Genomic DNA, 57,236 nt, shown 5'->3' with positions numbered 1-57,236 from the left:
ATCCAGGCCGCGCTCGGCGGCCGGCAGAGCATCGACGACCTGGTCCTGCCGGGCGGCCGGCTGCGCGAGCAGCGCGACGTGGCCTGGGAGCGGCTGAACGAGATCCCTGGTGTCTCCTGCGTCAAGCCCAAGGGCGCGCTGTACGCCTTCCCCCGGCTCGACCCGGCCGTGCACAAGATCCACGACGACGAGAAGTTCGTGCTCGACCTGCTGCTGCGGGAGAAGATCCAGGTCGTCCAGGGCACCGGCTTCAACTGGCCGCGCCCGGACCACTTCCGCATCCTGACCCTTCCGCACGCCGACGACCTGGACGCGGCGATCAGCCGGATCGGCCGCTTCCTCGCCGGCTACCGGCAGTGACGGAAGTCCCCGGTACGCCGCTCCCCCGCCGTCGGCCGATGCGCCGCGCGAGACCGGCTCCGCCCAGTGGTACGGCGCGCGGGCGCGGGTGACGGCAGGGCTGCCGTCACCCGCGCCCACCCCTCTCACTCGCATGGACGTACGACTCTCCGTGGGCCGTCCCGCCCCCGGAACGGCGAGCTTCCGCGGCCGGTACCCGCCCCTCGTCGCCGGTGGACCGCCGACGCCCTTGAGCGCATCGGTCGCAGCCGCTTAGGTGGAGGACGGCAAGCCTGCCGCCATCCTGGAGGGGAGAGGGAACCGATGCCCGTACGGCCCGCGGTGACGGAAGCGGAACTCGAAGCCCACCTGCGCGGAATATGTTTCAAGACGGGGCCGCCCCGGCGCATCGGCGTCGAGATCGAGTGGCTGGTTCACGACGCGCGCAACCCCCGATGTCCGGTCGAACCGTCCCGGCTGCACGCCGCCGCCGACGCGCTGCGTGCCCTCCCTCTGGAGTCCCTCCTCACCTTCGAACCCGGCGGCCAGCTGGAGCTCAGCTCGCCGCCCGCGACGTCGCTGACGTCCTGCATCGCGTCCGTCACCGCCGACCTCGCGCAGGTCAGGCCCGCCATGCTGGAGCGGGGCCTGGGCCTGGCCGGGCACGGCCACAATCCCTGGCACGCCCCGAGCCGGGTGCTGACCGAGCCGCGCTACGACGCCATGGAGGCGTACTTCGACCGCTGGGGATCGGCCGGCCGCTCCATGATGTGCGCGACCGCGTCGGTGCAGGTGTGCCTGGACGCCGGGCACGAGGAGCCGGGGCCCCTCGGACTCGGCAGGCGCTGGCTGATGGCGCATCTGCTGGGCGCGGTGCTGACCGCAGCCTTCGCCAACTCGCCGACCAGCGAGGGCTGTCCCACGGGCTATCGCACGACCCGGCAGGTCGTGTGGTCGCAGCTCGATCCGGCCCGTACCCTCGCCCCGCCGCAGGACGGGGATCCGCGCGACGCCTGGGCACGCTACGTCCTGGACGCGCCGGTGATGTGCATCAGGTCCGGAGAGAGAAGCTGGGACGCGCCCGAGGGGCTCACCTTCCGTGACTGGGTCCGCACGGGTGGCCCCAGGCCCCCGACGCAGGAGGATCTCGACTACCACGTCACCACCCTCTTCCCGCCGGTCCGGCCACGCGGCCATCTGGAACTGCGCATGATCGACGCACAGGCGGGCGACGCCGGATGGGTCGTGCCGCTGGCCGTCACGGCTGCCCTGTTCGACGATCCGGAAGCCGCCGAGCGCGCCTACCGCATCGTCAAACCCCTTGCGGAGACCGCGGGTTCACGGCCCGCGCCGCGCAACCCGCTGTGGCGCAGGGCCGCCCGCGGCGGGCTGAGCGACCCGGAGCTGCACGCCGCGGCGCTGGCGTGTTTCGCGGCCGCGCAGGACGCGCTGCCGCGGCTCGGCGCCGCGCCCGGAGTCCTGGCGGCGGTCGCGGAGTTCACCGACCGCTATGTCGCCCGCGGCCGCTGCCCCGCCGACGACCATCTCGACGCCCTGTACGCCACGGAAGGGGCCGATGCGCCGCAGGACGCCGATCCGGCGGACGCCCTGGACCTGTCCGGATTCCTGGGCATGGGCGGCGTGGACGGAGGGGACGGAGGGGACGCCACCGGCGCGCGGCCCCCGCAGGACAGCACAGGCACCGCGGCCGAGGCCGGCCTCATCCCTGGGAAGGACAGCCCGTGACCATCGATCCCGAGTCGCTCCGCGCCCGCGCGGCCACCGCACTGCTCGCCGCCCGCGACCGTACGCACCTGCTGACCACCTGCGTCGACGAGCCGGAACTCGTCGCACAGCACTCCCCCCTCATGTCGCCGCTGGTGTGGGACCTGGCCCACATCGGCAACCAAGAGGAGCAGTGGCTGCTGCGCACCGTCGGCGGGCGGGACGCACTGCGCCCGGACATCGACTCCGTCTACGACGCCTTCGAGCACCCGCGCGCCACCCGCCCCTCTCTGCCGCTGCTCACTCCCGACGAGGCGCACGGCTATGTCTCCGAGGTCCGCGGCCGGGTCCTGGACGTCCTGGAGCGCAGTGCGCTGCGCGGCGGGCCGCTGCTGGACGCCGCCTTCGCCTTCGGCATGATCGCCCAGCACGAACAGCAGCACGACGAGACGATGCTGATCACGCACCAGCTGCGCAGCGGCCCCGCCGCCCTGTCCGCCCCGCCGCCGCCCGTCACGTCGGACGGCATCCTGCCCGCCGAAGTCCTCGTACCCGGCGGGCTGTTCACGATGGGCACGTCCACGGAACCCTGGGCGCTCGACAACGAACGGCCCGCGCACCGCCGCATGGTGCACGCCTTCCTCATCGACACCGCGCCGGTCAGCAACGGCGCCTACCTGCGCTTCATCGAGGACGGCGGCTACGGCGAGCCGCGCTGGTGGTCCGACGAGGGCTGGGCGCAGGTACGCGAACACGGCCTGCGGGCCCCGCTGTTCTGGCGCCAGGAGGGCGGCAGCTGGCTGCGCCGGCGGTTCGGGGTGACCGAGGAGGTGCCGCCCGACGAGCCGGTGGTACACGTGAGCTGGTACGAGGCGGACGCGTACGCGCGCTGGGCGGGACGGCGGCTGCCGACCGAGGCCGAGTGGGAGAAGGCAGCCCGCCACGACCCGGTGGCCGACCGGTCGCTGCGCTATCCCTGGGGCGACCAGGACCCGACGCCCGCGCACGCCAATCTGGGGCAGCGGCACCTCCAGCCCGCCCTCGTCGGCAGCTATCCGGACGGCCGGTCGCCGCTGGGTGTGGGCCAGTTGATCGGCGACGTGTGGGAGTGGACGGCCGGCGACTTCCTGCCCTACCCGGGCTTCGCCGCCTTCCCCTACCGGGAGTATTCGGAGGTGTTCTTCGGCGGCCCGTACAAGGTGCTGCGCGGCGGCTCCTTCGCGGTGGACGCGGTGGCCTGCCGGGGCACCTTCCGCAACTGGGACCTGCCGGTCAGGCGGCAGATCTTCGCCGGATTCCGCACCGCACGGGACGCCGGCATCCCGTCGGACGCATGAGCCCGGCGGCCGCGGCCCCGCCCGCGGACGGCGCACACCGGAAGGGGCGGTAGCCGATGTGCCGTCATATCGCCTATCTGGGGCCCGAGATACCCATCGGGAAGGTGCTGCTGGAGCCCCCGTACGGGCTGTACCGGCAGTCGTGGGCGCCGCGCCACCAGCGGCACGGGACGGTCAACGCCGACGGCTTCGGCGTCGGCTGGTACGCGCCGGGCGACCCGGTGCCCGCGCGCTACCGGCGGGCCGGACCGATCTGGGCGGACGAGTGCCTGCCGGGCATCGCCCGGGTGGTCCGTACCGGCGCGCTGCTCGGTGCCGTCCGCGATGCCACCGAGTCGGGGGCGGACGCCGAGGCGGCCGCCGCGCCGTTCGCCGGCGGGCACCACCTGTTCAGCCACAACGGCGCGGTGCGCGGCTGGCCGGATGCGCTGGCCCCGCTCACCACCGCGCTGCCCCCGGTCGAGCTGCTGCGGCTGGCGGCCCGGTGCGACGCGGCGTTCTGCTGGGCGTTGATCCAGCACCGGCTGGCCGTCGGCGACGACCAGGGCCGGGCGCTGGCGCACACGGTCGCCGCGGTGGCCGAGGCGGCGCCCGGATCCCGGCTCACCTTCCTGATGACCGACGGCACCGCCATCGCCGCCACCACCTGGGGCGACACCCTCTTCCACCTGTCGATCCCCGGTGGCGGCACGGTCGTCGCCTCCGAGCCGTACGACGACTCCCCCCACTGGACCGAGGTCCCCGACCGCACGCTGCTGCGCGCGACCCGCACCGAGGTCCGCCTCACCCCGCTTGAGGAGCCCGCACCGTGAGCCCCTTCTCCCTCACCCGCACCCTGCCCGCCGATGCCACCGCGGCCGCCCTGCGCGCCGACGTGTCCCAGGGCCTGTCCCGCACGCCCAAGCAGCTGCCGCCCAAGTGGTTCTACGACGCACGGGGCAGCGAGCTGTTCGACGAGATCACCCGGCTGCCCGCCTACTACCCGACCCGCGCGGAGCGGGAGATCCTCCTGGCCCGCGCCGGCCTGATCGCGGCGGCCACCGGCGCCCGCACCCTGATCGAGCTGGGCTCGGGCTCGTCCGACAAGACCCGGCACCTCATCGGCGCGCTGACCGGGCTGCTCTCCTACGTGCCGGTCGACGTCAGCGAGTCCGCGCTGGAGTCGGCGGGCCGGCAACTGCTCGCCGATCATCCCGGACTCGACGTGCACGCGCTGGTCGCCGACTTCCAGCAGGGCATGACGCTGCCGCCGACACCGGGGCCGCGGCTGCTGGCCTTCCTCGGCGGCACCATCGGCAATCTGCTGCCGCCCGAGCGCGCGGCGTTCCTGCGCACCGTGCACGGCCTGCTCTCGCCCGGCGATGCGCTGCTCCTTGGCACCGATCTGGTGAAGGACGAGGAGACGCTGGTCGCCGCGTACGACGACCCGGAGGGGGTGACGGCCGCCTTCAACAAGAACGTGCTGCTGGTCATCAACCGCGAGCTGGGCGCCGATTTCGATCCGGCGGACTTCGCGCACGTCGCGGTGTGGAACGCCGATGACGCCTGGATCGAGATGCGGCTGCGGGCCCGCCGCGAACTGACCGTGAAGATCCCGGCGCTGGACCTCGCGGTGCCGTTCGCGGCGGGCGAGGAGGTGCGCACCGAGGTCTCCGCCAAGTTCCGCGAGGACGGCGTGCGGTCCGAACTGCACGCCGCCGGACTCGACTTGGCGCACTGGTGGACGGACGACGCCGGGCGGTTCGCGCTGTCGCTCGCGCTGCGCCGCTGATCCACCGGGCCGACGCACGGCCCGCCGCGTCCGGGACGCCCCGCGCGGCAGCCGTCCGGTGTGACCCTTCGGGTTCCGCCGGGCGGGTGCCGCTGCGTCCGCGTGTGTGGTTCGATGCTTCGATCACACGTGCGTATCGGTGCCGCACTGCGGGCGCGGCCGGTACTCGTCCAGGGGCAGGGGTGGCGGTATGGGGATGGGGCTGGATCGGCGGGGTTTCCTCAGAGGGGCGGCCGGCCTTTCGGCGGCCGGTGTGCTGGTGGGGGTGGGCGGCGGCGGGTCCTCCGCTTCGGCCGCCGAGCGCCGCACGGCCACGGTGTCGGCGCTGGACTGGATGTCAGCGGTCGGCGACGCAACTCCCGTACAGCGGCTCAGCATTCCCGGAAGCCACGACTCCGGCGCCCGGTTCGGCGGCCCCTGGGTCGCCTGCCAGAACACCACGGTCGACGCGCAACTGGCCTCCGGCATCCGCTTCCTCGACGTCCGCTGCCGGGCCATCGACGACGTCTTCGCCATCCATCACGGCGCCTTCTACCAGGAGTTGATGTTCGGCGACGTGCTCAACGCCTGCCGGGACTTCCTGCGGGCGCACCCGTCGGAGACCGTGCTGATGCGGGTCCAGCAGGAGTACTCCGAGGTCTCCGCCGAGGAGTTCCGCCGGATCTTCGACATCTATCTGGACGGCAAGGGCTACCGCTCGCTGTTCCGGCTGGACGGCGGGCTGCCCGCGCTGGGCGAGGCCAGGGGCCGGGTCGTGCTGCTGGCGGACGCCGACGGGATGCCGGGCGTGCGGTACGCCGACCCTGAGCTGTTCGACATCCAGGACGACTACATGACCGAGCCGTTCGGGAAGTGGCCGAAGATCGAGGCACAGTTCCGCAAGGCCGTCGCCGAGCCGGGCAAGCTGTTCGTCAACTACGTCAGCACCGCGGCCCTGCTTCCGCCGCGCTCCAACGCGGACCGGCTCAACCCGCAGGTCAAGAGCCTGTTGGAGGGATCGGAAGGCAGCGGCTGGCAGGGTCTCGGCATCGTGCCGATGGACTTCCCGAACGAGTTCGGCCTGGCGGAGACGCTGATCCGGCACAACATCGGCGGGGCCCTGGCCTGATCGGCGGGCGGGCGGCGGGCGGCCCGGCCTCACCGTGCCGCCCGCCGCACGTTGCGCGATAGGGCACCGAGGTGTGCCCCGCGGGGTCTTCCCGATGCGGCCCCGCGGGAGTAGGCATGGCGGGACCGCTGCTGTACCTCCGCCCGAAAGGCCCCCATGCGCGCGCAGGATCCCGGAAAGCGTTCCGATACCGCCGAGTTCCGCCGGACCTCGCGTGCGCCCGCGCCCACCGCTGCGCCCGGCCACGGCGTGACCGGCGGCGCGGAGCCGTCCGCCGCGGCGATGTTCGCGTTGCAGCGCAGCATCGGCAATGCCGCGGCGGCCCGCCTGGTGGACGAGGCGCGGCACCGGCACGGCGCCGGCTGCGGTCACCAGGAGGCGCCCGTGGTGCAGCGCTCCACCGTCCACGACGTCCTGCGCGGGTCCGGGCAGCCCCTGCACGGGCCGGTCCGCGAGGAGATGGAGTCCCGCCTCGGCGCCGACTTCTCGGACGTACGCCTGCACACCGACATCACCGCGCAGCGCTCCGCATCCGAGATCGGCGCCCGCGCCTACACCTCGGGCAGCCACATCGTGATCGGGTCGGGCGGCGCGGACCGGCACACGCTCGCGCACGAACTGACCCATGTCATCCAGCAGCGGCAGGGTCCGGTGGCGGGGACGGACCACAGTGACGGGCTCACGATGAGCGATCCGTCGGACCGGTACGAGCGCGCTGCGGAGGAGAACGCCACCAAAGTCATGCAGGGCCCGGCCCCGCAGGCGGCCGACCGGGCGGCGGAGCCGGCATCGGAGCCCGCTTCCCAGGCGCCGGGCACAGGACCGGTGCAGCGCAAGCTCGAATACGGGGCGTGGTCGGCGAAGTACATCAAGAACGAGCAGTTCATGAGCCTCTTCCCGCCGACGGAGCGAGGGGCGGGAGCCGAGGGTTTCGAGGCGCCCTTCCTGGACCTGGTCAAGCAGGTGGAACAGGGCGGGCGCGAGGTGTACTTCCAGGAGCAGCCGCCGTCGGTGAGCGGCGCACGCGCGTCGTTCAGGGCCGACGGGGGCAGCGGAAGCCTCGCCATCCAGCCGCCTGCCGAGGGCGCGGGCCCCGCGGTACTGCGGGAGTTCGCCACGACGCTGACGCACGAGCTGCAGCACGCGGTGGACTTCATCAACAAGCGCTTCCCCGCCGACAAGGGGGTGAAGTACGCGGACGACACGGAGCAGAACAAGAAAATCGGCCACCTGGCCGCCGAGCTGCGGGCCTTCGGCGTCGAGGCGGCAGCGGGCGCGAAGCTGGCGCTCGGCGACCACTACGCCGTGGACGAGAAGCCGTTCAGCTCTCTGGTGTCGGCCCTGAGCAGTTCCTCGATCTCGCCGGAGCAGAAGGCGCTGGCCATCGAGTTCCAGCACCTCGCCTCCTACTCGCGTACCCCGAAGGGCATACTCGCCGCCTTCGGCCCGGCCATCAACATCAACTCCAGCAAGCTGCTGGAGCGGACCGCCGCCTACCTCAGCCAGTACAAGATCGTGCCCCAGATCCCTTCGTCGGCCGACACCCTTGAGTGGCTCAGGAACAACCCGCAGGCCGTGACGTCCGGCCTCGCCGAAGGCACTCAGCTGTATCTCAGCCGCAGGCCGCAGCTGAAGAAGTAGGCCGCCGGCCGGGCGCCGTGGTCGCGGGCACCCGGCACCGGCCGCCCGGCCTCAGGCGCCGCCGCGCGGCTGCACCGTCCGGAGGACGGACGGCAGCGGGTACCAGTCTGCGGTGGCGAAACTGGCATGGGCGGCGGCGAGTTGGCCCACCCGGGCCAGCGCCGCGGCCTCGGTCGGCCGGGTGCCGTCGATCTCCGGCGGCACCTTGTGCGCGTCCGTCATCACGAGAAGGTAGTGGCGGGTGTCGTACCAGGCGGTGTCGATGCCGTCCTTGAGGTAGGTCGCCGCATCGCCGTCGAAGACCACGAACCAGGGGCGCAGGGCGCGGTCCTGGTACCGCTCGCGGGGGTCGCCGGGCGCCGCGCCGTGCACCGCGGGGAAGGCCGTCGACCGGGCCAGTTGCCCCTGTGCCGCCAGGTCCTTGAGGTGGGTGGCGTACTCGACGTCCGTCCAGAGGTGGTCGAGCGGGTTCTTCTCCTCGACGGTGCCGGGGATCAGCTCGATCAGGAACTTGCCGGCCAGCGCCGACCGGTCGGGCCAGCCGCCGGCCTGCGCCGCCTCGTCCGGGGTGGCGTGCCCGGCGGTCAGGTCTCCGGGGCCGTAGACGGCGTCGCCGAGTTGCCGGCGGACCAGGGCGTCGAACTCGGCGGGGCCCCGGCCACCCTTGGCGTTGAAGCCGTCCTTCATCTCGACCTTGACGAGTATCGGGCGGTGGCCCGGGTGTGCGTCGTGCCAGGCCCGCATGTCGGCGAGGCAGCCGCCGAGGTCCTGGTTGCGGTCCTTGGTGCGCAGATCGGAGGCGCGGGACGCGTTGACGCAGTTGCTGTTGCTGCCCAGGGGGTTGCTGTGCGAGACGCGCCAGGACGAGCCGAAGCCGTTGGTCCAGACGTCGAGTTCGAGCAGCGCGGCGCCGGAGTCCAGCGCGTCCGCGAAGTACGGGTACTTGTCCTTCTCGTAGGCGTTGTGGACCCCCACGCTCGTGCTGCCGGCGTACGTCGCCGCGGCCGGCTCCGCGCCCGCCGGCGCGCTCACCACGATCAGCGCGGCCGCCGCGACGGCGACCGCTGCCCCACACCGCACCTTGTTCATCTGTCCCGCTCTCCGTCTGGAAACCCCGGCCGTGCGGACACTGTGCGGTCCCGCGCCCGGTCGGCCGTCGGCCGAATGGGCAGCAGCGTACGGGAGTTGACGGTGTGGCGGGCGGGTCGCGGCGCGCTCCGGCACGTCCCGGCTTCCCGTCGGCATGATCATCGGGGCACCATCAGGGCTGCACCGGCCGGCTTCGCGGGCCGGACGACCTTTGGAGGACCCATGACCGACCGGAAACCGCGCACCGGGCTGCCACTCGCCGCGGTGGTGCTGACCGCAACAGTGGCGCTGTACATGGCGCTGGTCGCATTCGGCAACATCACCGACTTCGGCACGAACCAGGCGTTCGTACGCCACGTCCTGGCCATGGACACGACGTTCAAGGACAAGGACCTGATGTGGCGGGCGATCACCTCGCACAGGGCGGCTGACGTGGCGTATCTGGCGGTCATCGCGTGGGAGACCGCGGCCGCGCTGCTGCTGGCCGTGGGAGCGGCGTGGTGGGCCGTACGGATACGGCACGAGGGAGGAAAGGGGCGGCTGCTGTCCACGCTGGGGCTGCTGATGGTGCTGGTGCTGTTCGGGGCCGGATTCCTCGCCGTCGGCGGTGAGTGGTTCGCGATGTGGCAGTCGAAGGACTGGAACGGGACGGACGCCGCCACCCGCAACTTCACCGTCGCGGGCATCGCCCTGCTGGTGGTGCAGCTCGCGGCGGCGGAGGGGCGGCGGACCTGACGGTCTGCGCCGGAGCGCACAGGCTCCGGCAGCGATGTGGCGCACCGGAGCCGGGGACGCGCTCCCCCGCTCCGGCGGGCCGGCTCACCAGGTGATGCGGTAACCCGTCAGCCAGTCGGACGCGCCCGCGCCGCCACGTTCCGCGCGACGGGCCTCGACCTCACGGGCGCGGGTGCCGTCCGGCGTGCCGGCCCGTCCGGCCAGGCCCGCGCTGGTGGCCACGACCTTCTCGACACGGTCGCGCCGCAGTTCATCGAACGCGGCGAACGCGGCGCGCGGGTCGGCGTGGTCGCGCAGCGCACGGCCGAGCACCACGCCGTCCTCGATGGCCATCGAGGCGCCCTGGGCGGCGTTGGGCGCGGCCGCGTGGGCGGCGTCGCCCAGGATGACCATGGAGCCGTTGTGCCAGGTGGGCGTGGTGGCGAGGTCGTAGGAGTTGGAGGCGATGACGCTGTCGCCGGTGGCGCGGACGATGGCGGCGGCCGGGGTGGCGTCGTCCGCGAAGAGCTCGGCCACGCGGGAGCGCCAGGCGGCGGGGGTGCGGGCGGCGTCGTCCCCGGTCAGTTCGTCGCCGGGGACGTTGGCGAACCACCAGACGTCGCCGTCGGGGGCCCGGGTGCAGCCGAGGAAGGCGCGCTTCCCGGCGATCATGGTGTAGGTCTCGGGCGCGAGCGGGGTGTCGATGCCGTGCGCGTAGCCGCAGACGGTGTTCTGGCCGGTGTAGCGGGGCCGCGGGGCCTGCGGGTCGATGAGGGTGCGGGTGGCCGAGTGCAGCCCGTCGGCGCCGATCAGGACGTCGCCTTCGGCGGTGCTGCCGTCGGCGAAGGACGCCACGATCCGGTCGCCGTGCGGGCCGCTGACCGTCTCGGCGCCGACCAGCCGCTTGCCGTGCCGGACGGGAATGCCGCGGCGGGCGGCCTCGTCGTGCAGCACGCGGTAGAGCGTGGCCCGGCGCAGGGTGCGGGGGCCGAGCGCGGCGCCCTCGCCGATGCCGGAGATCGGCCGCTCCCCGCGCAGCGCGCCGTCCTCGCCGATGAGTGCGACCCGCAGGGCCGGAAAGGAGTGGTCGACGACGGGGCCGTGTGCGTCGATGACCCGCAGCGCTTCGAGGCCGTTGGTGAAGACCACGAGGAAGGCGCCGACGTCATCGGCGCCGGTCGGGTACGCCTCGAAGATCTCCGACTCGATGCCCGCCTTGTGCAGGGCCATCGCGGTCACCGCTCCCGCGATGCCGCCGCCGATGATCAGGGCCTTCTCGGTCATGCGCTCCCCTGTCCGGGGCCGGCCGGGGCCGGCGGGTGTGCGGCCCCGGCGGGCCTGCGGATATCGGGTCAACGTACCCGCGGGCCCGCCGGGGCGGCCGGGAAACAGCGCGCCGGGGTGCGGATCAGCCCGCCGCGTAGACGTCCTCGATGTAGCGGCCTGACGCGGTCAACTCGCGCAGCCACGCGTCGGATTCCGCCGGGGACGCGCCGGTGCGGGCCGCGTGCACCTCGCGGAAGGCGGCCCGTACGCCGGGCGCCATCCGGCTGCCGTCGCCGCACACGTACACCCGCGCGCCGTCCTGGAGCAGCTGCCACACCTCGTCGGCCTCGGCGGCGATGCGGTGCTGGACGTAGCGCCTGCCGTGTTCGGGCCTGGCGCTGAAGGCCGGGCGCAGGGCGATGGCGCCCGCCGTTTCGGCCGCGGTGAGTTCGGCGGCGTGCAGGAAGTCGGCGTCCGGGTCGTCGCAGCCGAAGTAGAGCAGCGCGGGGTGCGTGGCGCCCGCGGCGACGCGGTCGGCGACCGCGCCGCGGAAGGGTGCCAGGCCGGTGCCGGCCGCGACCATGATGACGGGGGCGGGGTCGGCCGGATCGAGCCGGAACGCCTCCCGGCAGGGCTGTACGCGGGCGAGGACGGTGTCGCCGGGCCGCAGGGTGTGCAGATGTCCCGATCCGGTGCCGCCGGGCAGCAGCGAGACCATCAGGTCCGCGTGGCGGGGGTCGGCGGCGGGCGAGGACGACAGGGAGTAGTGCCGGGTGCGCAGCGGCGGCAGCAGGTCAAGGATCACCGGCCAGGTGAGGGCCTCGCGCAGCGCGGGGTGGGCCTCGATGAGGTCGATGAGGGTGCGCGGGTCGTCGTCGGGGAGGTTCTCCAGCGCGGTCTTCTCGGGCGGGCACGGGTTGAGCGCCGCCAGCCTCACCCGGTCGCCGGGAGCGGGCCTCGCGCCCAACTCCAGGTGGTGGGTGAGGAGTTCGCGTACGGTCAGCGGCCGGTCGACGGGCAGCGCGGAGCGGCCGGGGCGGCCGTCGTGCAGCGCGATGAGGGCCCAGGGGTCGACGCCGACTGCGCGCGCGGCGCGGTCGACGGCGGCAGGCGGGTTGACCGGCAGGACCGCGAGGTGGTCGGCGGTGCGGTAGGAGGTGCCGTCGGGCAGTGCTATCCGCAGGAACCGCTTGGGCCGCGGCCTGCCGGGGGCGGTCAGGTCGTACGCCTCGGTCACGGTCATCGGGACGACGTCGTGCCGGGCGGCGAGCGCGTCCAGCGGGCCGCCGGTGATCTCGGTGACGGTGCAGCAGGCGTTCTCGTCGGCCGGGGCGCTCGCGCCGATGCTCGCCGGGTCGCCGAGGCGGGTCAGCAGTTCGGTGCGCAGCGCGGCGCCGAACTCCTTGACGGCGCCGGTGAGATCGCCGGACGCGTCGGCTTCGGCGCGGGGCAGCAGCCGTTCGCCGCCGAGCGCGGCGAGCCGGTCGTCGATCCGGAGGGGCACGTGCTGGTAGGTCGCCGCCCAGTTGCGGTCGCCGACACCGAGCACCGCGAACGACACTCCGTCGGCGGCCCTGTCGGGCGCGGTGTCCAGCCACCGGACGAAGGCGGCCGCGTCGTCGGTGGGCTGTCCGTTGTAGGAGGCGGCGACGATCACGGTGGGGCGGTCGGCGGGCAGTGCGCCCGCGTACGCGTCGAGCGGTGCCACGGCGGTGTCGAAGCCGAGCCCGGTGGCCTCGTCGGCGAGGCGCTCGGCGAACTCGCGGCAGGTGCCGTAGTTGGTGCCGTGCAACAGCAGCAGCCCGGTGCCCTGCGGGACGCGGGTGGGCAGCCCTTCGTCGGCTGTGGGCGCCGCGTCGGCGTCCGGCGTGCCTCCGGGGAGCACCGCGAGGGCGGCGCGCACCGCGGCGCGGTCGGCGGGGGTGCGGGCGGCGAGGCGCAGCGTGAAGCCGTCCGGCTTGAGGGTGAGCGTCTCCTTGATGCGCAGCTGGTAGTCGTCGTGGTCGATCAGCCGGTAGCGGTGGGCCAGCAGGCCGAGCAGCATGGTGGCCTCGTGCAGCGCGAACTGCCGTCCGATGCAGGCGCGTTCACCGGTGCCGAACGGCTTGTACGCGTGCGGGGAGCGGGCCGCCTCGGCCTCGGGGCAGAAGCGGGACGGGTCGAACAGTTCGGGGTTGTCGCCCCACACCGGGTCGCGGTGCAGCATCGGCGTGAGCACCGTGACCTGCTGCCCGGCGCGGACCGGGTAGCGGCCGCCGAGCAGGGTGTCGGTGCGGGCCTGGCGGGTGAAGGCCGCGGCGGTGGGCCACAGCCGCAGCGCCTCGTTGAGGACCTGGCGGGTGAACGGCAGCCGGGCGATGTCCTCGAAGGACGGGTCGGGGTCGGTCTCGTCGCCCCAGAGTTCGTCGGCCTCGCGCTGGACCATGCGCAGCGCGACCGGGTCCTTGAGCAGGTGGTACAGCGCGAAGGACAGGGCGCCCGAGGTGGTTTCGTGGCCCGCGATCAGGAACGTGATGACCTGGTTGCGGATGTTGGCGAGGTCGAGCGCGGGCCCGGCGTCCGTCCCCTGCGAGGCGCCGAGCATCAGGCCGAGGAGGTCGTCGTCGCCGCTGACGCCGCTCGCGGTGCGGGCCTCGATGACCTCGTCGACGACGGACGCGAGGTAGTCGGCGTCGACGCGGAAGGCGGCGTCGTCGGCGGCATGGTCGGTGCCGGGCTCGCGGGCGAACTTCGTCATGCTCCACCGGAGGCAGCGCACCATCGACTCGACGAACGGGTGCGGGGTTTCGCGTGCGAACGACTCGAAGTCGAAGCCGAATCCGGCCAGTCCGATGGTGTCGAGGGTCATCCGGGTCATGTCGTCCGCGACATCGGCTGCGGTGCCGTCGGCCGCCCTGCGGTCCCAGGCGGCCATCACGCGGCGGGCGACCTTGAGCATGGCCGGGTGGTAGGTGCGCATCGAGCCGAGCGCGAAGGCCGGCATCAGGACGGCGTGCGCCTTGGCCCAGTTGGGCTCGTCGTTGTACGCGGTGAACAGTCCGTCACCGGCGAACTCCCGTACGTCCTCCAGGACGACCGACACGCCCTTGGCGAACCGGGTCTCGTCCGCGACCTCGGTGACCAGATCGAGCGAGGAGAGGAAAATCGTCTCCCGGTCGTTGAGCTTGCGCTTGAACACCGGGCCGTGGGTACGGGCGAGATCCATGGTCGTCTGGACGGGCGTCGAGGAGAGCCCGGCCGCCGAGATGTCGGCGACCGGTATGCCGTCGTCGCCTGCGGGTGCGTCGTCGTGGAGCGCGATCGTGTCGGTCATGTCTCCAGCGTGATGGGCCCGGTGTGCAGGTCACGGCCGGTCGGCTGCATGATTGTGCAGTGAATTCTTCCCGCCGGGTCTTGCGGCGGGCCGGAGAAGGGTCGGACGAGGGGCCATGGACGACGGAACCGGCGCGGACACGGCCGGATGCGACGGGCCGCGGCATCCCCTGGGCGCGTGGCCGGACGACCCGGAGGGCGACGCGATGTGCGGCCCGGACGACGGCACCGTGCCCGGCGGGGGCCACCAGGATCCGGCAGCGCCGCACCCTGGTACGGGCGGCGCGTACCGGGACGGCCCCTGGCGCAACTATTTCCTCATCCTCCTCGACCGCATCCCCATGCCGATCGCGGTGTGCCGGGCGGACGGCAAGGTGCTGATCGCCAATCCGGCGATGGCCGCGCAGTGGGGCACGGCCCCGGGCCGGCTGCCGGGCCGCAATCTGCTGGACCTCTTCCACCCCCGTGACACCGCCCAGCTCGACCGGCTGACCGAGGCGCTCCGGGCGGGCCGCAGGTCGCGCTATCCGGTGGCGGTGCGCTGGCGGGACAGGTCACAGGATCTTGAGCGGGAGGGCGAGCTGACGGTCGATCCGGTCGGCGACCCGTCGGTGCGGCCGCCCGCCCTGCTGGCACTGCTGCGGGTGCGCGACACCGCGCCGCCGCCCCCGCCGCGCGGCCGGGCCAGTCCGGTCGAGGCCCGGATCCTGGCGCTGGCGGCCGGCGGCGCCACGACCGCGTCGATCGGCACGGCGCTGGGCCTGACCGTGGACGGCGTCAATTACCACCTGTCGCGACTGTCCCGCCGCTGGCGGGTGCAGGGCCGCACCGCGCTGGTCGCCAGGGCGTACGTGCTGGGCGTGCTGGCTCCGGGCAGCTGGCCACCGGAGCCGGCCTGACACGGGCTCTGAGCCGTCCGCGTGCCCCGGCGCGGCCCCGCGGCGTGCTCGGACGCACGTACGGATAACCTCCCTGGTGTGCAGGAAAAGCAGCCCGCGCCCTTCGAGCGCGGAACGGACGGCCCGAAGGTGATCGTCGTCGGCGTCGACGGCTCGGATTCGTCATGGCGTGCCGCCTCCTACGCGGCAGGTCTGGCCCGCCGCCAGGGCTCCATGCTGGCGCTCGTCTACGTCCAGCCGGTGCTGCCGGCCGGCGCGACGATGGGGGCGCCGGTCATGGACGTCACCAACGAGGTGGCCGAGGAGCTGATGGCCGAGATCCGCAGCTCGACCGAACGGTTCCAGGGGCTGTACGACCTGCGGTGGGAGTTCCACACCCTGCGCGGGGATCCGTACGCGGGCATGGTGCAGATGGCCGACGAGCTGCGGGCCGACGCGGTAGTGGTGGGCGCGTCCGAGTCGGCGGGGCACCGCATCATGGGCTCGGTCGCGGTCCGTCTGGTCAAGGCCGGGCGCTGGCCGGTCACGGTCGTCCCGTAGGGCCGCTGAGCGGACCGCTCCGCTGGTGGGCGGCCCCGTGCTGAGGCACCGTGGGAGGTGCACGGGCGGAGCGCCGCCCCGGCGAGGGAGAGCACCGTGACCGACCGCACGTACCGGGTGACCGAAATCGTGGGCACCTCCCACGAGAGTGTCGATATCGCGATCCGCAACGGTGTCCGGCGCGCTTCGCAGACCCTGCGCAATCTCGACTGGTTCGAAGTGGTCCAGGTCCGCGGCCACATCGTCGACGGCGAGATCGAGCACTACCAGGTCGGCCTCAAGGTCGGCTTCCGGCTGGAGGACGCCGGCTGACGCCCTGCCGCGCGTCGCCACGGTGAACTCCCCAAAGCCGCCCGCCGGATCCGCGGGGAGTTCATCTTCCGAAGGGGCCGTCGACGGTCCATGATGGTCCGCCGTCAGGCTACGACGGCGGCACGGAGGTCAGGCATGGGTCTGCGCGCGGGTCACGGCGTACTGCGCCGGAAACCGATCGAACACATCGAAGAGGCGGAAGGCGGCTCCGCCCAGCAGCTCACCCGCGTGCTCGGGCTGTGGCAGCTGACCGCCATCGGCGTCGGCGGCATCATCGGCGCGGGCATCTTCACGCTGGCCGGGACCGTCGCAGGCGGCAAGGCCGGGCCCGCCGTCCTGATCTCCTTCCTGATCGCGGGGATCGCGAGCGCCGCCGCGGCCTTCTCCTACGCCGAGTTCGCCGGGCTCATCCCGAAGGCGGGCTCGGCCTACACGTACGGCTACGCGGTACTCGGCGAGCTGGCCGGCTGGTTCATCGGCTGGGACCTGCTGCTGGAGTACACCGCGATCGTGGCGGTCGTCGCGATCGGCATCTCCGGCTACTTCGGCTTCCTGGTCGGCCAGTTGGGGGCGGATCTGCCCGCCTGGATGCTGGGCGCTCCCGGTACCGGCCCAGGACACCGGGTGGACCTGTTCGCGCTGATCCTCTGCCTGCTGATCGCGTATCTGCTGACACTGGGCATCAAGAGCGCGGCGCGGTTCGAGATGATCGTGGTGGGCCTGAAGGTCCTGGTGGTCGTCGGCGTGATCGCGGTCGGGTTCTTCCACATCAAGACCGGCAATTACTCGCCCTTCTTCCCGTTCGGGGTGAGCGGCGCGTTCACCGGCGCGGCCACCGTCTTCTTCGCGGTCTTCGGATACGACGCGATGAGCACGGCGGCCGAGGAGTCCAAGGACGCGCAGCGCCACATGCCGAAGGCGATCATCTACTCGCTGGTCATCTCGATGGTGCTGTACGTGCTGGCCTGCCTGGTCCTGACGGGCATGCAGAACTACAAGGACATCGACCCGGAGAGCGGATTCTCGTCGGCGTTCAAGTCGGTGGGGCTCGGCAGCCTCGCGGACGTCATCGCGGTCGGCGCCATCATCGGCATTCTGACGGTCATGTTCACGTTCATGCTCGGGGTGACCCGGGTGTGGTTCTCGATGAGCCGGGACGGGCTGCTGCCGAAGTGGTTCGCCAAGACGCACCCCACCCGGCACGTGCCGACCCGGGTGACCTGGATCGTCGGCGCGGCCTCGGCGGCGATTGCCGGGTTCCTGCCGATCGGCGAGGCCGCCGAGTTGACGAACATCGGCATTCTGCTGGCCTTCGTGGTGGTCTGCATCGCGGTGATCGTGCTCCGCTACAAGCGCCCCGACCTGCCGCGGACGTTCCGCACGCCGGGCATGCCGGTGGTCCCTGCACTCGGCGTGCTCTTCTCGCTCTGGCTGATCACGTTCCTGGAGTGGCAGACCTGGGTGCGGTTCGTGGTGTGGTTCCTGGTCGGTCTCGTCATCTACTTCGGCTACTCCTACCGGCGTTCCGAGGTGGCCAAGGCCGAGCGGCGCGCGGCGCAGGAGGAGGGCACGGGGTGAGCCGTCCTCCTGGGGAACGGCCGTACCAGGGGCGCGTCCGATGGGTGGCCGCGACGCCACGGCGATCCATCGGACACGCCATGAGGCGGACCGCCGGGCAGGAAGCCGGCGGCCCGCCTCCGTCGTGTCAGAAGACGAACGGGCCCGGGGTCTGGGCCGAGGTGGCCTTGCAGGTGGCGGTGATGCCGAAGACCACGACCTTCAGCGAGGTGGCTTCGAGGCTGTCGCCGGCGGCGACCGTACCGGTGAGGGGGCCGGTGGAGACGGCGCTGCCGGAGGGGATCGCGGGGTTGTCGCTGCCGCTGAAGGTGGCGGTGCCCGAGCCGTTCTTGGCCATCGTGAGGGTGGAGGTGACCGCGCCCGCGCCGACGTCGAGGGGTGCGGTGATCGCCGACGTGGACACGCTGATGGTGGCGGCGGTGCCGTCCTAGGTGGCGGTGAGCGTCGCCGTGCCCGAGCCGTAACTGCCGCAGTCGAAGCCGATGGTGGCGGTGTCGGGCGTCACCGCGCCCGCGGCCGGCGCCATGGCGAGGGTGCAGGCGAGGGCCGTGCCGACGGCGAGTGCGGTACCGAATCCGAGCGTGCCGTGTCTCATGGGGGATCCGCCTTCGTGAGGGGAAGAGGGCAGGCCGGCGCCGGCCGTCGGGGGCTGGGTCCTGTCGTCGCACTCGCGTCGTCTGCCGGAGGGCAGGCGGGAGTGCGACGACAGGGCCCAGGGGAACGGCAGGGCGTCCCACGGGGCCGCGGCGCGGTCCTGTGGCGGCCACCCGGGATCTGATGGGTGGTCAGCGACCTGAAGCGCTGACCATTGAGGCACGGGCCCCCGAAGAGAGCAAGGGAGACACCTCAAGATTCTTGACGTGTCATCGTCAAATAAGCGGGCGGCGCGGGAGGCGGCGTCACCCCACACGCCCTCTTGACGTGCACCTGGCCGACCCCAAGAATGAGCGCGCCCCTGACAACGTTGTCGGCACTCTCCGGGCCGTGCTCCCCCGGCGGATGGCCGCGCAGCGACGACTTCGGAGGTCCCGACCCATGCCATGGCTCAGTCGCACCCGGCTGCGTACCGCGGGCGCGGTGCTGGCGGCCGCGCTCATCGGGGGCGCGCTCACCGCACCCGCCGCGCAGGCCGAGTCCCCGGGCGGCCCGCTCACCGACCTGGTCAACCCGTTCATCGGCAGCCGCGACGACGGAAACACCTACCCGGGCGCCGCCGTACCGTTCGGCATGGTGCAGCTCTCCCCCGACACCGGCCACACCACCGGCTACGACTACGACGACGACCACATCCGCGGCTTCAGCGCGGTGCACATCTCCGGCGTCGGCTGCGGCCTCGGCGGCGACCTGCCGGTACTGCCGACGACCGGCGACATCACCGAGACCGACTACGCGAAGTACGCCGCGGCCTACCGCCACGACGACGAGTCCGCGCGCCCCGGCTACTACCGTGTCGGCCTGACGTCGTACGGCGGCATCGAGGCGGAGCTGACCGCCACCGCCCGTACCGGCAGGCAGCGTTACACCTTCCCGGCGACCGGCAAGGCCAACGTGCTGCTCAACGCGGGGCAGGCGCTGCACAAGGTGACCTCCACCCGGGTCGAGGTGCTCGACTCGCACACCATCCGCACCTCCGTCACCGGCCACGGCTTCTGCCAGGACACCAAGCCGTACACCGTCCACACCCTCACCCGCTTCGACCGGCCCTTCGCGTCCTACGGGACCTGGGAGGGCGACACGGTGCGGCCCGGCTCCAAGGGCTCCACGGCCACCGGCAGGCACGGCGCCTACGCCCGCTTCGACACCCGCAAGGACCGCACGGTGGAGGCGACCACCGCGATCAGCTACGTGGACGCGGCGGGCGCGGCCCGCAACCTCCGCGCGGAGGGCGGCAGTTCCTTCGACCGGACGAAGGCCGCCGCCGACGCGGCCTGGCAGCGGCGTCTCGGCCGGGTCGCCACCCAGGGCGGCGGCACGACGCTGCGGCGCACCTTCTACTCCTCGCTCTACCGGTCCTTCCTCGCACCGAACATCGGCAACGACGTGGACGGCCGCTACACCGGCTGGGACCAAAAGCCCCACCGGGCACGCGGCTTCACGTACTACCAGAACTGGTCCCTGTGGGACACCTACCGCACCCAGGCGCAACTGCTGTCGCTGCTTGCCCCGCGCGAGTCCCGTGACATGGCGCTGTCGGTGCTGCGGATCGACAAGGAGAGCGGCTGGCTGCCCAAGTGGGGCTACGGCACCGTCGAGACGAACATCATGACCGGCGACCCGGTCACCCCGTTCCTCACCAACGCCTATCAGCAGGGGCTGCTCAAGGGCCACGAGGAGGAGGCGTACGCGGCGCTGCGGAAGAACGCCGACGGGGTGCCGCCGGCCGATTCGCCCGCGGTCGGCCGGGAGGCCAACGTCCCTTATCTGAAGCACGGTTTCGCGCCGTACATCAAGGGCCGCGCGCACACCAAGCCCGGCGACTCGGACTTCGACCACGGCGCGTCGGCGACCCTCGAATACGCGCTGTCGGACGCCGTGCTGGCCCAGATGGCGCGCGATCTGGGGCACCGCGCGGACGCCGACCGGTACGCGGCCAGGGCCCAGAACTACCGCCGCATCTTCGACCCGTCGACCGGCTTCTTCCGGGCCCGCGACGCGCAGGGTGCCTTCACCGGGCCCGCCGACCCGGCCAAGAGTGAGGGCTTCCACGAGGGGACGTCCTGGCAGTACCAGTGGATGGTGCCGCAGGACCTGCCCGGGATGATCGGCCTGATCGGCGGCAGGGAGAAGGCGGACGCGCGACTGGACGCGTTCTTCGCCTACCCGAAGCTGCTCAAGGACCCGGAGAGGACGGCCCGTGAGGTATGGGTCAACGGCCCGTACGACTACTACAACGCGGACAAGTACAACCCGCAGAACGAGCCGGATCTGATCGCGCCGTACACCTATCTCTCGACCGGGAAGCCCTGGAAGACCACGGACGTGGTGCATGCCGCGTTGACCCTGTTCACCGACACCCCGTCCGGGATGACCGGGAACGACGACCTGGGGACGATGTCGGCGTGGATGGTGCTGTCGTCGATCGGGGTGTTCCCCGTGCAGCCCGGCACCGACAGCTGGGGGCTGAGCACGCCGGTCTTCGACCGGGTGGACCTGGCGCTGGACCGGCGCTTCTACCCGGCGGGCCACTTCACCGTCACGGCACCCGGCACCTCCACCACCCGCCGCTACGTGCAGTCGGTGACCCTCGACGGCCACGCTCAGAACCGGACGTACCTGACCACCGACGACCTGCGCTCGGGCCGCCAACTGGCCTTCACCGTGGGCACCGAGCCGTCCGGCTGGGGCACCGGCGACCACGACGCGCCACCGCCGGTGGGCGCGTCAGCCGGCGCACAGCAGGCCGACCGCCAGGGCTGAGATCACCACGGCGGACACCACCGCCGTGGCGACCCGCCCCCGTGCGCCGGTCAGCACCCGGCCCAGGGCGTCTCCCCCGGCGGCCAGGAACAGCTGCCGGCTCGCGGACGCGGTGATCACGGCAGCCACGAAGGCCGCGCCCCGGGCGGTACCGAGGCCGCCTGCCCCGGTACCGCCGGCGAGCACCAGCGCGGAGAAGTAGAGGATCGCCCAGGGATTGACCAACGTCAGCCCCAGGAAAGCGAGACAGGCCCGGCCGGGGCGTCCCAGGACGTCCCGGCCCGCGCCTTCCGGCTCGGCCCCGCGGGTCCGCACCGCCCGTACGGCCGTGCGGAGCGCCATGGCGAGCAGGATGACGGCGGCGGCGATGCGCAGCGGGCCCGCCACCGGGGTGAGCGCGTGCGAGAGCGCGGTGCCGCCGGCCACCGCGAGCAGGGCGTAGAGACCGGCGGTCCCGTCGTACGGGTGCCGCTGCGCGGACATCCGGTCCCGGTACGGCGGTTCGTGGCGGCCGTGCGCCGCGGCAGTGAGCGGCAGCCGCCGGTCGCCCGCGGTCTCGCGGCACTGCGCGCGGCCGCGGGCGACGAGGCCGGGACGGCCGGCAAGGGGGTGTGACCGGCCGTCAGCCCTGGAGCGCGGCCCAGAATTCGTCGAACGACATCCGGCCGTCGCCGTCGCTGTCCTTGGACCTGATGACCGACTCGGCTATCGGGCCGGTGACGAAAGGGTCGCCCATCTCGGCCATCGCGCGCTTGAACTCGTCCGGTGTGACCAGGCCGTCCTGGTCCGCGTCGAACCGCTCGAACTGCTCCCTGGCCTTCTCGATGTCTGCCACGAGAGGTGCCCCCTTCGCCTTGCCGGTGATGTGACCTGCGTAGGTCAACCGACGGTCAGGCCGTGTCCTGGCGGGCCCTCCACCGGGCCAGATAGGGCGCCGTGCGGCCCTCCCCGGCGGCCGCCACCTCGGCCGGCGTACCGGCCGCCACGATCAGGCCGCCGTCCGCGCCACCGCCCGGCCCGAGGTCGATGACGTGATCGGCGCCCGCGACCACCCCCATGTCGTGTTCGACGACCACGACGGTGTGCCCGGCGTCCACCAGGCCGTGCAGCTGGCGCAGCAGCACCTCGGTGTCGGCCGGATGCAGTCCGGTCGTGGGCTCGTCGAGGAGATAGAGGGTGTGGCCGCGGCGGGCTCGCTGGAGTTCGGTGGCGAGCTTGATGCGCTGGGCCTCGCCGCCGGAGAGTTCGGTGGCGGGCTGGCCGAGCCGCAGATAGCCCAGGCCCACGTCCTTGAGGGTGCGCAGGCTGCGGGCGGCTGCGGGCACGTCGGCGAGGAAGGCTGCGGCGGTGTCGACGGTCATCTCCAGGACGTCGGCGACGGTGTGGCCGCGGTGGGTGATCTCCAGCGTCTCCGGGTTGTAGCGGGCGCCGTGGCAGGCGGTGCAGGGTGCGTAGGTGCCGGGCAGGAAGAGGAGTTCGACGGCGACGAAGCCCTCGCCCTGGCAGGTCTCGCAGCGTCCGGAGGTGACGTTGAAGGAGAACCGGCCCGCGGTGTAGCCGCGGGCGCGGGCCTCGTCGGTGGCGGCGAAGAGCTTGCGGACGGCGTCGAACAGGCCGGTGTAGGTGGCGAGGTTGGAGCGCGGGGTGCGGCCGATCGGCTTCTGGTCGACGCGGACCAGCCGGTCGACGGCGTCCAGGCCATCGACGCCGCCGAGCCGGGCCCTGACCTCCGGGTCCTCGGCCGCGCCCCCCGTGTCGGCCGCCTCGCCCGCGCCCGACTGCCCGTCGGACGCGCCCAGATGATCCCGCACGGCATCCGCGAGTACCCGGGTGACCAGGGTCGATTTGCCCGACCCCGAGACGCCGGTGACCGCGGTGAAGACGCCGAGCGGGAAGTCGGCGTCCAAGCCGCGCAGATTGTGCAGGGCGATGCCGCGCAGCCGGACGGTGCCCGCGGGGGTGCGGGGCGCGCGGTCCGGGAGCGGCGGCGGGTCGAAGAGGAATCTGCGGGTGGCGGACTCGGCGCTGTCGGCGAGCCCTGCGACCGGGCCGCTGTGCAGCACCCGTCCACCCAGCTCGCCGGCGTGCGGGCCGACGTCCACGAGCCAGTCGGCGCTGCGCACCACGTCCATGTCGTGCTCGACGACGAACAGCGAGTTGCCCGCCTCCTTGAGCCTGCCGAGCACGGTGAGCAGCGACTCGGTGTCGGCCGGGTGGAGTCCGGCGGACGGCTCGTCCAGGACGTAGACGACGCCGAAGAGCCCGGACCGTAGCTGGGTGGCGAGCCGCAGGCGCTGGAGTTCGCCTGCCGAGAGGGTGGGCGCGGGCCGGTCGGTGCTCAGGTAGCCGAGGCCCAGTTCGGTGAGCACGCCGATCCGGGCGACCAGGTCGCGGGCGAGCGTCGGGGCCACGCCGTCGTCCGGCGCGTCGGCCGTGGGGCGCAGCAGCCCGGCCAGCGCGGTCAGCGGCAGGGCGGCCAGGGACGCGATGTCATGTCCTGCGAAGGTGACGGCGAGCGCTTCGGGGCGCAGCCGCCGCCCGGCGCAGGACGGGCAGGGCTCGGCGACCATGAAGCCGCGGACGCGGGTGCGCAGCGTCTCGCTCTTGGAGTCGGCGAAGGTGTGCAGCACATAGCGCCTGGCGCTCATGTACCGGCCCTGGTAAGGGCGTTGGATGCGGCCGACGTCGCGGACCGGCTCGACGGTGACGACAGGTTGCTCGTCGGTGAACAGGATCCAGTCGCGGTCGGCCTGCGGCAGCTCGCGCCAGGGCCGGTCGATGTCGTGGCCGAGTGCGGCGAGGATGTCGCGGAGGTTCTTGCCCTGCCAGGCGCCGGGCCAGGCGGCGACGGCGCCGTCCCTGATGGTGCGCGAGGGGTCGGGGACGAGGGAGTCCTCGGTGACGCGGTGGACGCGGCCGAGGCCGTGGCAGGCGGGGCAGGCGCCGGCCGCGGTGTTGGGCGAGAAGGCGTCGGAGTCGAGCCGTCCGGATACGCCTTCGGGGTAGTCACCGGCCCGCGAGAAGAGCATCCGCAGCGAGTTGGAGAGGGTGGTGACGGTGCCGACGGAGGAGCGCGAGGTGGGCGCGGAGCGCCGCTGTTCCAGGGCGACGGCGGGCGGCAGGCCGGTGATCTCCTCGACCTTGGGCGCGCCGACCTGGTGGATCAGCCTGCGGGCGTAGGGGGCGACCGACTCGAAGTAGCGGCGCTGCGCCTCGGCGTAGAGGGTGCCGAAGGCGAGTGAGGACTTGCCCGATCCGGACACCCCGGTGAACGCGACCAGCGCGTCCCTCGGGATGTCCACATCGATGCTGCGGAGGTTGTGCTCACGGGCGCCGCGCACCCGTACGTACGAGTCGGTCATCCCTCCATGATCGGGCACGGCCGCTCGGGGTTGCGGGCGGCCCGGCCGCTCAGCCGGCGGCGGTCGCGGCCCTGACCCGCTCGCGTGCCTCCTCCCACGGGAGCGGGGTGGCGATCACCGCGCGCAGCGCCCTGACCTGGCGCGGCGGGAGTCCGGCCGCCAGGACACCGGTGGCGGTGCCGCCCCTGCCGTAGAGGGCGACGGTGCGGTGCTCGGCGGGGTCGATGACGGTGGTCTCGACCTGGTCGGCGCCTGCCGTGAGCCCGTACGCCTGGAGCTTGATGCCGTACTGGTCGGACCAGAAGTACGGCACCGGCGCGAACGGGCGGCGTTCCTGGGCGGGGGTGTCGGGCGCCGCGGACTGCGGCGTCTCGGCGGCCAGTTCGGCCAGGAGGTTGCGGGCGGCGGCCATGCCCTGCTCGGTGGCGTTCATGCGGTGCTCGAAGCGGAGCGGTGCGCCGTGGACGGGGTGGTCCCAGCGGGCCACGTCGCCCGCGGCGTAGATGCCGGGGGCCGCCGCGCAGTACGCGTCGCAGCGCAGCCCGTCGGTGGTGTCCAGTGCCGTCTCGCCGCGCAGCCAGCCGACGGCGGGTTCGGAGCCGATGGCCAGCAGCACCGTGTCGGCGGGCAGCAGGCTGCCGTCCGCGAGCCGTACGCCGGTCAGCCGCGCGCCCTCGTCCGTGCTTCCCGGTTCGGTCTCGAAGCCGTCGACGGCGCCGGTGAGCAGCCGTACGCCGCGCGCCCGGTGCTCCTCGGCGAGCAGTGCGCCGACGCCGGGCCCTACGGCGCGGGACATCGGTACCGGGTCGCGGCCGATGAGGGTGACCTCGTGCCCCAACTCGCGTGCCACGGCCGCGGCTTCGCAGCCCAGGACGCCGTTGCCGACGACCACGAGGCGGCGGCCGCCGCCGGTCATCCGGGCACGCAGGGCCAGCGCGTCGTCGAGGGTACGCAGGGTGAGCACGCCGTCGATGTCCGCGGCGCCCGGCAGGGTGCGGGCGGCGACGCCGGTCGCGATGATCACTCCGGCGCAGCGGAGCCGTTCGCCGCCGTCCAGGGTGAGGGTGCGGGTGGCGGCGTCCAGGCCGGTCGCCCGGGTGCCGAGCCGCAGGTCGAGGCCGAGCGGGTCGAGCTGTTCGGTGCTGCGCAGCAGCAGCCGCTCGGCCTCCCAGGTGCCGTGCAGCAGTTGCTTGGACAGCGGCGGCCGGTCGTAGGGCAGGTGCGCTTCGTCGCCGATCAGGGTCAGCGGCCCGGTCCAGCCGAAGCGGCGCAGCGCCTCGGCCGCGGCGAGCCCGGCGGCCGACGCGCCGACCACGGCGAGGGGCAGGGCGGTCATGCGTGCAGCTCGATGACGGCGGCGGGGCAGATCGCGGCCGCCTCGCGCACCGCGTCGTGCTGGTCGGCGGGCGGCGCGTCGTCGAGCACGACGACGACACCGTCCTCGTCACGCTGGTCGAAGACCTCGGGGGCGATCAGCACGCACTGGCCTGCGGCGCAGCACTTGTCGGCATCGATGGTGATCTTCATGGCAGGGCTCCCGTGGGGGTTGCTCGGTGTGCGGATGCGGTCGGTCGGGGCGGCACGGGCGGGTGGTACCGCCCCATGTCACCAGGTGACGGGCAGGGCGTGACAGCCGTAAATCGACATGTCGGTACGGAACGGGATCTCGTCGACCGGCACGGCGGGCCGCAGCGCGGGGAAGCGGCGCAGCAACGTGCCGATGACGACCTGGAGTTCGACGCGGGCCAGCGCCTGGCCGAGGCACTGGTGGATGCCGTAGCCGAAGGCGACGTGGTGCTGGGCGTTGGGCCGGCAGACGTCGAGGCGGCCGGCGTCGGGGAAGACGTCCTCGTCCCGGTTGGCGGACGGCACGGCGACGACGACACCCTCGCCGGTCCGGATGAGGTGCCCGTCGATCTCGATGTCGGCGGTGGCGACCCGGCGCGGTCCGTTGCGGATGATGCTGTGGAAGCGCAGCAGTTCCTCGACGGCGCCGCGGATCAGCGCCGGGTCCTCGCGCAGCCGGCCCGCGGACTCCTCGTCCCGCATCAGGGTGAGGGCACTGAGGCCGATCATGTTGGCGGTGGTCTCGTGTCCGGCGATCAGCAGCAGGGCGGCGAACGAGGTCACGTCGTCATGGGTGATCTCGCCGGTCCGCTGCTGCTCGACGATGAGCCGGCTCAGGATGTCGTCGCCGGGCGCCGCCTCCTTCGCCGTGACCAACCGGTCGAGGTAGCCGCGCAGTTCGGTGCGCGCGAGGGCCCGCTCGTCATCCGCGACGGTGCGCGAGAGCAGCGTGCCGGTCAGCCGCTGGAAGAGGCCGTGGTCGTCGTAGGGGACGCCGAGCAGCAGGCTGATGACGAGCGAGGGCACGGGCAGCGCGAGGGCTTCGACGAGGTCCACCGGGCCCTGCTCGCGCTCCATCGCGTCGCACAGTTCGTCGGTGATGCGCTGGATTTCCGGGCGCAGCGCCTCGACCCGCTTGACCATGAATTCGCGGGTGACCATCCGGCGCAGCCGGGAGTGCTCGGGCGGGTCCATGCGGATGAAGCCGCGGTGCTCGCCGGCGGTGGCGCCGCCGGTCATGCCGCTGAGCGGGTAGCCCGCGAGGGTGGTGTCGGAGCTGAAGCGGAGGTCGCCGAGGATCGCGCGGATGTCCGCGTAGCGGGTCGCGAGCCAGGCCCAACTGCCGTCCGCGAGCGAGATCTTGGTGATCGGCTCCTCGGTGCGCAGGGCGCTGAACTCCGGCGGCGGGTCGAAGGGGCAGCCGCTCGGCGGCTGGACGGGAAGGGGCGCCGGTGCGGCGGCGGAAAGAGTCATCTCGCTCCTCGGGCGCACACCGGCAGGGGTGTGCGACTTGAGTCGATCGTTCGCCTAACAACCGTAAACTTACAACCGTAATGAGCAGGTAAACGGGCCGGGGGCACGGGAAGGGAGAGCGCTCGGAGGCGGGAACCACTGGAAACCGCACCACAGCAGGACAAGGCGGGCGTGGGGGGGCGAACGGCAGGAGAAGGCCGCAGGGCGCAAAAAGCGGCCGGGAACGATCAGCCCGGAGACGACGGTGACGCGGAGACGGCGGTGACATGGGGCGGGCCCCGCGTCACCGTCAGCGTTCGAGGAGCAGGTGCAGGACCTCGTCGACGAACCGGTCCAGCCGACTGGCGTCCTTGCGGCTCGGCATGACCTGCCAGATCATCACCCGGCCGTGCACCGACGACCACAGCATGTACGGGGCCTCGGAGCGCGAACAGCGGACCCGCCAGCCGGCGTCCTCGCAGGCCGTCAGCGCGTCGTGCCAGCTGCGCACCACAAGACCTGCCGGGTGCCCGGCCAGCCGCTCGGGGCCGACCGGCGTCTGCCGGGTCTCGTAGAGCAGGCGGTAGGTGGCGGGGTGCTGGACGGCGTAGTGGCAGTAGGCGCGCAGCTGGGCGCGGAGCCTGGCCACCGGGTCGGCATCGGTCCCGGCCTGCCCGGCCGCTTCGGACATCGCGCGTGCCAGCCGCTCGAAGCTGATCTCCAGGGTCGCCCAGACCAGCTCGGTCTTGTCCGCGAAGTGGCGGTAGATGCTCGGCGCGGCGACCCCCGCCTCGCGGGCGACCGCGCGCAGCGACAGCGCGTCCTCGCTGCCGACCTGCTCCAGGAGGCGCTCGGTGGCCCGCAGCAGTTCCTCCCGCAGCCGGTCGCCCTGACCGCGTGGATTCCTGGCCCGGGTGGCCGCATTCCCGCTCACTGCCCGCCGGTCCTCTCCCCAGTCCGCTGCTCGCGACGCCCTGCCGCGGCCACCAGGGTTTCACACCGTGGCGGCCCGGCGTCCGCGAGGGCATGTCCGTAAAGTCCGGTCGCCCGACGCGAAGGGTGCGGAGCGCCGCGGACACCAGGGACCGCACCGCCCGCGGACGGTCACTTGCCCTGTTTGAGACCTTCGGCCGCCGCGTCCCTGCTCAGGACGGCCGCGGTGATCGCCTTGCGCTCCTTCGCGTGCCCTGACGTGCGGCCGAGATCGACGGTGCGCAGCGGCTCCTCGCGGGTGATCAGCTGCGGGACGTACTCGGCGCGGGTGACCTGCCAGCGCTCCCCGTCCTGCTCGGGCGGCGCGAAATGGAAGCGGGCGATGGTGCCCCAGTCGCCCTGCGGCTTCTTCATGGTGCCGGCGATCTGGTTGCCGAGGCCGTAGACGACCCAGGTGCCGTTGACCTTCTCGTACGGCTGCGGGGTGCGCGCGCGGCTGCCGACGATGAGGTCGATGTCGGGGCGCCCGTCGGTTTCCGACGCGGTGAGCACGCGGGCCAGCTCGGTCTGCTGCGGGTCGGGTTCGGTGCGGTACTCGGTGCCCCAGTGGGCGCTGACCACGACGAGGTCGGCGCCGGCCCGGCGGGCCGCGCGGGCGTCGGCGATGATCCGCTGCTCGTCGGCCAGGTTCACCGCCCACGGCGCGGCGGCCGCCCGGCCCCCGCCCTGCACGCCCAGGGTGTACGAGAGCTGGGCGACCCGGGCCCCGCCGCCGGCCGTCAGCAGCGCCGGGCGGGACGCCTCGGCGACGTTGCGGGCCGTACCGGCGTGCCGCAGCCCGACGGTGTCCAGGGCCTCCAGCGTGCGGCCGACGCCCTCGGCACCACGGTCCAGGCTGTGCGCGGACGCGGTCGCGCAGGAGTCGAAGCCGGCGTCCTTGAGTGCGGTGGCCACCTGGGGCGGCGCCAGGAAGTCGCGGCCGCTGGCGAACGGGCCCTCCAGCGGGCCGAGCGGCGTCGCCAGCTGGCACAGCGCGAGGTCCGCCGAGGAGATGACCGGCTTGATGCCCTTCAGCATCGGCCGGTAGTCGTATCCGGTGCCCGACGCGTCCTGCTGCGCGGTGCTCAGCACCGTCGCGTACGACGCGAGGACGTCACCGGACGCGACGAGGGTGAAGGGCTGCTTGTCGGGCTCGGCAGGCCCCGGGGGCTCCGCGCGCTCGGCGGGCGCGGGGGCGCCGGCGTGCCCGCCGGGTGTGGCCCGCAGGGACGGCGGCGGCTGCGGCGCCTCGGGCCCGGCGGCGCAGCCGACCGCGAGACCGGCGAGCAGGACGGCCGCTGCATACCTGGTATACGCACTCATGAGCGAGGCATACCAGCATCAACCGGACGGAAATCACCGCCGTCCGCTGGTGTCCCGCGTTATCCCCCGTACGGCCGGTCGCGTGCTCCACCGGCGCCGCTACGCTGCCCCGATGGAGCGCACCCGGCCCGATGACGACCGCTTTCCCGCCCGGCTGTCCGTGATCCGGCAGATGGGCCGCACCGCCTCCGGGCGGGCCTGGCTCGACCGGCTGCCGGGCCTGGTCAGGGCCGTCGAGGAGCGCTGGGAACTGCGCCTCGGCGCTCCCTTCGACGGCGGCACCTGCGCCTGGGTGGCGCCCGCCGAACTCCCGGACGGCACCTCGGCCGTACTCAAGGTCACCTGGCCGCACCGCGAGGCCGAAGGCGAGGCGCCGGGGCTGTGCGCCTGGGACGGCAGCGGCGCCGTGCGACTGCTGCGCCACGACCGCGACCGCGGGGCGCTGCTCATCGAACGCTGCACGCCCGGCACCACGCTCGCCACAGCGGCGCTGCCGCCCGAAGACCGGCTCGTCCTCGCCGCCGGCGTGCTGCGCGCACTGTGGTCGGCGCCCGCACCGCCCGACGGTGTCCTGGAGCCGGTGGAGCTGGTCTGCGCCGAGTGGGCCGATCTGGTGCAGGAACGGATGCTGCGGCTGCGGCCCGGCTACGACCCGGGCCTGGTGGAGCTGGGCGCGCGGCTGCTGCGCACGCTGCCGGCCGGCGCCCGCCGCGAGGTCGTGGTGCACGGCGACGCCAACCCCGGCAATGTGCTCGCCGCGCGGCGCAGTCCCTGGCTGGCGATCGATCCCAAGCCGATGACCGGCGACCCGGCCTACGACCCGTGGCCGCTGCTGGCCCAGATCGACGACCCGTTCACCCGCGAGGACCCGCGGCCGCTGCTGCGCGACCGCTGCGCCCTGCTGGCCGACGCACTGGACGAGGACCCGGCACGGCTGGCCGCCTGGGCGGTGGCGCGGAGCGTGGAGAGCGCACTGCACAGCGCCGATCACGACGATGTCACGGGCGGGTCCGAGGAGTTGGCGCAGGCCCGGATACTGGCGGACCTGGCCGGCTGCTGAGCGTCGGACCACCATCCGTCCGAGGACTTGCCACGCGATCCCGCCCGACACCTCTCGTCGGACTCCCCCTGACCCTGCCACTCCCCCGGGATCGCCCCACGCTCGTCGGGTGCCTCTCCGTCGAATGGGGTCCGCTTCTCTCCTGTCGGCCCGTGCATGGTGCGGCACTCGCCGCCGGCCGGGCCGGTCGATGTACGCGACACGCACGGGTGGCCTGTGCGGCACGAGGACCTGGGTGGGGGCACGCGCCGTCTCGCCCTGCCGAAGGGCGCCACGGCGCTGATCACGGCGCGCGGCGACCGCCCCGAGCCGTACATCGCGCCCGTCACGGCGAACGCCCCGGCACCCCGGTGGGTCTGCCGGGCTGAGAAACGCGGGTCATCACGGCTCGGGGGGCATGTCAGGCGCCCTTCTCGCCGCCCCCAAAAATCACAGACATCTGTGAAGTTCACGTCTTGATTTGAGAACTTCACATGTGATTGTGTTTGAAGCACCATGAACGACGTGATCCCTGAGAACTCGACGTCCACCGAGGCCACCCGCCCGGTGGTCGGTGTCTCGCTGAAGCTGTACTTCGGCCTGGCGCAGACCCGGGCCTGGCTCGCGGACGTGGCCGCGCTGAACGGCACCCTGGCCACGCTCCCCCGCCCCGTCGACCTCTTCGTGCTGCCCGCCTTCCCCGCGCTGGCGGACGCCCGCGAGCTGCTGGCCGGCACCGGTGTCCGCTACGGCGCGCAGGACGTGCACTGGGCCGAGACCGGCGCCTGGACCGGCGAGGTCTCCGCCGGAATGCTCACCGAGACCGGTGCCAGGTACGTCGAGGTCGGCCACGCCGAGCGCCGCCGGCACTTCGGCGAGACCGACGAGACGGTCGCCGCCAAGACCCGGGCGGCCACCCACGCAGGACTCATCCCCGTCATCTGCGCGGGCGAGCGCCGTGCGGACACCCTCGACGGGGCCGTCGAGGAGACCCTGACGCAGGTACGGGCCGCGCTCTGCGGTGCGGCGCCCGGCAGCGAGGTCGTCATCGCGTACGAGCCGGTCTGGGCGATCGGCGCCCGCGAGGCAGCACCCGCCGGTCACGTCCGCGCGGTCGCCGCCGCCATCCGCGGCGCGCTGCGCGACCACGACGTGCGCGGTCGGCTGATCTACGGCGGCACCGCGGGCCCCGGCACGTACACCGAGCTGGCCGGCGCCGTCGACGGCCTGTTCCTCGGCCGGCTCGCCCACGACACCGAGGGCCTGCGCAAGGTCATCGAAGAGATCGCGGGCAGCTGACAGCCGTCCGCCGTACCGCCCAGCCCCCGGGCCCCACGGCCCCGGAACCCGAGGAGACCACCGTGCAGGACACCTACCGCATCGCGATCGGCGCCGACGACGCAGGCATCGTCATGAAGGACGCCATGGCCGCCTACCTCACCGACCGCGGATTCCCGGTCACGGACATGAGCGCCGCCCCGTCCGAGGACTACCCGGACGTCGCCGAGCGCGTCGCGCAGAGCGTGGCCCGCGGCGAGCACGAGCGGGCCGTGCTGATCTGCGGCACCGGCATCGGCATGGCCATCGCCGCGAACAAGGTCGCCGGCATCCGTGCCGCGCAGATTCCCGACAGCTACAGCGCCGAGCGGGCCCGCAAGTCCAACGACGCGCAGATCGCCTGCTTCGGCAACCGCACGATGGGCGTGGAGGCCGCGCTGGTGTGCCTGGAGCACTGGCTGGTCTCCGAGTTCGCCGGCGGCGGCTCGGCGCCCAAGGTCGAGAAGATCAAGCAGGTCGAGTCGCGCAACCTGCGCGCCGCCTGACGGTTCGCCCGCCACCGCCCGGAAGGAAGCCGATCCACGGTGAGCACCACGACTCCGGCGTCACCCGCGGCGCAGGACGCCCAGGACCCCGGCGGCTTCGTCCGGAGCGCCGCCGACCGCCGCGCGGTCGACGCCGCACGGGTGCTGGCGACGGACGCCGTCCAGCGTACCGGGCACGGCATCGGCCCGGACGCGTCGTTCCTGCCCGCGAACAGTCCGCTGCCCACCGCCGACCCGTACGGGCGCACCGTCCACTACGGGATCCGCGAGCACGCCATGGGCGCGGTGATGAACGGCATCCTGCTGCACGGCAACACCCGCGTCCACGGCGGGACGTTCCTGGTCTTCGCGGACTACATGCGGCCGGCCGTGCGGATGGCCGCGCTGATGCGGCTGCCGGTGACGTATGTATGGACGCATGACTCCATCGGCGTCGGCGAGGACGGCCCCACCCACCAGCCCGTCGAACATCTCGCCTCGCTGCGCGCGATCCCGGGCCTCAACGTCGTGCGCCCGGCCGACTGGACGGAGACCACCACGGTCTGGGCGGAGATCCCGCTGCGCCACCGTGACCGGCCCGCGCCGCACGGCCTGGCGCTGTCCCGGCAGGACCTGCCGGTGCTCTCCGGCACCGACGGCGCCGCCCGCAGCGGGTACGTCCTCGCCGAGGCCGACGGCGTGGGCGACGGCGGACTGCCGAAGGTGATCCTCATCGGCACCGGCTCCGAAGTGCCGCTCGCGCCGGCGGCCCGCGAGCAGTTGCAGGCCGACGGCGTGCCCACCCGCGTGGTGTCGATGCCCTGCGTCGAGTGGTTCCGGGAGCAGCACGCCGGATACCAGGACCACGTCCTGCCACCCGCCGTCACCGCCCGGTGTCCGTCGAAGCGGGCATCGCCCAGGGCCGGCGGGAGATCGTCGGCGACCGCGGCCGCTGCGTGTCGCTTGAGGACTTCGGTGCCTGCGCGTCAGGACCCGAACTGTTCGCCGCGTACGGCATCACCGCCGATGCGGTCGTCGGAGCGGCACGCGATGCCGTCCGCACCCGTCCCGGCTTCCCGCCGGGCGTACCCGTCCCGCACCCCGCTCATTCCCTCGCCCCCTCCCCCGAAAGGCGGTAACGACCATGCGCGCAGTTGTCATCGAGGAACCGAACAAGCTGTCCGTCACCACCGTCGCCGATCCCACACCCGGTCCCGATGACGTCGTCGTGAAGGTCACGGCCTCCGGCCTGTGCGGCACCGATGTGCACATGCTGGCGGGCGAGTTCGGGCCGACCCGCTACCCCGTGATCCCCGGCCACGAGTTCTCCGGCGAGATCGTCGCCGTGGGCACGGCCGTGACCGGCTTCGCCGAGGGTGACCTGGTCGCCGCCGACCCGGCGATCTACTGCGGCTCGTGTCACTTCTGTTCCATAGGCCACGGCAACCTCTGCGAGCAGTGGGGCACCATCGGCATCACGATCGACGGGGCCTGCGCCGAGTACGTCAAGGTGCCGGTCCGCAACCTCTACCGGCTGCCGGCCACCGTGCGTCCCGAGCACGCCCCGCTCATCGAGCCGCTGTCGACCATCGTGCGCGGCTTCGACATCGTCGACCCGAAGCTCGGCGACAACTTCCTGATCTACGGCGCCGGCACCATGGGCCTGCTCTACCTCCAGGTCGCCCAACGGGCCGGTGCCGCCTCGGTGTCGGTCGTCGACATCAACGAGGACCGGCTGGCGGTGGCCCGCAAGCTCGGCGCCGACGCCGTCGCCACCACCGCGGACGCGCTGACCGACGACCACCCGCGCGGCTGGCAGGTCGTCACCGACTGCACCGGCAACATCCGCGCCATCGAGGACGGTCTGACCCGGCCGATCCGCGGCGGCACCTTCCAGCAGTTCGGCTGCGCCCCCGACCAGGAGATGGCGCGGTTCTCGCCGTTCCGCATCTACAACGACGAGATCCGGATCGTCGGCAGCATGGCGATCCTGCACAGCTACGGCCGGGCCGTCGAGCTGCTGGGCAAGGGCGTCATCGACTCCGAGACCATGATCACGCACCGGTTCGGGCTCGACCGGTACGCCGAGGCGCTGGACACCTTCAAGCTGGGCACCGGCCGCAAGCTCCAGATCGTCCCGAACGGCCCGGTGGCATGACACCCGGCCCCTCGGGCAACGCGGCGGACGGCGGCCCGCTCCCGCGCACCATGCGGGCGGCCGTCCAGCGCGGGCCGCGGCAGCTTGCCGTCGAAGAGGTGCCGGTCCCGGTGCCGGGCCCGCGGCAGGTCCTGGTGCGGGTGCTCGCCGTCGGCACCTGCGGCTCCGACGTGCACTTCTACGAGGAGGGCAGGCTCGGCGACTGGAGCGTGGACGGGCCGCTGATCCTGGGTCACGAGCCGAGCGGGGTGATCGTCGCGGCGGGCTCCGGCGTCACCCGCCGGGCGCCAGGCGAGCGGGTGTCGATCGAGCCGGGCACTCCGTGCGGCGGCTGCGAACAGTGCCGGCGGGGGCGCTACAACCTGTGCCTGTCGATGCACTTCTTCGCGATGCCCGGCCAGGCGGACGGCGCGTTCGCCGAATTCGCCCTGGCGCACGAGGACTTCGTCCATCCGGTGCCCGACCGGGTGTCCGACGAGGCGGCCGCGCTGCTCGAACCGCTGTCGGTGGGTGTCTGGGCCTGCCGCAAGGCGCGGGTGGCGCCGGGCGACCGGGTGCTGATCACCGGCGCCGGGCCGATCGGTCTGGTCGCCCTCCAGAGCGCACGGGCCTTCGGCGCCGCCGAGGTCGTCGTGAGCGACGTCAATCCGCACCGGCTCGCGCTGGCGGCCGAGCTGGGCGCGTCTGCGGTGCTGAACGTCGCCGAACGACCCCTGGCCGAGAGCGGGTTCGAGCCCCACGTCCTGCTGGAGTGCTCCGGTTTCGGCCCGGCCGTCGCCGACGCGGTGCGCCAGGTGAGCCGAGCGGGACGGGTGGTGCTGGTCGGCATGGGCGGCGACGAGGTCAGCCTGCCGCTGTCCCGCCTCCAGCAGTACGAACTGGAGATCACCGGCACCTTCCGGTACGCCCACACCTGGCCCACCGCGCTCGGCCTGGTCGCCTCGGGCGAGGTCGATCTGGACCGTCTCGTCACCCACCGGTACGGGCTCGCCGACACGGAACTGGCGCTGACGTCCGGCACGCGGGACGCGACCTCCGTCAAGGCGGTGGTCCTGCCGCAGCAGTGACCGCGCACGAAAGGACAGGCCCTGGGGCGCAGTTCCCCGGGGCCTTTCGCGCGCTCACGGACGGCCGGGGGCCCGCCGGTCCTGGGCCGCAGCTCCGCCATGAGGTCCGAGGTCTATCGACACCGGCACTCCTGAACCCGGTAACTCTCCGCCGATTACCGGGAGATGGTCCGATGTTTCTCGTGCCGGAGGGCTTCCCGTCCGGCTCCGGCGCCTGCACCATGCGGGGTGGCGACCGACTCTCCGACCGACTCACCGAACCGACCGAAGGAGCCTGTGATGGAACGCCGTACCAGACCTTTCCGGCTGCTGGGAGCGCTGGGGCTGCTGGGTTCGCTGCTGCTGTCCTTGGGCGGCCCCGCCGCCGCGGCCCCGCCCCCGTCCCGCCCTGCCACCGGGCCCGGCACCAACCACGCGACCGACGACCCCTTCACCGCCGACCGCACCTCCTGGTGGCGCCAGGACCGCTTCGGCATGTTCATCCACTTCGGCGCCTACTCGAACCTGGAGGGCGAGTACACCCGGCCCGACGGAACGGTCTGCCGGGACGCCGAGTGGATCAAGCGCCAGTGCAAGATCCCCGGCGCGGAGTACGAGAAGCAGGCGGCGACCTTCAACCCGGCGGACTTCGACGCCGAGGCGATCGTCAAGGCGGCCAAGGCCGCGGGCCAGCGCTACATCGTCATCACGTCCAAGCACCACGACGGCTACGCGATGTGGCCGACGAAGCAGAACCGCTGGAACCTGCGTGACCACTCCGCCTTCGACCCGCACCGCGACATCCTCTCCGAGCTGAAGAAGGCCACCGACGCGGCCGGCATCAAGCTCGGCTTCTACTACTCGATCTGGGACTGGCACGACCCCGACTTCGCCGACCCCGCGACCTTCCCGCGGTACAAGAAGCGGATGTACGGCCAGCTCAAGGAGCTGGTGGACCACTACGACCCGGCGCTGCTCTGGTTCGACGGCGAATGGGACGCGGACAACCCCACCAACCGCTGGTCCCGCCGGGACGGCGCCGATCTCCAGGCGTATCTGCACCGGCTGAACCCGCACCTGATCGTCAACAACCGGGTCGGCAAGCGCGGGGTGACCGACGGCGACTTCGGCACGCCGGAACAGGAGATCCCCGCGCAGCCGGTCGACGGGCAGCTCTGGGAGAGCTGCATGACGCTCAACGACCACTGGGGATTCGCGAAGTACGACACCCACTGGAAGTCGCCGGCCACCGTCGTCCGCAATCTCCTGGACGTCGCGAGCCGCGGCGGCAACTACCTGCTGAACGTCGGCCCGGACAGGCGCGGCCGGATCCCGCAGCCGTCCGTCGACCGGCTGCGTACGACGGGAGCGTGGCTGCGCGCGCACGGGCAGGGCGACGCGGTGTACGGCGCCGGGTACACGGGCCTGGTCGCCGAGCCGTCCTGGGGCGCGGTCTCCCGGCGCGGCGACACCCTCTACGCGTCCGTCGCCTCCTGGCCCGCGTCCGGCGCTCCGCTGCACCTGACGGCCGAGGCGCCGTTCACGATCACCGGCGCCGAGGTGCTGGGCAGCGGCCGGCCCGTCGAGGTCACGCCGTCGGGCGACGGCTACGACCTCACCCCGTCGGGCCCGGCTCCGGATCCGCTCGCGAGCGTCATCCGGATCGGCATCACGCCCCCGAAGGCGGCCCCGGCCGGAAACGGGACCGGGCTGACGGTGCAGAGCTGGGCGAACGACTCCTTCACCGGCCCGCCCGCGGTGACCACCGTCGACCCGACGGTCAACAAGTCCTACCGCTTCGACGGGTCGCCCGATCCCAAAATCCCCGCCGCTCACTTCAGCACCCGCTGGACCGGCAGCATCCAGCCGCGCTACGACGAGACGTACACCCTGACCACGGTCTCCGACGACACGGTGCGGGTCTGGATCGACGGCAAGCCGGTGATCGACCACGCGACGCCGCACGAAGCAGCGGTCGACAAGGCCACCGTGAGCCTGAAGGCGGGCCACCGGCACCGCATCCGGATCGACTACACGGAGCGGGGCGGCGAGGCCCACATGAAGCTGCTGTGGTCGAGCCCGAGCCAGTCGCAGCAGATCGTGCCGCAGCGGCAGCTCTACGCGGACTGACCTGCGGCGGGACGGGGCCCGGAACCCGGCCCGATGGCGGAGTTCCGGGCCCCGGTGGGTGCGGCGCGGCCGGCCGGTGCCGGGGTCAGTCGATGCCGCGGAAGATGTGCGACTCGGCCGGGTCCTCGTCGCAACCGGCGAGGCGCACCGGGGCGCCGCGGCCCCAGACCTCAAGGTTGCGGACTTCCTTGATCCGTCCGGGGCGTTCACCCTGCTTCTGGCGGGGCTGCTTGTACTGCGTCTTGTCGAATGCCACCACGCACTCCTTCATTGAAGTATGGGTCCGACGCGGTGGCGCCTGGTTCACAAACCGGGAGGTCAGCCAAGGGTTTGTGGCGTTCCCGCGACGGGCCAATGGTGTTGGCGTCTCCCCGAAAGGTCGTCCGTCGTCCCCCACCCTAACGACGTGGTGGCACACGCGCTCGACTTTTTCCGGCTATCGCCTCAAGCCACTGGAAGGCGGAAATACCACCCTTAGAAACCGCCAGACCTGGTCAAACATGGACAGCGGACTGTCCTCCTGGCCTGTCAGGACCCGGCCGCCATTCGGATGACGGCCGGGTCCGCAGGGCCGTTTCCGCCGGGCCGCGTGACGCCCGCCGGAGCGCGCCTGACCGCAGGCCGGGGCCCCGCGGTGCTACCTCTGGGCGGGTGGACTGGTTCTCCGACTCCGACTACTGGCTCGGCCGGCTGGTTTTCCAGCGGCTGGTGGCCGTCATCTACCTGACCGCGTTCCTCGCCGCGGCACGGCAGTTCCGGGCGCTGATGGGCGAGCGCGGGATGCTGCCGGTGCCGCGGTTCGTGGCCCGGGTGCCGTTCCGTGCCGCGCCCTCGGTCTTCCACTGGCACTACTCCGACCGGTTCTTCGCCGGCTGGTCGTGGTGCGGGGCCCTGCTGGCCGCGGCCGTCGCCGCGGGGGCCGCCGACGCGGTGCCGCTGGGTGCCGCGATGGCGATGTGGGCGGCGCTGTGGGTGATGTACCTGTCCATCGTCAACGTCGGGCAGACCTGGTACGGCTTCGGCTGGGAGTCCCTGCTGCTGGAGACGGGACTGCTGGCCGTCTTCCTGGGCAACGACGACGTCGCTCCCCCGGTGCTGGTGCTGTGGCTGCTGCGCTGGCTGCTCTTCCGGGTGGAGTTCGGCGCCGGGCTGATCAAGATGCGCGGGGACCGCTGCTGGCGCGACCTGACCTGCCTGTACTACCACCACGAGACCCAGCCGATGCCGGGCCCGCTGAGCTGGTTCTTCCACCATCTGCCCAAGCCGCTGCACCGGGTGGAGGTGGCCGCCAATCACGTGGCCCAACTCGCCCTGCCCGTCCTGCTGTTCACCCCGCAGCCGGTGGCGGGCTGGGCCGCGCTGGCGATGGCCGCCACCCAGCTGTGGCTGGTACTTTCCGGCAACTTCGCCTGGCTGAACTGGCTGACGATCGCCCCCGCCCTGGCGGTCGCCGGAGCCCTCCTGCCGGTCCGCCCGCCCTCGGTACCGGCCCCGTCCCCCCTGTGGTTCGACATCCTGGTCTGCGCGCTGACCGCGCTCGTCCTGGCCCTCAGCTACCGCCCGGCACGCAACCTCCTGACCCGCGGCCAGCTGATGAACACGTCGTACGAGTCGCTGCACCTGGTCAACTCCTACGGCGCCTTCGGCAGCATCACCCGGATCAGACGGGAGATCGTCATCGAGGGGACGTCGGCTGCCACCGACGGGCCCGGCACGGTCTGGCGGGCATACGAGTTCCACGGCAAGCCGGGCGAAGTGCGGCGGCTGCCCCGCCAGTTCGCGCCATACCATCTGCGTCTCGACTGGCTGATGTGGTTCGCCGCGCTGTCCCCCGCCTACGCCGGCGCCTGGTTCGGGCCGTTCGTGGAGCGGCTGCTGGAGAACGACCGGGACACGCTGCGGCTGCTGCGCGGCAATCCGTTCCCCGACGCACCGCCGGCCCGGGTGCGGGCCCGGCTGTTCGAGTACCGCTTCACCAGCCGGCGGGAGCTGCGGGAGTCAGGGGCGTGGTGGCATCGCAGTGAGGTGCGGACGTTTCTGCCGCCCACCGCTCTGTCGTCTCGGCACGGAAGGCGATGACGGCTTCCTTGGCATGCCGCAGCCCGATGCGGCTCACCTCGCGTTCCACGTCGGCGAGTTCGGCGAGGGTTTCGGCGTGGTCGCGGCCCAGGCGGGAGCGGGACTTGGTGAGTCCGAGCCGGGCGAGTGCGGCGCCGCGCGGCTCGCGCATCTCGGTGAACTCGCGCAGCGCCCCGGCGTAGACGTCGCGGGCGGACTCGTAGCGTCCGGCGCGGTAGAGGACGTTGCCGCGCATCTTGTGGTTGTAGGCGAGCGCGCTCGCCAGGTCAAGGGAGCGGCAGATGTCCTCCGCTTCGGAGAGCAGTTCCAGTGCCCCGTCCGTCTCGCCCTGCACGGACAGGACGTCGGCTATCCCGCGCAGCGACCAGGCGTGCCCGCGGGCGTCGTCGGCATCGGCGGCTATCCGTGCGGACTCCTCGAAGAGTTCCAGCGCCTTGGCGAGGTCTCCGGTGTTGCGGTGCATCTGCGCGATGCCGGACATCGCCCAGACCATGTGCCGGGCCTCGCCGTGCGCCCTGCCCTGTGCCAGCAGCTGCTCGTGGAGTTCGGCGACGGCAGCGTAGTCGCCCTGGATACGGCCGGTTTCGGCGAGGCCGGCGAGCGAGTAGCCGTGGGCCAGCCGGTCGCCCGCCACGTCGGCCAGCGTCACGGCGTGGGTGAGCAGCCTGCGGGCCAGCGGCAGCGATCCGCACTGTCGGGCGAGGGTGCCGCCGCTCCACAATGCCCAGGCCATGGCGCCACGGTCGCCCGCCTCGCGGCCGCTGCGGTAGCTCTCCCGCCAGGCCGCGCCGGCCTCCGCCACCCGCCCGAGCCGCCGGTTGGCCTCGCCGACGGCGAGCGCGGCACGCGCCCGCTCCAGCGCGTCGCCGGCCTCGCGGTGCGCGCGGCTCGCGGTGGCCAGCACCTCCTCGTACGAGGAGTTCACGCACAGCGACGAGCCGATCTGACCCTGGTACTCCGGGGCGAATGCCTTGCCGTACATTTTCTCGTTTCCTCTCGACCGTATCTGCGAGTCGATCAAGAAACTACGAGGGGGAAGGGGTCCGGCGAATCCATCGGCGTATGTGTTGTCGTGTACGACTTCAGTGCTACGTGCGGGGTGCCCGGTCATCACCGGGACGTACGGGCATCTCAGGGGCGCGCCGGCCGGACCGCGGCCGCGCGCCCCTGACGCCCGTCGGCCGACGTCTCCGCAGGTCCGTCAAGTTTCGGACCCCGGACGGAAGTTGACCGTCACGCCTCCCTCACTCATTGCACAGCACGCACTTCAAGTTGCGCCTCTTGCCGTAGCGCGCCGTACGGGCCACCCTGGCTGCGCGCCTCCGCGATCACCACGAAGGGCCGCCCCGGCGCACCGTAGGGCACGGCCCGCGGACCGCGAAACCCGTCGAACGCCGAGGTGTGGCATGAACGCAGCACGGAAAGGGCCGGAGATCGGCCGCCGGCACGTCATCGGGGCCGTCGCAGGTCTGGCCGCCGCCGCAGGCGCCGCCCTCGGCCTCCCGGATGCCGCTCCCGCGCAGGCCCGGCCGCGCCCCGGCCGCGCGCCGCGCGCCCAACGGCCGTTGTTCCTGGGCACGTACACCTCCGTCGCGGGCGGCGGCACCGGCGTCGGCACGGGCACCTACGACGCGACGAGCGGCCGGATCACCGCGACCGGCGTGGTGACCGGGGTCACCGACCCCTCGTACCTCGCGCTCGCCCCGGACGGCCGTACCCTCTACGCGGTCGACGAGCAGCAGGACGGCGCGGTGACCGCCATCGCACTGCCGCCGGGCGGCCGGCCCGAGGTGCTGGGCAGCCGCTCCACGGGCGGGGCCGGGCCCTGCCATCTGTCGGTGCATCCCGGCGGACGCTGGCTGTTCAGCGCGAACTACCTCTCGGGAAGTGTGGCGGTGCATCCGATCGACCCGGCGGCGGGCGGCGCGCTGGGCGAGCGGACGGATCTGGTCGCCCACACCAGCCCGCCGCCGGGACCGGGCCAGGACGGGCCGCACGCCCACCAGACCATCACGGGACCGGACGGCGGCCACGTCCTCGCCGTCGACCTGGGCACCGACACCGTCTACAGCTACCGGCTGGACGAGAGCGCCGGGACGCTGAGCCAGGTGTCGTACGCGGCGCTGCGGCCGGGCGCGGGGCCGCGGCATCTGACGTTCCATCCGTCGGGACGGTTCGCGTATCTGGCGAACGAGGTCGACAACACCGTCGTGGTCTGCGGTTACGACCCCGGCAGCGGGCGGCTGACTCCGGGCGAGCCGCAGCCCACCGGGACCGGGCCCGGCACCAGCTATCCGGCGCAGCTGCTGGTCACCGCGGACGGCGGCTTCGCCTTCCTCGCCAACCGCGGGCACAACAGCCTGACGCGGTACGCGGTGGAGGCCGGCGGCGCGCGCTTGCGGCTGCTGGACACGGTGCCGGTGGGCGGTGACTTCCCGCGGCAGATCGCGTTCTCGCCGGACGAGCGGCTGCTGTTCGCCGCCAACCAGAAGTCGGGGACGGTGACGGTGTTCTCGGTCGACGCGAAGAGCGGGGCGCTGGCGCCGCTCGGCGAGCCGTTCGCGGCCCCGGTCGCGGTGTGCGCGCTGCCGTTGTGATGCCGGTGAGCTGAATCCCGGCGCGTTCGGGAACGTGAAACACCGCCGCAACAGTGCGGCAGGATTGGCGGGTTAGCCTCGCCACCCATGAGTACGGGAACAGCACGCGACGAGGAAGCGCCGCCCGCCGCACAGGACGGGCCGCCGGCCGGGCTGCAACAGGGCCTCAAACGCCGCCACATGCAGTTGATCGCGCTCGGCGGGGTGATCGGGGCGGGCCTGTTCGTCGGCAGCGGCGTCGTCGTGCACGCGACGGGTCCTGCCGCCGTGCTGTCCTTCCTCGCCGCCGGCGTGCTGACCGTACTGATCATGCGGATGCTGGCGGAGATGACCGTCGCGCGGCCCGCGCAGGGCTCGTTCTACGCGCATGTGCGCGAGACGCTCGGGCTGCGGGCGGGCTTCACGGTCGGCTGGCTGTACTGGTACTTCTTCGTGATCGTGGTGGCCGTGGAGGCGGTCGCCGGCGGCCGGATCATCCAACTGTGGCTGCCCGGCGCGCCGTTGTGGGCGGTCAGCCTGGTGCTGATGGCGCTGCTGACCGCGACGAACATGGTCTCGGCGCGGGCGTACGGCGAGTTCGAGTACTGGTTCTCGTCGATCAAGGTCGTGGCGATCGTCGTGTTCCTCTTCCTGGGCGCGCTCTACGTCCTGGGCCTGTGGCCGCACGCGGCGGGCGGGCTGGCGCTGCTGACCTCGCACGGCGGGTTCGCCCCCGAGGGGGTCGGCGCGGTGCTCGCCGCGGTCGTCCCCTGCATCGGCTTCTTCACGGGTGCCGAGATCGTCACCATCGCCGCGGCCGAGTCCGTCGAGCCGGAGCGGGCGGTGGCCGAGGCGATCCGCTCGATCGTGCTGCGGGTGGTGGCGTTCTACGTGCTGTCGATCTTCCTGGTGGTCGCGGTGGTGCCGTGGACGTCGAAGGCGATCGAGGTCAGCCCGTACGCCGCGGTACTCGACCGGCTGGCGGTGCCGGCCGCCGGTACGGTGATGAACGCACTGGTGCTGGTCGCCGTGCTGTCCTGCCTGAACTCCGCGCTCTACACCTCGTCGCGGATGCTGTTCGCGCTCACCGGCAACGGCGACGCGCCGCGCGCCTTCACCGCGGTGAGCCGCAGCGGGGTGCCGCGCCGGGCGCTGCTCGCCGGGACCTCGGTCGGCTATCTGTCGGTGATCGCGGCCTGGATCTCGCCCGACGTCGTCTTCTCGTTCCTGATCAACTCCTACGGTGCCATCGCCCTGTTCGTCTATCTGGCGATTGCCCTCGCGCAGGTGCGGATGCGGCGGCGGCTGGAACGGGAGGATCCGGCGCGGCTGACGCTGAAGATGTGGCTGTTCCCGTGGCTGAGCTGGGTGACCATCGCGGCGATGACGGCGGTGATCGCCGCGATGGCGGTGCTGCCCGACAGCCGTTCGCAGTTCTGGCTGAGCCTGCTGACGGTGGCCGTGGTGCTGGCGGGCTACGAGGTGCGGCGGCGGCGCGCTCCGGTGGCGGCACCGGAGGAGCCGGAGGCCGTGGGTGCCGCGGCCGGGGCCACGTACTGACGCAGCAGTTCCCGCAGTTCGGCCTCGAACGCGTCGTAGCGCCGCCGCAGTTCCGCGCCTGGCCAGCCGTCGGGCAGCAGCGGTGGTGGCAGCAGCGGGTCGGCGAGGAGATGACGCAGCGCGGCGGCGGCGACGGTGAAGCGCTCGGCGGGCCCGGCCGCCCGGTCCAGCGCGGCGGCCAGGGCATCGGCGCGGGCCGCCCAGCCGTCGAGGTCCCACAGCCGGGCGGCGAGCGCCGCCGGGTCCTCGTCCGGGGTGCCGGTGAGCCAGGTGCACTGGTCCGCGGCGGCGCGCGGGCGCGGTCTGTCGAGGTTGGCGGGGCGCAGCCAGCTGCCCTCGCGGAGTTCGGCGAGCCGCAGCCAGGACATGGCCTGGCGCAGCGCGGTGCGGTCGGCCGCCGGGCGGCGCTCCGCGGTGACGACGGCGATCTCCCAGCCGCCGTCCCAGCGCAGCGTGCGCGGGGTGCGGCTCTCGTCCTGCCGGGTCTGGCGCTCCAGCAGCCGGGCGGTCAGGCCGTAGCCGCCGTCGCCGTGCCGCAGGTCGCCCGCCGCCACCATCCGGGAGAGCGCGACGCGGACCGTTCCCTCGGCGATGCCGAAGAGCTCGCCGACCCTGACCAGGGCGCGGGCCGGCAGGTGTGGCGGGTGGTGCCCGAGCAGCGTGCTGAGCACGATCGAGCGTGCCGTGAGCGGCCGCACGGCGACCCGCGCGGCGTCGTCGTGGCCCATGAACCCACCCTCCTTACATCTATCCCTCACCCGTCCGAAAACTGTAACATCGGTCCCATGACCGTCACCCATGAAGTTGTGAACCAGGCACCGCAGCTGACCGGGTTCAGCACCGCGGACGAGCCGGCCCTGCGCGAAGCGCTCCACCGGGAGGGCGCCGGCTGGGGCGAGCGCGAGATCGCCGAACTGGGCGCGCTGGCCGGCTCGCAGGCCGTCCAGGACCAGGCCCGCTGGGCGGAGGAGCAGCCGCCGCGGCTGCACACCCACGACCGGTACGGGCACCGCATCGACGAGGTCGAGTTCCATCCGGCCTGGCATCAGCTGATGACGGTGGCGGTGGAACACGGCCTGCACGCCGCGCCGTGGGCCGACGACCGCCCCGGCGCCCATCTGGTGCGCGCCGCGAAGTTCTACGTCTGGTCGCAGGCCGAGCCGGGGCACGGCTGCCCGGTCTCGATGACGTACGCGGCGGTGCCGGCGCTGCGGGCCGCGCCGGAACTCGCCGCGCAGTACGAACCGCTGCTCACCGCCCGCTCCTACGACTTCGGACTGCGGGCGCCGCTGACCAAGTCGGGCCTGATCGCCGGCATGTCGATGACGGAGAAGCAGGGCGGCTCCGACGTACGCACCAACACCACCCGCGCGGTGCCGGCCGCCGACGGGACGTACCGGATCACCGGCCACAAGTGGTTCACCTCCGCGCCGATGAGCGACGTCTTCCTGACGCTGGCGCAGACCGAGGAGGGGCTGAGCTGCTTCCTGCTGCCGCGGGTGCTGCCGGACGGCACCCGTAACGGCCTGCGGCTGATGCGTCTCAAGGACAAGCTGGGCAACCGCTCCAACGCCTCGTCCGAGATCGAGTACGACGAGGCGGTGGCCTGGCCGGTGGGCGAGCCGGGGCGCGGGGTGCGGACCATCGTCGAGATGGTCAACATGACGCGGCTCGACTGCGTGCTCGGCTCGGCCGCCGGGATGCGGGCCGGGCTGCGGCAGGCGCTGCACCACACCGCTCACCGGCGCGCGTTCGGGCGGGAGTTGGACCAGCAGCCGCTGATGCGCTCCGTGCTCGCCGATCTCGCCGTCGAGTCGGAGGCGGCGACGGTGCTCGGCATGCGGCTGGCGGCCGCGGTGGACAGGTCGCAGGCCGGGGACGCGGGCGAGGCGGCGCTGCGCCGGCTGGCGCTCGCGGCCGGCAAGTACTGGGTGTGCAAGCGGGGCAGCACACATGCGGCGGAGGCCCTGGAGTGCCTGGGCGGCAACGGCTACGTCGAGGAATCCGGCATGCCGCGGCTCTACCGCGAGGCGCCGCTGATGTCGATCTGGGAGGGCTCGGGGAACGTCGCGGCACTGGATGTCCTGCGGGCCCTGGGCAGGGAACCGGCCGCGCTGGACGCGTTCTTCGCCGAGGTGGACGCCGCGGCGGGCGCCGACCGGCGGCTGGACGCCGCGGTGGCCGGGGTTCGGTCGATGCTGCCCGCGGCGGCGGACCCGGAGCGGGCACAGCTGATGGCGCGCACCCTCGCCGAGAGGATGGCGCTGGTCCTCCAGGGCTCACTGCTCGTGCGGCACAGCCACCCCGCGGTCGCCGACGCGTTCTGCGCCGCACGCCTCGGCGGCGAGTGGGGCAACGCCTTCGGCACCCTGCCGCCCGGCGCCGACCTGACGTCGATCCTGGAACGCGCCCGCGACGAGGCCCCGGACGCGGACGGCGTCCGGGAGACCGGGCGGGACGCCGCCTGACCTTCCAGCACATATCGCCGAAGTGACCGGCCGAATAAGGCTGTCAGCCGGTCACCGCCCCTCCCATCACCCCGGTCGAGGATCGCCCAGCGGGTGGTCGCAGAAGCTCTGCGGCCGCCCGCTGTCGCATGTCACGGCCGCGCCGCCCGGTCGGCGCAGCTCCGTCGCCGCGGGCTGCCGGCGGCCGGCACCCCCATTCTTGAACGCGTTCAACTCTCAGCGTAGGGTCGTCCGCGGAACGCCGCACAGGCCGCGGACGCGGCCATGCACGTCACGGAAACGAGGGGGATAGCAGTGACCGTATTGGTCCCACTCATCGTCATGCTCGGGATGCTGGTGGTGATCCCGCTCGGGCTTTCACTGCTCGACGCGCCGGGGCCCGCCTTCGTCCGAAGATGCTGGCAGCCGGCCGCTGCCGTGGGGGCGGTGGCGCTGTGGCTGCCCCGCGGCCCGGCCGCCGTCGGCTGTGCCGCGGTCTACGCCCTGGCCACCCTGGCGCTCGCCGCGCAGGCGCCGCTGCGGCTCGCCAGGACCCGCTCGCTCGCCGCGTCGGAGATCGCGGTGCTGACGGCGCTGGCCACACCCGCCGTCGCGGGGGTCGCGCTGGTCGCCGAGCGCTCGGGGCACCGGCTGTTCGGCTTCGACCTGGACATCCTGGCGCTGACCGTGCCGCACTTCCACTTCGCGGGATTCGCGGCCGCGCTGATCGCGGGCCTGGTGTGCCGGGCAGGAACGGGCCGGGCGGGCCGGATCGCGGCGCTGAGCGTCCCGGTCGGCACCCTGCTGGTGCTCGCCGGGTATTTCGTCGACGACTGGGCGGAGCTGGCCGGGGCGCTGGTGCTGACCTGCGGGATGTGGCTGGTCGGGCTGCTGACCTGGCGCGATGTCGGCGCCGCCGGTCAGGACAGGAGGACCCGCGCGCTGCTGATGACCTCGGCCGCCGTCCTCGTCGCGACCATGCTGCTGGCACTGAGCTGGGCGCTCGGCGAGGCGACCGGGCTACCGCACCCCACACCGGCCTGGATGGCGGCCACCCACGGGCTGGGCAACGCCCTCGGCTTCGCCCTCTGCGCACTGCTCGCCCGGCGCCGCCTGCGCCCGCTCCCCCACGGCGGCCGCACCCCCGCCACCACGACCACCACGACTCTCAAGGAGCGCACGCCATGAGCGATTTCAGCTACCCCGAGGTGGGCGCCACCCTGCGCTCGCCGCTGCCGGCCGGCTACAGCCACCTGCACGTCGAGGTGCCGATCGGGCACGGGCGCGCGGTGTTCGCGGCGGCGGGCGAGGCGGTCACCACGTTCCGGATGCACCGGGCGTCGGGGGTCGGGATCCGGGCGGATGCCGGGCGGGCGGCGCCCGGGGTGGAGGTCGAGGTCTCGCTCGGCGTCGGGCCGCTGCGGCTGCCGGCACCGTGCCGGGTGGTGTGGCGGGCCGACGAGGAGGACCGCATCGGCTTCGGCTACGGCACCCGGACCGGCCATCCCGAATGCGGCGAGGAGGGGTTCGTCGTCACCATCCGGGCCGACGGCTCCGTGTGGTTCACCGTCACCGCGTTCAGCCGCCCGGCCACGCTCCTCACCCGGCTCGCCGGCCCGCTGGTCCCCGTGGCGCAGCGCGCCTACGCCCGGCGCTGCGGGCGGACGCTGCGGCGCCTGGCGAACGAACGGCGGTCCGGCTCGCGCTGAACCCGGGCGGCGGACCGGGCACCCTCGGTGTGGGGCATACGTCCACCCCGCCTTCATCGGTTCTTCACCACCGGCCCCGTTGCCCGTGAGAGAAACCTCGCATGTGCGACGACGAACTGATCCCGCCGCAGGCGGACATGACCGAGGAGCAGTGGCTGCGGACCGCTTCGGAGACCGCTGCGGCCGGGACGCCGCCGATGCCCACGACCGGCCGCGCGGTCCCGTTCGTCAACCGGCGGACGCTGCTGGGCGGGGCGATGGCCGGCGCCGCGCTGACCGTCCTGCCGACGGCGGGCCGGGCGTCCGCGTCCCCGGCAGCGCGCGGGGCGGCATCCGGCGCCTTTCCGTTCCCTCAACAGCCCCATCAAGAGGGCGAGTTCGCCGTTCTGGTGACGGGTGACGCGGGCACCGGCAGCGAGGCGCAGTACGCGGTGGCCGCCGCCGCCCGGGACGTCTGCCGGGCCGAACGGGTGGGTCTGGCCGTCGGGCTCGGGGACAACATCTACGAGAACGGGCCGGAATCCGACCACGACTCCGGGTTCCAGGACAAGTTCGAGAGGCCCAACACCGGCATCGACGTGCCGTGGCTGATGGTGCTGGGCAATCACGACTGCTCGGGGCTGATACCCGGCAGCGGCGGCGACCCGTCCCGCGGCGACCGCGAGGTGGCGTACGCGGCGGCGTCCCGGCGCTGGTACATGCCGCAGCGGTACTACAGCGTGCCGGTGCCGGCCGCGCAGCCCCTGGTGGAGTTCTTCGCGATCGACACCATCCCGTGGTCCTCGTACGTCACCCAGGTCGACCCGCACTACCGGTGGGACGGCCCGTACATGCGCGAGCAGCGGCGCTGGCTGGACGGCGCGCTCGGCGCCTCGCGGGCCCGCTGGAAGATCGTGCTGAGCCACCATCCGTACCTCAACAACGGCAAGCACGGCAGCGCCGGCGCCTACGACGGCTTCGTGATCGGGAACTACACCAGCGGGGTGCACCTGAAGGCGATGTACGAGGAGGTGGTCTGCGGCCGCGCCGACCTGATCCTGTCCGGGCACGACCACACGCTCCAGATCCTGGAGCCGACGGCACGCACCGGCGGCACCCGGCAGGTGGTGTGCGGCGCGTCGGCCAAGACGGAGGACGGCAAGGCGCACTTCGGACACCCGTCGGCCTGGCAGAACTTCGCCGACCACGGCTTCATGGTGCTGAAGGTCTCCGGAGCGGCGCTGACCCTCGACGCGTACACCGTCGACGTCGCCACCCGGAAGGCCACCCTGGCGCACCGCACCCGCACCGCGGCGCCGGTCACGGCGGGAGCACGGGCGGGCGCGCCCGCGTAAGAGCCTGGGGTCCGGAGGGATGCCGCGGACCGCTTGCGGTGTCCGCCTACCGCAGCCAGGCCGGTTCCAGCGATCGTGCCGCGTCGCGGTGCGCGCGCACGATCTCGAAGAACCCCTCCGGGTCGCGCTCGAAGAGATCGGACAGCTCGGCGTACAGCACATACGCCTCGGCCGTCATTTCGTACGGGCAGTCGTCCGCCGCGCACCGCCAGCAGTCCGCGGGGGCGCTGACCAGGGAGCCCTCGCACTGAGGGCAGGGAGACACCCCGGAGGGGGCATGCTGTTTCCGCAGCTGTAGCACTGATACCAGCCTCCGGCTCCTTGGGTCATCTGGTTGCCGCACTTATTGCACGTCATCAGTCCTCCTGGAGCGAGAAATTGTGCCACTCTCCGGCCAACCCGGCAGGAGGCAACGGCGGGCCGGGCCCGCTTGGTTCGGGCGTTCTCCTCAGCCCGTGTAGCGCGCGAAGGTCCGGCTGAACTGCCAGGGCTGCTGGTTCACTCCGGAGCAGGTGTCGTCGTCGGGGTAGGCGCCGGGGCAGGGGCGGTCGCGGTTGACGGACCAGAAGGCGAGGCGGGCGAGGTGGTGTTCCCGGGCGTAGCGGAGGATCGACTCGAAATCGCTGGTGGTGACCTTCTCGTTCAGGTCGGTGATGCCGTTCATGGAGGACAGTCCGCTGTGCCGGTACGCCTCGGCGTCGTCGTAGCCGTAGGCGGCCTTGACCCGGTGCATCAGGCCGTCGGTGGCCTTCTCGGTCAGCTCGGCCATGCTGTGGCCCGCGCCGTCGAAGTCGAACGGCATGATCGTCCAGCCGTCGATCTCCAGGCCGGAGTCCGCGGCCCGGCCGATCATGCTGCCGTCGGGGCCGTCCTGTTCGCTGGGGAAGGTGACGTAGACGTTCAGGCCGGCGTTGTCGGCCCTGACCTTCTTGAGCGCGTCGACGGTCTTCTGCTGGACGGCCGGGTCGTCGTAGGTGTCGCCCTCGATGTCGACGTCGATGGCCTTGAGCCGGTAGGTGTCGATGACCTTCTGGTACGCGCCGGCCAGCGCGTCCGCGTCGGCGCAGGTCTCCTCCAGCTTCCTCCCGCTCGCACCGCCGAACGAGGGCAGCACGTCGCCGCCCCTGGCGCGGACGGCGTCCACCGTCTTCCGGTCGGCACCGCCCGTGAGCGGACGGCTGCCGTCCCACTGCGGGTCGCAGCCGCCGGCGTCGAGGACGAAGGCGAGGGTGAACCAGCCGGTGCCGGTGGCGTCCATGACCTCGGCGGGGTCGGGCGGGTCGCCCCAGCCGTTGTAGAGGTACGGCGCGACGGCCTGCGGCGCGGTTCCGGCGCGGCGGCCCAGGGTGACGGTGGCCCGGATGCCGCCCGCGATGGCGGTGATCCGGGTGGCGTCGGCGGGGGCCCGGTTGCTGCCCGGGGCGGGGATGGCCTGGGCTCCGGTGGTGATGCACAGCGCCAGGCAGGCGCCCAGGGCGCCGACGAGCCGCCGGGGGTGTCGGATGCGCATGGCGTTCAGCTCCGCTCTCGGTCACAGGCAGGGGGGACGGGGTGGTGGGGCGCGATCGGGGTGCTGCCGGACGGGGCGCCGCTCCAGGTGAAGGTGGCCGATGCGCCGGCCGCAGGTCGTAGGAGGCGTGCCGGCCGCCCCGGTCGATGTCCGCCTTCCGAGTGCTGCCGGTGTCGTTGTAGGCGATCAGCGCCTTGGATCCATCGGGATTCTTCCAGGCGACGTGGGGGACCGCGGAGTTGGCCGCGGAGCGGATGCGCCGGGCGCCCGGTTTCACGAACTTGGTGAGGTGGCCCATCGTGCAGTACTCGACGGTGTGGTCGACGGTGCCGTGCGCGCGGTCGCCGTCGTGCACGGTGATCAGGCCGGTGCAGGTGCCGCAACCGCCGTGGTGCGGGCCGCCGCTACCGTCCACGGCCGGTGACCATTCGACCCAGCCGCGGCCCCAGTTGCGGCTGTGGTCGATGAGGTCGTGCCTGTCCTCCCGCTGCTGGTCGGCGATCCACCGCCCGCCGGAGTGCTCGGTGTCGAAGGCGGCGAGGTGCGGGGAGCGGTGGTGCACCCGGCTCTGCTCGGTGACGTCACCGCGGTAGCCGTGCCTGGCCGTCCCGCCGAAGTTCGGGTGCCTGCGTACGGCCGGGTCGTCGAGGGCGGTGGCGGCGAAGTCGCGGTAGGTGTCCCCGTTCCGGTCCAGGGCGAGGACTTTGGCGGGCAGGCGGGCACGGCGGAGCGCGGGCAGCAGGTCGTTCCTGGTGAAGTGGGTGAGCCCGGAGCCGTTCCACCGCATGGACGGGTGGCCGGGGCAGCAGGTGGGTTCGTTCTGGACGGGGACTGAGATGGCCTTCACCACCGTGAACGGCGGAGCACCGGCCAGGACCAGAAGCAGATCTGGACCCGTTCGGGGGCGACGAAGCCCGCGGCCGGGGCGACCGGTACGAGGGCGGCCGCCGCCCCGGCCACGACGGTCAGCGCGCGGCGGAGTCTTCGGGAGGTGAGGGAGGGGTGCCTTCCTGTGGCGGAACAGCGCGGGCGGGACACCTGGTACTTCCCGGCGGCGGGCCGCTGCCGCACGCCCCCGGGAAACCGCCCCGACCCCGGTGCCCCCGCGGCCGTCCGCCCGGCCCGCCGGGGCGCCACCGTCGCCCGTCCCGCGTCGCGTCCCCGGCCCGGCCGCAGCGGGAATGCGGCCGCTGGGCCCCCGGCCTAGGGTGAGCGCATGCCCGCGTTCCGGTGGATATCGGCCCCGGTCCGGCCCGTGGCCGCGGCCACGGAGACCTCGGTGGCGATGGCAGCCGGGCGGAGGCGTACCCCGCGATGACGAGCCAGGACGGCCCGCCGGACGCCTACGCCCCCCGCCGCGACCACGATCCGCGCCGCGTCCCGGAGAGCCTGCCGGGGGTTTCGCACCATGAACACATCGGGCTGCGGCGGCGGCTGGCGCTCAACCGGATGGGCACCTTCGACTGGGACCTCGGCCGCGGCCGCCTGCACCTGGATCCTGGCGCGCTGGAGGTCTTCGATCTGCGCGCCGACGAGTGGGACGGCGCGCCGCGCTCGCTCGGCGCCCGGGTGCCGCCGGAGGAAGGCTCCCGGCTGGACGGCGCGGTCTCGCAGGCACTCCAGGACGGCTCGTCGTCGTACGGCGCGTACTTCCGCGTGCAGTGCCGGGACGGGACGTTGCGCTGGACGCATTCCCAGGGCCGGATCCTGCACGACGCGGACGGCGTGCCGTACCGGGTCATCGGCATCGTGCGGGAGGCGTCCGGCGAGCTGGCGGACTCGGCGCTGCTGCGCTCGTTGCAGGAGGAGCGGCAGCGGCAGACCGTGATGGTGCAGCGCACCACCGCGGCGCTGGCCCGCGCCCTGTCGGTCGCCGATGTGACGCGGGTGCTCACCGGCCCCGGCGGCGCCCAGCGGTTCGGGGCCGACGCGTTGATCCTGGGGCTTGTCGAGGGAGAGCGGTTCGAGGTCATCGCGGCGGCCGGTCTGGAGGGCGAGATCCCGGACGACATGCTGCGGTCGCGGGTGGACGGCACGCTGCCGCTGTCGGACACCGTGCTGTCCCGGCGGCCCAGTTTCCTGCGCACGCGCGGCGAGTTGACCGACCGGTTTCCGCGGCTGCGTCCCTACAGCGATGTGCTGCCGACGGGCAGCGCGTCCTTTCTTCCGCTGGTGGCGCAGGACACCGTGATCGGGGCGCTGGGCCTGTTCAACAGCGAGCCGTCGGCGCAGTCGGCCGAGTCCCGCAACCTCGCGCTCGCGCTGGCCGGAGTCGTCGCGCAGTCGTTGCAGCGGGCGACCCTCTTCGATCAGGAGCGGGAGTTCGCGACGGGCCTGCAGGCCACGATGCTGCCGCGCCGGCTGCCGGAGATCACCGGGGGCGAGGTCACCGTGCGCTATCACCCGGCGAGCGTGGGCCGGGACATCGGCGGCGACTGGTACGACGTGATCGCGCTGCCGCAGGGCAGGACCGGGCTTGTGGTGGGTGACGTGGAGGGCCATGACACCCATGCGGCCGCCGTGATGGGCCAGTTGCGGATCGCGCTGCGCGCCTATGCGAGCGAGGGCCACGCGCCGGAGACGGTCCTGGTGCGGGCCTCGCGGTTCCTCGCCGAGCTGGAGACCGAACGGTTCGCGACCTGCACCTACATTCAGGCGGACCTGGAGTCCGGTTCGCTGCACGTGGCACGGGCGGGCCATCTCGGGCCGCTGATCTGCGACAGCGCGCGGCACATCGACTGGCCGGAGGTCCACGGCGGGCTGCCGCTCGGGGTGGCCAGCGCGTTCGGCCACGACCACTTTCCCGAGACCCAGCTGTTCCTGGAGCCGGGATCGACGCTGCTGCTGTGCACGGACGGCCTTGTGGAGCAGCCGGGGCGGGACATCACGGACGGCATCGACGCCCTGTCCGCCGCGGTCCGGGCCGGTCCCGCGGAGTTGGAGGCGCTCGCCGACCGGCTGGCCGGCCTGCTGTGGGACGCGCCGGGTTCGGAGGACGACCTGGCGCTGTTGCTGTTGCACCGGCTGCCGTACCCGGGGGCGGCCACCACACCGCGGCTGCGGCTGCACGTCCACCAGGCCGACCCGTCGGGCGCCGCGGAGGTCCGTGCGGCGCTGCGGCGCACCGTCGACCAGTGGCGGGCGGGCGCGGTGATGCACGACATCGAGGTGGCGGCGAGCGAGCTGATCGCCAATGCGCTGACGCACACCGAGAGCGGCGCGCTGGTGAGCATGGAGCTGGTGCCGGGAAGTCCCCGGCACATCCGGCTGGAGGTCGAGGACCGCTCCAGCCAGTGGCCCCGCAGGCGCAGTCCCGGCGAGACCGCGACGTCCGGCCGGGGCCTGCTGCTGGTCGAGGCGCTTTCGGAACGCTGGGGCGCCGAGCCGCGGGGTTCGGGCAAGGCCCTGTGGTGCGAGTTCGTGGTGCCGGACGCAGGGGAACCGGCGCAGGAGGGGTGAGCCCCGTCCAGGCACCCGGCCCCTGCTCCCTCCCGCGCCGGAGCCGATCGCCGTACGGTGATGGCCGGCGACGGGTCCTCAGCCGCGCCGGCCGAGCGCCTTGGCGCGGGTGTGGGCCCAGCCGGTCAGCAGGACGCCGATGACGGTGCCGGCCGCGTAGCCGGACAGGGTGGCGGCGAAGCCACCGTGCAGGCCGCCGAGGAACCCGGCGTTGTCGTGGTCGATGAGCAGCCGGATGGTGGCCTGCCCGAAGGTCACCACCGCCGCGGCTCCGATGATCTGCCACACGTCGTATTTCATGAGACGTCTCCCCCTGACGGCTACCGGATTCCCGTCGCCCGGCCGCGGCGTTCCTGCGGTCCGCGCCGGCTCTCCCCGGACCGTGGAGGCACCCTGGCGACGTTACGAACGTACCATTCACGATGCGCGAGAAATGGACCTCAAAGAAGATTCCGTCACGCAAATTCCGGGCCTATAGTGCAGAACGTGCGTGACGAAAAGAAGGACGGGGAGAAGAACGGGAGCAGGGGCGGGAAGGCGTGGGCCTGCCGGGAGTGCAGAGCCCCTCTGGCCGCTGCCGAGCGCGGCCGGCCCGCCCGCTACTGCTCGCGGAGCTGCCAGGCCAGGGCCTACCGCCGACGCAAGCAGTCGCCGCCCGACCCCCCGGAGACGCCCGCGGCACCGGGGCCGCCCGGGACGCACGCCCGCGCGCGCAAGCGCCGCGAGATCGCCGAGGCGGTGTGGCGCATCGCGGCGGGGCGGGGACTGGACGCGGCGAGCATGCGGGAGATCGCCGCCGAGGCAGGGGTGTCGCTGCGCACCGTGCAGTACCACTTCGAAGGCAAGCATCAACTCCTGCTCGCCGCCCTGACGTTGCTCCACGAGGACAACGAACGCGCCGCCCGCGCCCGCATCCGCTTCGACCCGGACGCGCCGCGGGCGCTGCTGCGGGCGGTGCTGGAGGAGTTCCTCCCGATGGACGCCCAGCGGCGCACCTCGCTGCGGGTGCTCGCCGCGTACTACTCCCGCAGCCTGACCGACCCGGCGCTGGCCGCGGTCTTCCTCAGCGCCGAGCATCCGCTGGAGGACCTGGTCGCCGGCATCATCGGACAGGCCCAGGCCGACGGGCGGTGCGCGCCGGGCCTCGACCCGCGGCACGAGGCCGACCTGCTGGTCTCCGGCGCCATCGGTCTCGGCGGGGACGTCCTGCACGCCCGCCGCCCGCTGGCCGGGGTCCTGCGCACCCTCGACTACCACCTGGACAAGATCTTCACCGTCCCGGAAGAACCCGGCGGAATGCCCTAGCCGTACCAGAGGGTGGTGATGTTGCAGAACTCGCGGATGCCGTGGTCTGACAGCTCCCTGCCGTAGCCGGAGCGCTTGGCGCCGCCGAACGGCAGGCCCGGGTGCGATGCGGTCATGCCGTTGAAGAAGACGCCGCCCGCCTGGAGGTCCCTGGCCAGCCGCTCCTGTTCGGCTGCGTCCCGGGTCCAGGCGTTGGAACTCAGGCCGAACGGCGTGTCGTTGGCGACCTGCACCGCTTCGTCGAGGTCCGCCACCCGGTAGAGGGTGGCCACCGGGCCGAAGGCTTCCTCGTGGTGGATGCGCATGTCCGGTGTGATGCCGTCCAGCACCGTCGGTTCGTAGAACCAGCCCGCCGTCCGGTGTTCAGGGCGGCGGCCGCCGCAGCGGGCCCGCGCGCCGCGGTGCACCGCGTCGTCGACCAGTTCCTCCAGGTCGGAGCGGCCCTGTTCGCTGGAGAGCGGGCCGACGTCGGTGTCCTCGTCCATCGGGTCGCCGACGGTCAGCGCGGCCATCGCCTCGGTGAAACGCCCGGCGAAGGTGTCGTAGATGTCGGTGTGCACGATGAAGCGCTTCGCGGCGATGCAGGACTGCCCGTTGTTCTGGACCCTGGCGGTCACCGCGGTGCGTACGGCGGCGTCGAGATCGGCCGACGGCAGCACCACGAACGGGTCGCTGCCGCCCAGTTCGAGGACGGTCTTCTTGATCTCGTCGCCCGCCACGGAGGCGACCGCGCGGCCCGCGGGTTCGCTGCCGGTCAGGGTGGCGGCGGCGATCCGGGGATCGCGCAGGATGTCCTCGACGGCTCCCGACCCGATGAGCAGGGTCTGGAAGCAGCCCTCGGGGAAGCCCGCCCGGCGGAACAGGTCCTCCAGGTAGAGCGCGGTCTGCGGGACGTTCGACGCGTGTTTGAGCAGGCCGGTGTTGCCTGCCATGAGCGTGGGGGCGGCGAAGCGTACGACCTGCCAGAGCGGGAAGTTCCACGGCATCACGGCGAGCACGACGCCCAGCGGCCGGTAGCGCACCACGGCCCGCCGGGCTCCGGAGTCGCGGACGTCGGCCGGGTCGGGGTGCTCGTCGGCGAGCAGTTCCTCGGCGTGGTCGGCGTACCAGCGCATCGTCTTGGCGCATTTGGCGGCCTCCGCGCGCGCCGCGGCCAGGGGCTTGCCCATCTCGGTGGTCATGGTGCGTGCGATGGCGTCCCGGTCGGCGTCCAGCAGGTCGGCGGCTTCGTGCAGCAGCCGGGCGCGGGTGGCGTACGACGTGGTGCGGTGGCTCTGGAAGGCCCGGTCCGCGAGGACCAGGCGGTCTTCGATCTCGCCCGGGTTGAGGGCGTCGAAGGTCTTGAGGGTCTCGCCGGTGGCCGGGTTGACCGTGGCGATGGCCATGAACAGCACCTCCTCGGTGGGGTGGCGGGGCGGCCGGTGGCACGGAGTGCCCAGCGTCCGTCCGCGCCGGGTGTGCGGCCCCCGGTCAGGAGAGCGGCGACGGGGCCGGTGACGGTTCCGGGACCGGGTCGGGGCCCGGCGGACGCGGTATCGGCGAGGGCGGCACGGGGTCCGGGGGGCCGGGCGGGGCGGG

48 protein-coding genes and 4 pseudogenes (1 of these 52 running past the window's edge) are annotated in these 57,236 nt (G+C 73.0%); 30 read left to right on the top strand and 22 right to left on the bottom strand.

Features of this window, described 5'->3' with window-relative positions; translation table 11 throughout:
- The 7 genes from LIU39_RS23235 to LIU39_RS23205 form a co-directional block, all read left to right on the top strand.
- On the top strand, positions 1-360 hold the final stretch of the coding sequence (locus tag LIU39_RS23235) for a pyridoxal phosphate-dependent aminotransferase (RefSeq protein WP_227048792.1). 852 nt of this gene lie to the left of the window's left edge; 360 of the gene's 1,212 nt are visible here — the last part of the coding sequence; its start codon lies beyond the left edge, outside the window; the stop codon is at positions 358-360.
- Positions 361-663: 303 nt separating this feature from the next.
- The gene (gene egtA / locus LIU39_RS23230) at positions 664-2,085 is read left to right on the top strand and encodes an ergothioneine biosynthesis glutamate--cysteine ligase EgtA (protein WP_227048791.1); all 1,422 of its coding nucleotides are present in this window, start codon (positions 664-666) and stop codon (positions 2,083-2,085) included.
- On the top strand, positions 2,082-3,401 hold the full coding sequence (gene egtB / locus LIU39_RS23225) for an ergothioneine biosynthesis protein EgtB (RefSeq protein ID WP_227048790.1): 1,320 nt from the start codon (positions 2,082-2,084) through the stop codon (positions 3,399-3,401). Before egtA ends, egtB begins: the two co-directional genes overlap by 4 nt.
- A 56-nt stretch (positions 3,402-3,457) precedes the next feature.
- Positions 3,458-4,213, top strand: a complete 756-nt coding sequence (gene egtC / locus LIU39_RS23220) for an ergothioneine biosynthesis protein EgtC (protein WP_227048789.1) — start codon at positions 3,458-3,460, stop codon at positions 4,211-4,213.
- Complete coding sequence (gene egtD / locus LIU39_RS23215; protein WP_227048788.1) at positions 4,210-5,172, top strand: L-histidine N(alpha)-methyltransferase; 963 nt, start codon at positions 4,210-4,212, stop codon at positions 5,170-5,172. The genes egtC and egtD overlap by 4 nt, the downstream gene beginning before the upstream one ends.
- A gap of 190 nt (positions 5,173-5,362) precedes the next feature.
- Positions 5,363-6,280 (top strand): phosphatidylinositol-specific phospholipase C, encoded by a 918-nt coding sequence (locus LIU39_RS23210; RefSeq protein WP_227048787.1) that lies wholly within the window; start codon positions 5,363-5,365, stop codon positions 6,278-6,280.
- A gap of 156 nt (positions 6,281-6,436) precedes the next feature.
- Entirely contained in the window at positions 6,437-7,921 is a 1,485-nt protein-coding gene (locus LIU39_RS23205; protein ID WP_227048786.1) for an eCIS core domain-containing protein, read from the top strand.
- Between the two features lie 51 nt (positions 7,922-7,972).
- Here LIU39_RS23205 and LIU39_RS23200 read toward each other — a convergent pair whose 3' ends face one another.
- A complete protein-coding gene (locus LIU39_RS23200; RefSeq protein ID WP_227048785.1) occupies positions 7,973-9,010 on the bottom strand; it encodes a phosphatidylinositol-specific phospholipase C domain-containing protein in 1,038 nt (345 codons plus the stop codon).
- Positions 9,011-9,232: 222 nt separating this feature from the next.
- On the opposite strand from LIU39_RS23200, the gene LIU39_RS23195 reads away from it, so the two are divergent.
- The gene (locus LIU39_RS23195) at positions 9,233-9,745 is read left to right on the top strand and encodes a DUF2165 domain-containing protein (RefSeq protein WP_227048784.1); all 513 of its coding nucleotides are present in this window, start codon (positions 9,233-9,235) and stop codon (positions 9,743-9,745) included.
- An 84-nt stretch (positions 9,746-9,829) separates the two neighbouring features.
- Here LIU39_RS23195 and LIU39_RS23190 read toward each other — a convergent pair whose 3' ends face one another.
- Together LIU39_RS23190 and LIU39_RS23185 are read right to left on the bottom strand one after the other, a co-directional pair.
- On the bottom strand, positions 9,830-11,008 hold the full coding sequence (locus tag LIU39_RS23190) for an FAD-dependent monooxygenase (RefSeq protein WP_227048783.1): 1,179 nt from the start codon (positions 11,006-11,008) through the stop codon (positions 9,830-9,832).
- 124 nt (positions 11,009-11,132) lie between these two features.
- On the bottom strand, positions 11,133-14,303 hold the full coding sequence (locus LIU39_RS23185; protein ID WP_227048782.1) for a bifunctional cytochrome P450/NADPH--P450 reductase: 3,171 nt from the start codon (positions 14,301-14,303) through the stop codon (positions 11,133-11,135).
- Between the two features lie 205 nt (positions 14,304-14,508).
- On the opposite strand from LIU39_RS23185, the gene LIU39_RS23180 reads away from it, so the two are divergent.
- From LIU39_RS23180 to LIU39_RS23165, 4 genes are all read left to right on the top strand, one after another.
- A complete protein-coding gene (locus tag LIU39_RS23180) occupies positions 14,509-15,201 on the top strand; it encodes a PAS domain-containing protein (RefSeq protein ID WP_372464023.1) in 693 nt (230 codons plus the stop codon).
- A gap of 78 nt (positions 15,202-15,279) precedes the next feature.
- Positions 15,280-15,741, top strand: coding sequence for a universal stress protein (locus LIU39_RS23175; protein ID WP_227048780.1), 462 nt, complete (start codon positions 15,280-15,282; stop codon positions 15,739-15,741).
- A gap of 96 nt (positions 15,742-15,837) precedes the next feature.
- Entirely contained in the window at positions 15,838-16,053 is a 216-nt protein-coding gene (locus LIU39_RS23170) for a dodecin (protein WP_227048779.1), read from the top strand.
- A 135-nt stretch (positions 16,054-16,188) separates the two neighbouring features.
- Positions 16,189-17,631, top strand: coding sequence for an amino acid permease (locus LIU39_RS23165; RefSeq protein WP_227048778.1), 1,443 nt, complete (start codon positions 16,189-16,191; stop codon positions 17,629-17,631).
- A gap of 127 nt (positions 17,632-17,758) precedes the next feature.
- Here LIU39_RS23165 and LIU39_RS23160 read toward each other — a convergent pair.
- Positions 17,759-18,226: pseudogene (locus LIU39_RS23160) on the bottom strand (hypothetical protein).
- Between the two features lie 440 nt (positions 18,227-18,666).
- On the opposite strand from LIU39_RS23160, the gene LIU39_RS23155 reads away from it, so the two are divergent.
- Positions 18,667-21,048, top strand: a complete 2,382-nt coding sequence (locus LIU39_RS23155) for a GH92 family glycosyl hydrolase (RefSeq protein ID WP_227048777.1) — start codon at positions 18,667-18,669, stop codon at positions 21,046-21,048.
- On the opposite strand, the gene LIU39_RS23150 is transcribed toward LIU39_RS23155, so the two are convergent.
- The 8 genes from LIU39_RS23150 to LIU39_RS23115 form a co-directional block, all read right to left on the bottom strand.
- The gene (locus LIU39_RS23150; protein ID WP_227048776.1) at positions 21,013-21,531 is read right to left on the bottom strand and encodes a LysE family transporter; all 519 of its coding nucleotides are present in this window, start codon (positions 21,529-21,531) and stop codon (positions 21,013-21,015) included. The two genes, LIU39_RS23155 and LIU39_RS23150, sit on opposite strands and share 36 nt — an antisense overlap.
- A gap of 139 nt (positions 21,532-21,670) precedes the next feature.
- Positions 21,671-21,883 (bottom strand): EF-hand domain-containing protein, encoded by a 213-nt coding sequence (locus tag LIU39_RS23145; protein WP_227048775.1) that lies wholly within the window; start codon positions 21,881-21,883, stop codon positions 21,671-21,673.
- Between the two features lie 55 nt (positions 21,884-21,938).
- Positions 21,939-24,410: an excinuclease ABC subunit UvrA gene (locus LIU39_RS23140; protein ID WP_227048774.1), complete on the bottom strand. Its 2,472-nt coding sequence runs from the start codon at positions 24,408-24,410 to the stop codon at positions 21,939-21,941.
- A gap of 49 nt (positions 24,411-24,459) precedes the next feature.
- Complete coding sequence (locus LIU39_RS23135) at positions 24,460-25,746, bottom strand: NAD(P)/FAD-dependent oxidoreductase (protein ID WP_227048773.1); 1,287 nt, start codon at positions 25,744-25,746, stop codon at positions 24,460-24,462.
- Positions 25,743-25,937 carry a ferredoxin gene (locus LIU39_RS23130; protein WP_227048772.1) on the bottom strand — a complete coding sequence of 65 codons (195 nt, stop codon included), beginning with the start codon at positions 25,935-25,937 and terminating at the stop codon, positions 25,743-25,745. Before LIU39_RS23130 ends, LIU39_RS23135 begins: the two co-directional genes overlap by 4 nt.
- A 78-nt stretch (positions 25,938-26,015) precedes the next feature.
- The gene (locus LIU39_RS23125) at positions 26,016-27,230 is read right to left on the bottom strand and encodes a cytochrome P450 (RefSeq protein WP_227048771.1); all 1,215 of its coding nucleotides are present in this window, start codon (positions 27,228-27,230) and stop codon (positions 26,016-26,018) included.
- 289 nt (positions 27,231-27,519) lie between these two features.
- Positions 27,520-28,143, bottom strand: a complete 624-nt coding sequence (locus LIU39_RS23120; protein WP_227048770.1) for a TetR/AcrR family transcriptional regulator — start codon at positions 28,141-28,143, stop codon at positions 27,520-27,522.
- A 170-nt stretch (positions 28,144-28,313) separates the two neighbouring features.
- A complete protein-coding gene (locus LIU39_RS23115; protein ID WP_227048769.1) occupies positions 28,314-29,504 on the bottom strand; it encodes a CapA family protein in 1,191 nt (396 codons plus the stop codon).
- Between the two features lie 112 nt (positions 29,505-29,616).
- Between LIU39_RS23115 and LIU39_RS23110 the strand changes: the two genes are divergently transcribed.
- The 7 genes and pseudogenes from LIU39_RS23110 to LIU39_RS23080 all read left to right on the top strand — a co-directional run bounded on the left by LIU39_RS23110 (position 29,617) and on the right by LIU39_RS23080 (position 37,679).
- Positions 29,617-30,564: an aminoglycoside phosphotransferase family protein gene (locus tag LIU39_RS23110; RefSeq protein ID WP_227048768.1), complete on the top strand. Its 948-nt coding sequence runs from the start codon at positions 29,617-29,619 to the stop codon at positions 30,562-30,564.
- Between the two features lie 504 nt (positions 30,565-31,068).
- On the top strand, positions 31,069-31,842 hold the full coding sequence (locus LIU39_RS23105; protein ID WP_227048767.1) for a triose-phosphate isomerase family protein: 774 nt from the start codon (positions 31,069-31,071) through the stop codon (positions 31,840-31,842).
- Positions 31,843-31,904: 62 nt separating this feature from the next.
- Positions 31,905-32,366 carry an RpiB/LacA/LacB family sugar-phosphate isomerase gene (locus LIU39_RS23100; RefSeq protein WP_227048766.1) on the top strand — a complete coding sequence of 154 codons (462 nt, stop codon included), beginning with the start codon at positions 31,905-31,907 and terminating at the stop codon, positions 32,364-32,366.
- A 180-nt stretch (positions 32,367-32,546) separates the two neighbouring features.
- A pseudogene (locus tag LIU39_RS23095) lies at positions 32,547-33,484 on the top strand (transketolase-like TK C-terminal-containing protein); the annotation flags it as partial.
- Positions 33,485-33,489: 5 nt separating this feature from the next.
- Positions 33,490-34,503 (top strand): zinc-dependent alcohol dehydrogenase family protein, encoded by a 1,014-nt coding sequence (locus tag LIU39_RS23090; RefSeq protein ID WP_227048765.1) that lies wholly within the window; start codon positions 33,490-33,492, stop codon positions 34,501-34,503.
- The gene (locus LIU39_RS23085) at positions 34,500-35,570 is read left to right on the top strand and encodes an NAD(P)-dependent alcohol dehydrogenase (RefSeq protein WP_227048764.1); all 1,071 of its coding nucleotides are present in this window, start codon (positions 34,500-34,502) and stop codon (positions 35,568-35,570) included. Before LIU39_RS23090 ends, LIU39_RS23085 begins: the two co-directional genes overlap by 4 nt.
- A 279-nt stretch (positions 35,571-35,849) precedes the next feature.
- Positions 35,850-37,679, top strand: a complete 1,830-nt coding sequence (locus LIU39_RS23080) for an alpha-L-fucosidase (RefSeq protein ID WP_227048763.1) — start codon at positions 35,850-35,852, stop codon at positions 37,677-37,679.
- An 85-nt stretch (positions 37,680-37,764) separates the two neighbouring features.
- Here LIU39_RS23080 and LIU39_RS23075 read toward each other — a convergent pair whose 3' ends face one another.
- On the bottom strand, positions 37,765-37,935 hold the full coding sequence (locus LIU39_RS23075) for a hypothetical protein (protein ID WP_227048762.1): 171 nt from the start codon (positions 37,933-37,935) through the stop codon (positions 37,765-37,767).
- Between the two features lie 395 nt (positions 37,936-38,330).
- Here LIU39_RS23075 and LIU39_RS23070 point away from each other — a divergent pair, with 395 nt between their 5' ends.
- On the top strand, positions 38,331-39,758 hold the full coding sequence (locus LIU39_RS23070) for a lipase maturation factor family protein (protein ID WP_227048761.1): 1,428 nt from the start codon (positions 38,331-38,333) through the stop codon (positions 39,756-39,758).
- On the opposite strand, the gene LIU39_RS23065 is transcribed toward LIU39_RS23070, so the two are convergent.
- The gene (locus LIU39_RS23065; RefSeq protein ID WP_227048760.1) at positions 39,652-40,740 is read right to left on the bottom strand and encodes a tetratricopeptide repeat protein; all 1,089 of its coding nucleotides are present in this window, start codon (positions 40,738-40,740) and stop codon (positions 39,652-39,654) included. The two genes, LIU39_RS23070 and LIU39_RS23065, sit on opposite strands and share 107 nt — an antisense overlap.
- 424 nt (positions 40,741-41,164) lie before the next feature.
- Here LIU39_RS23065 and LIU39_RS23060 point away from each other — a divergent pair, with 424 nt between their 5' ends.
- Both LIU39_RS23060 and LIU39_RS23055 read left to right on the top strand, forming a co-directional pair.
- A complete protein-coding gene (locus LIU39_RS23060) occupies positions 41,165-42,355 on the top strand; it encodes a lactonase family protein (protein ID WP_227048759.1) in 1,191 nt (396 codons plus the stop codon).
- 87 nt (positions 42,356-42,442) lie between these two features.
- Complete coding sequence (locus LIU39_RS23055) at positions 42,443-43,894, top strand: amino acid permease (RefSeq protein ID WP_227048758.1); 1,452 nt, start codon at positions 42,443-42,445, stop codon at positions 43,892-43,894.
- Here the strand turns inward: LIU39_RS23055 and LIU39_RS23050 are convergent.
- Positions 43,810-44,622, bottom strand: coding sequence for a PaaX family transcriptional regulator C-terminal domain-containing protein (locus tag LIU39_RS23050; protein WP_227048757.1), 813 nt, complete (start codon positions 44,620-44,622; stop codon positions 43,810-43,812). The two genes, LIU39_RS23055 and LIU39_RS23050, sit on opposite strands and share 85 nt — an antisense overlap.
- Positions 44,623-44,679: 57 nt before the next feature.
- On the opposite strand from LIU39_RS23050, the gene LIU39_RS23045 reads away from it, so the two are divergent.
- The 4 genes from LIU39_RS23045 (at position 44,680) to LIU39_RS23030 (ending at position 49,384) form a co-directional block, all read left to right on the top strand.
- Complete coding sequence (locus tag LIU39_RS23045) at positions 44,680-46,362, top strand: acyl-CoA dehydrogenase family protein (protein ID WP_227048756.1); 1,683 nt, start codon at positions 44,680-44,682, stop codon at positions 46,360-46,362.
- A gap of 294 nt (positions 46,363-46,656) precedes the next feature.
- Positions 46,657-47,529 (top strand): YndJ family protein, encoded by an 873-nt coding sequence (locus LIU39_RS23040; protein WP_227048755.1) that lies wholly within the window; start codon positions 46,657-46,659, stop codon positions 47,527-47,529.
- A complete protein-coding gene (locus LIU39_RS23035) occupies positions 47,526-48,050 on the top strand; it encodes a DUF1990 domain-containing protein (RefSeq protein WP_227048754.1) in 525 nt (174 codons plus the stop codon). Before LIU39_RS23040 ends, LIU39_RS23035 begins: the two co-directional genes overlap by 4 nt.
- A gap of 101 nt (positions 48,051-48,151) precedes the next feature.
- Complete coding sequence (locus tag LIU39_RS23030) at positions 48,152-49,384, top strand: metallophosphoesterase (RefSeq protein ID WP_227048753.1); 1,233 nt, start codon at positions 48,152-48,154, stop codon at positions 49,382-49,384.
- A gap of 46 nt (positions 49,385-49,430) precedes the next feature.
- Here LIU39_RS23030 and LIU39_RS23025 read toward each other — a convergent pair whose 3' ends face one another.
- The 3 genes and pseudogenes from LIU39_RS23025 to LIU39_RS35680 all read right to left on the bottom strand — a co-directional run.
- On the bottom strand, positions 49,431-49,649 hold the full coding sequence (locus LIU39_RS23025) for a single stranded DNA-binding domain-containing protein (RefSeq protein ID WP_227048752.1): 219 nt from the start codon (positions 49,647-49,649) through the stop codon (positions 49,431-49,433).
- A gap of 183 nt (positions 49,650-49,832) precedes the next feature.
- The gene (locus tag LIU39_RS23020; RefSeq protein WP_227048751.1) at positions 49,833-50,894 is read right to left on the bottom strand and encodes a chitinase; all 1,062 of its coding nucleotides are present in this window, start codon (positions 50,892-50,894) and stop codon (positions 49,833-49,835) included.
- A 160-nt stretch (positions 50,895-51,054) separates the two neighbouring features.
- Positions 51,055-51,192: pseudogene (locus LIU39_RS35680) on the bottom strand (glycoside hydrolase family 30 beta sandwich domain-containing protein); the annotation flags it as partial.
- On the opposite strand from LIU39_RS35680, the gene LIU39_RS35675 reads away from it, so the two are divergent.
- The gene (locus LIU39_RS35675) at positions 51,184-51,318 is read left to right on the top strand and encodes a hypothetical protein (RefSeq protein ID WP_372464019.1); all 135 of its coding nucleotides are present in this window, start codon (positions 51,184-51,186) and stop codon (positions 51,316-51,318) included. The pseudogene LIU39_RS35680 and the gene LIU39_RS35675 sit on opposite strands and share 9 nt — an antisense overlap.
- Positions 51,319-51,345: 27 nt before the next feature.
- Here the strand turns inward: LIU39_RS35675 and LIU39_RS35670 are convergent.
- Positions 51,346-51,681: pseudogene (locus LIU39_RS35670) on the bottom strand (glucosylceramidase); the annotation flags it as partial.
- Positions 51,682-51,737: 56 nt separating this feature from the next.
- Complete coding sequence (locus LIU39_RS23010; protein ID WP_227048750.1) at positions 51,738-51,965, bottom strand: hypothetical protein; 228 nt, start codon at positions 51,963-51,965, stop codon at positions 51,738-51,740.
- Positions 51,966-52,208: 243 nt separating this feature from the next.
- Between LIU39_RS23010 and LIU39_RS23005 the strand changes: the two genes are divergently transcribed.
- Positions 52,209-54,353: a SpoIIE family protein phosphatase gene (locus LIU39_RS23005; protein ID WP_227048749.1), complete on the top strand. Its 2,145-nt coding sequence runs from the start codon at positions 52,209-52,211 to the stop codon at positions 54,351-54,353.
- A 78-nt stretch (positions 54,354-54,431) separates the two neighbouring features.
- On the opposite strand, the gene LIU39_RS23000 is transcribed toward LIU39_RS23005, so the two are convergent.
- Positions 54,432-54,653: a hypothetical protein gene (locus LIU39_RS23000; RefSeq protein WP_227048748.1), complete on the bottom strand. Its 222-nt coding sequence runs from the start codon at positions 54,651-54,653 to the stop codon at positions 54,432-54,434.
- Positions 54,654-54,839: 186 nt separating this feature from the next.
- Here LIU39_RS23000 and LIU39_RS22995 point away from each other — a divergent pair, with 186 nt between their 5' ends.
- The gene (locus LIU39_RS22995) at positions 54,840-55,658 is read left to right on the top strand and encodes a TetR/AcrR family transcriptional regulator (RefSeq protein WP_227048747.1); all 819 of its coding nucleotides are present in this window, start codon (positions 54,840-54,842) and stop codon (positions 55,656-55,658) included.
- Here LIU39_RS22995 and LIU39_RS22990 read toward each other — a convergent pair.
- Entirely contained in the window at positions 55,655-57,043 is a 1,389-nt protein-coding gene (locus tag LIU39_RS22990) for an NADP-dependent succinic semialdehyde dehydrogenase (protein WP_227048746.1), read from the bottom strand. The two genes, LIU39_RS22995 and LIU39_RS22990, sit on opposite strands and share 4 nt — an antisense overlap.
- Between the last annotated feature and the right edge of the window lie 193 nt (positions 57,044-57,236).

Origin of the sequence: Streptomyces pinistramenti, from assembly GCF_020564935.1 — a bacterium.
GTDB classification, from domain to species: domain Bacteria; phylum Actinomycetota; class Actinomycetes; order Streptomycetales; family Streptomycetaceae; genus Streptomyces; species Streptomyces pinistramenti.
This window is presented reverse-complemented; position numbering and strand designations above follow the sequence as displayed.

Coding starts and splice junctions, on each gene's coding strand:
- LIU39_RS23090 (WP_227048765.1), top strand. CDS start 33,490: ATGCGCGCAGTTGTCATCGAGGAACCGAACAAGCTGTCCGTCACCACC.
- LIU39_RS23060 (WP_227048759.1), top strand. CDS start 41,165: ATGAACGCAGCACGGAAAGGGCCGGAGATCGGCCGCCGGCACGTCATC.
- LIU39_RS23125 (WP_227048771.1), bottom strand. CDS start 27,230: ATGACTCTTTCCGCCGCCGCACCGGCGCCCCTTCCCGTCCAGCCGCCG.
- LIU39_RS23020 (WP_227048751.1), bottom strand. CDS start 50,894: ATGCGCATCCGACACCCCCGGCGGCTCGTCGGCGCCCTGGGCGCCTGC.
- LIU39_RS23115 (WP_227048769.1), bottom strand. CDS start 29,504: ATGAGTGCGTATACCAGGTATGCAGCGGCCGTCCTGCTCGCCGGTCTC.
- LIU39_RS23180 (WP_372464023.1), top strand. CDS start 14,509: ATGTGCGGCCCGGACGACGGCACCGTGCCCGGCGGGGGCCACCAGGAT.
- LIU39_RS23110 (WP_227048768.1), top strand. CDS start 29,617: ATGGAGCGCACCCGGCCCGATGACGACCGCTTTCCCGCCCGGCTGTCC.
- LIU39_RS23000 (WP_227048748.1), bottom strand. CDS start 54,653: ATGAAATACGACGTGTGGCAGATCATCGGAGCCGCGGCGGTGGTGACC.
- LIU39_RS23035 (WP_227048754.1), top strand. CDS start 47,526: ATGAGCGATTTCAGCTACCCCGAGGTGGGCGCCACCCTGCGCTCGCCG.
- LIU39_RS23165 (WP_227048778.1), top strand. CDS start 16,189: ATGGGTCTGCGCGCGGGTCACGGCGTACTGCGCCGGAAACCGATCGAA.
- LIU39_RS23050 (WP_227048757.1), bottom strand. CDS start 44,622: ATGGGCCACGACGACGCCGCGCGGGTCGCCGTGCGGCCGCTCACGGCA.
- LIU39_RS23155 (WP_227048777.1), top strand. CDS start 18,667: ATGCCATGGCTCAGTCGCACCCGGCTGCGTACCGCGGGCGCGGTGCTG.
- LIU39_RS23185 (WP_227048782.1), bottom strand. CDS start 14,303: ATGACCGACACGATCGCGCTCCACGACGACGCACCCGCAGGCGACGAC.
- LIU39_RS23065 (WP_227048760.1), bottom strand. CDS start 40,740: ATGTACGGCAAGGCATTCGCCCCGGAGTACCAGGGTCAGATCGGCTCG.
- LIU39_RS23210 (WP_227048787.1), top strand. CDS start 5,363: ATGGGGATGGGGCTGGATCGGCGGGGTTTCCTCAGAGGGGCGGCCGGC.
- LIU39_RS23030 (WP_227048753.1), top strand. CDS start 48,152: ATGTGCGACGACGAACTGATCCCGCCGCAGGCGGACATGACCGAGGAG.
- LIU39_RS23005 (WP_227048749.1), top strand. CDS start 52,209: ATGACGAGCCAGGACGGCCCGCCGGACGCCTACGCCCCCCGCCGCGAC.
- LIU39_RS23140 (WP_227048774.1), bottom strand. CDS start 24,410: ATGACCGACTCGTACGTACGGGTGCGCGGCGCCCGTGAGCACAACCTC.
- LIU39_RS23130 (WP_227048772.1), bottom strand. CDS start 25,937: ATGAAGATCACCATCGATGCCGACAAGTGCTGCGCCGCAGGCCAGTGC.
- LIU39_RS23045 (WP_227048756.1), top strand. CDS start 44,680: ATGACCGTCACCCATGAAGTTGTGAACCAGGCACCGCAGCTGACCGGG.
- LIU39_RS23195 (WP_227048784.1), top strand. CDS start 9,233: ATGACCGACCGGAAACCGCGCACCGGGCTGCCACTCGCCGCGGTGGTG.
- LIU39_RS23055 (WP_227048758.1), top strand. CDS start 42,443: ATGAGTACGGGAACAGCACGCGACGAGGAAGCGCCGCCCGCCGCACAG.
- LIU39_RS23200 (WP_227048785.1), bottom strand. CDS start 9,010: ATGAACAAGGTGCGGTGTGGGGCAGCGGTCGCCGTCGCGGCGGCCGCG.
- LIU39_RS23080 (WP_227048763.1), top strand. CDS start 35,850: ATGGAACGCCGTACCAGACCTTTCCGGCTGCTGGGAGCGCTGGGGCTG.
- LIU39_RS22990 (WP_227048746.1), bottom strand. CDS start 57,043: ATGGCCATCGCCACGGTCAACCCGGCCACCGGCGAGACCCTCAAGACC.
- LIU39_RS23190 (WP_227048783.1), bottom strand. CDS start 11,008: ATGACCGAGAAGGCCCTGATCATCGGCGGCGGCATCGCGGGAGCGGTG.
- LIU39_RS23085 (WP_227048764.1), top strand. CDS start 34,500: ATGACACCCGGCCCCTCGGGCAACGCGGCGGACGGCGGCCCGCTCCCG.
- LIU39_RS23150 (WP_227048776.1), bottom strand. CDS start 21,531: ATGTCCGCGCAGCGGCACCCGTACGACGGGACCGCCGGTCTCTACGCC.
- LIU39_RS23205 (WP_227048786.1), top strand. CDS start 6,437: ATGCGCGCGCAGGATCCCGGAAAGCGTTCCGATACCGCCGAGTTCCGC.
- LIU39_RS23135 (WP_227048773.1), bottom strand. CDS start 25,746: ATGACCGCCCTGCCCCTCGCCGTGGTCGGCGCGTCGGCCGCCGGGCTC.
- egtC (WP_227048789.1), top strand. CDS start 3,458: ATGTGCCGTCATATCGCCTATCTGGGGCCCGAGATACCCATCGGGAAG.
- egtA (WP_227048791.1), top strand. CDS start 664: ATGCCCGTACGGCCCGCGGTGACGGAAGCGGAACTCGAAGCCCACCTG.